General features: G+C 71.8%; 42 protein-coding genes (1 of these 42 cut by a window edge). 17 read left to right on the top strand and 25 right to left on the bottom strand.

Annotated features, from left to right (window positions below):
• Positions 1-159: 159 nt before the first annotated feature.
• The 5 genes from DAE25_RS11635 to DAE25_RS11615 form a co-directional block, all read right to left on the bottom strand.
• Positions 160-1,311, bottom strand: a complete 1,152-nt coding sequence (locus DAE25_RS11635; protein ID WP_107766331.1) for an ABC transporter ATP-binding protein — start codon at positions 1,309-1,311, stop codon at positions 160-162.
• Complete coding sequence (locus DAE25_RS11630; RefSeq protein WP_234410991.1) at positions 1,304-2,338, bottom strand: ABC transporter ATP-binding protein; 1,035 nt, start codon at positions 2,336-2,338, stop codon at positions 1,304-1,306. Before DAE25_RS11630 ends, DAE25_RS11635 begins: the two co-directional genes overlap by 8 nt.
• Before the next feature lie 4 nt (positions 2,339-2,342).
• The gene (locus DAE25_RS11625) at positions 2,343-3,293 is read right to left on the bottom strand and encodes an ABC transporter permease (RefSeq protein WP_199907546.1); all 951 of its coding nucleotides are present in this window, start codon (positions 3,291-3,293) and stop codon (positions 2,343-2,345) included.
• Positions 3,294-3,297: 4 nt separating this feature from the next.
• Positions 3,298-4,308, bottom strand: a complete 1,011-nt coding sequence (locus DAE25_RS11620) for an ABC transporter permease (protein ID WP_107766330.1) — start codon at positions 4,306-4,308, stop codon at positions 3,298-3,300.
• A gap of 94 nt (positions 4,309-4,402) precedes the next feature.
• Complete coding sequence (locus tag DAE25_RS11615; RefSeq protein ID WP_107766329.1) at positions 4,403-6,070, bottom strand: ABC transporter substrate-binding protein; 1,668 nt, start codon at positions 6,068-6,070, stop codon at positions 4,403-4,405.
• 300 nt (positions 6,071-6,370) lie between these two features.
• On the opposite strand from DAE25_RS11615, the gene DAE25_RS11610 reads away from it, so the two are divergent.
• A complete protein-coding gene (locus DAE25_RS11610) occupies positions 6,371-7,834 on the top strand; it encodes a S8 family serine peptidase (protein ID WP_234410990.1) in 1,464 nt (487 codons plus the stop codon).
• A 156-nt stretch (positions 7,835-7,990) separates the two neighbouring features.
• A complete protein-coding gene (locus DAE25_RS11605; RefSeq protein ID WP_107766328.1) occupies positions 7,991-8,164 on the top strand; it encodes a CsbD family protein in 174 nt (57 codons plus the stop codon).
• An 87-nt stretch (positions 8,165-8,251) separates the two neighbouring features.
• Here DAE25_RS11605 and DAE25_RS11600 read toward each other — a convergent pair whose 3' ends face one another.
• On the bottom strand, positions 8,252-8,917 hold the full coding sequence (locus DAE25_RS11600; protein ID WP_199907545.1) for an HAD family hydrolase: 666 nt from the start codon (positions 8,915-8,917) through the stop codon (positions 8,252-8,254).
• Between the two features lie 85 nt (positions 8,918-9,002).
• On the opposite strand from DAE25_RS11600, the gene recC reads away from it, so the two are divergent.
• The 4 genes from recC to DAE25_RS11580 all read left to right on the top strand — a co-directional run bounded on the left by recC (position 9,003) and on the right by DAE25_RS11580 (position 18,127).
• Positions 9,003-12,353, top strand: coding sequence for an exodeoxyribonuclease V subunit gamma (recC, locus tag DAE25_RS11595; RefSeq protein ID WP_107766326.1), 3,351 nt, complete (start codon positions 9,003-9,005; stop codon positions 12,351-12,353).
• Entirely contained in the window at positions 12,350-15,691 is a 3,342-nt protein-coding gene (locus DAE25_RS11590) for a UvrD-helicase domain-containing protein (protein ID WP_107766325.1), read from the top strand. Before recC ends, DAE25_RS11590 begins: the two co-directional genes overlap by 4 nt.
• Entirely contained in the window at positions 15,684-17,438 is a 1,755-nt protein-coding gene (gene recD, locus DAE25_RS11585) for an exodeoxyribonuclease V subunit alpha (RefSeq protein WP_199907544.1), read from the top strand. Before DAE25_RS11590 ends, recD begins: the two co-directional genes overlap by 8 nt.
• Before the next feature lie 95 nt (positions 17,439-17,533).
• Positions 17,534-18,127 carry an ACT domain-containing protein gene (locus DAE25_RS11580; RefSeq protein ID WP_407669355.1) on the top strand — a complete coding sequence of 198 codons (594 nt, stop codon included), beginning with the start codon at positions 17,534-17,536 and terminating at the stop codon, positions 18,125-18,127.
• Positions 18,128-18,189: 62 nt separating this feature from the next.
• Here DAE25_RS11580 and DAE25_RS11575 read toward each other — a convergent pair whose 3' ends face one another.
• The 3 genes from DAE25_RS11575 to DAE25_RS11565 all read right to left on the bottom strand — a co-directional run bounded on the left by DAE25_RS11575 (position 18,190) and on the right by DAE25_RS11565 (position 21,019).
• A complete protein-coding gene (locus tag DAE25_RS11575; RefSeq protein ID WP_107766323.1) occupies positions 18,190-19,107 on the bottom strand; it encodes a hypothetical protein in 918 nt (305 codons plus the stop codon).
• Between the two features lie 111 nt (positions 19,108-19,218).
• Complete coding sequence (locus tag DAE25_RS11570; protein WP_234410989.1) at positions 19,219-20,538, bottom strand: MFS transporter; 1,320 nt, start codon at positions 20,536-20,538, stop codon at positions 19,219-19,221.
• A gap of 40 nt (positions 20,539-20,578) precedes the next feature.
• Positions 20,579-21,019, bottom strand: a complete 441-nt coding sequence (locus DAE25_RS11565) for a nitroreductase family deazaflavin-dependent oxidoreductase (protein ID WP_107766378.1) — start codon at positions 21,017-21,019, stop codon at positions 20,579-20,581.
• Between the two features lie 83 nt (positions 21,020-21,102).
• On the opposite strand from DAE25_RS11565, the gene DAE25_RS11560 reads away from it, so the two are divergent.
• On the top strand, positions 21,103-22,038 hold the full coding sequence (locus DAE25_RS11560) for a 1,4-dihydroxy-2-naphthoyl-CoA synthase (protein WP_107766322.1): 936 nt from the start codon (positions 21,103-21,105) through the stop codon (positions 22,036-22,038).
• 4 nt (positions 22,039-22,042) lie between these two features.
• On the top strand, positions 22,043-22,717 hold the full coding sequence (locus DAE25_RS11555) for an NAD-dependent deacylase (RefSeq protein WP_107766321.1): 675 nt from the start codon (positions 22,043-22,045) through the stop codon (positions 22,715-22,717).
• Positions 22,718-22,766: 49 nt separating this feature from the next.
• On the opposite strand, the gene DAE25_RS11550 is transcribed toward DAE25_RS11555, so the two are convergent.
• From DAE25_RS11550 to glgX, 6 genes are all read right to left on the bottom strand, one after another.
• Entirely contained in the window at positions 22,767-24,590 is a 1,824-nt protein-coding gene (locus DAE25_RS11550) for a GAF domain-containing sensor histidine kinase (protein ID WP_107766320.1), read from the bottom strand.
• Between the two features lie 76 nt (positions 24,591-24,666).
• The gene (locus DAE25_RS11545) at positions 24,667-25,707 is read right to left on the bottom strand and encodes a glutathione synthetase (protein ID WP_107766319.1); all 1,041 of its coding nucleotides are present in this window, start codon (positions 25,705-25,707) and stop codon (positions 24,667-24,669) included.
• The gene (locus DAE25_RS11540; RefSeq protein WP_107766318.1) at positions 25,704-26,891 is read right to left on the bottom strand and encodes a flavohemoglobin expression-modulating QEGLA motif protein; all 1,188 of its coding nucleotides are present in this window, start codon (positions 26,889-26,891) and stop codon (positions 25,704-25,706) included. Before DAE25_RS11540 ends, DAE25_RS11545 begins: the two co-directional genes overlap by 4 nt.
• Positions 26,888-27,691, bottom strand: coding sequence for an N-formylglutamate amidohydrolase (locus tag DAE25_RS11535; RefSeq protein WP_107766317.1), 804 nt, complete (start codon positions 27,689-27,691; stop codon positions 26,888-26,890). The genes DAE25_RS11540 and DAE25_RS11535 overlap by 4 nt, the downstream gene beginning before the upstream one ends.
• A gap of 66 nt (positions 27,692-27,757) precedes the next feature.
• A complete protein-coding gene (gene treY / locus DAE25_RS23895) occupies positions 27,758-31,867 on the bottom strand; it encodes a malto-oligosyltrehalose synthase (protein WP_234410988.1) in 4,110 nt (1,369 codons plus the stop codon).
• Positions 31,868-31,907: 40 nt separating this feature from the next.
• Positions 31,908-34,124 carry a glycogen debranching protein GlgX gene (gene glgX, locus DAE25_RS11525; RefSeq protein WP_107766316.1) on the bottom strand — a complete coding sequence of 739 codons (2,217 nt, stop codon included), beginning with the start codon at positions 34,122-34,124 and terminating at the stop codon, positions 31,908-31,910.
• A 150-nt stretch (positions 34,125-34,274) separates the two neighbouring features.
• Here glgX and DAE25_RS11520 point away from each other — a divergent pair, with 150 nt between their 5' ends.
• Entirely contained in the window at positions 34,275-34,997 is a 723-nt protein-coding gene (locus DAE25_RS11520; protein ID WP_107766315.1) for a hypothetical protein, read from the top strand.
• 13 nt (positions 34,998-35,010) lie between these two features.
• Here DAE25_RS11520 and DAE25_RS11515 read toward each other — a convergent pair whose 3' ends face one another.
• On the bottom strand, positions 35,011-35,853 hold the full coding sequence (locus DAE25_RS11515) for a M15 family metallopeptidase (RefSeq protein ID WP_234410987.1): 843 nt from the start codon (positions 35,851-35,853) through the stop codon (positions 35,011-35,013).
• Between the two features lie 73 nt (positions 35,854-35,926).
• On the opposite strand from DAE25_RS11515, the gene DAE25_RS11510 reads away from it, so the two are divergent.
• On the top strand, positions 35,927-37,072 hold the full coding sequence (locus DAE25_RS11510; RefSeq protein ID WP_056888122.1) for an acyl-CoA dehydrogenase family protein: 1,146 nt from the start codon (positions 35,927-35,929) through the stop codon (positions 37,070-37,072).
• Between the two features lie 11 nt (positions 37,073-37,083).
• Positions 37,084-37,656 carry an RNA 2',3'-cyclic phosphodiesterase gene (thpR, locus tag DAE25_RS11505; protein ID WP_107766314.1) on the top strand — a complete coding sequence of 191 codons (573 nt, stop codon included), beginning with the start codon at positions 37,084-37,086 and terminating at the stop codon, positions 37,654-37,656.
• Here thpR and DAE25_RS11500 read toward each other — a convergent pair.
• Positions 37,653-38,336 carry a hypothetical protein gene (locus tag DAE25_RS11500; RefSeq protein ID WP_107766313.1) on the bottom strand — a complete coding sequence of 228 codons (684 nt, stop codon included), beginning with the start codon at positions 38,334-38,336 and terminating at the stop codon, positions 37,653-37,655. The genes thpR and DAE25_RS11500 overlap by 4 nt on opposite strands.
• Before the next feature lie 134 nt (positions 38,337-38,470).
• Here DAE25_RS11500 and DAE25_RS11495 point away from each other — a divergent pair, with 134 nt between their 5' ends.
• Positions 38,471-39,199, top strand: coding sequence for a VIT1/CCC1 transporter family protein (locus tag DAE25_RS11495; protein ID WP_107766312.1), 729 nt, complete (start codon positions 38,471-38,473; stop codon positions 39,197-39,199).
• A 70-nt stretch (positions 39,200-39,269) separates the two neighbouring features.
• On the opposite strand, the gene DAE25_RS11490 is transcribed toward DAE25_RS11495, so the two are convergent.
• The 8 genes from DAE25_RS11490 to DAE25_RS11455 all read right to left on the bottom strand — a co-directional run bounded on the left by DAE25_RS11490 (position 39,270) and on the right by DAE25_RS11455 (position 46,097).
• The gene (locus tag DAE25_RS11490) at positions 39,270-39,941 is read right to left on the bottom strand and encodes a hypothetical protein (protein WP_107766311.1); all 672 of its coding nucleotides are present in this window, start codon (positions 39,939-39,941) and stop codon (positions 39,270-39,272) included.
• Complete coding sequence (locus DAE25_RS11485; protein WP_107766310.1) at positions 39,938-40,351, bottom strand: YbaB/EbfC family nucleoid-associated protein; 414 nt, start codon at positions 40,349-40,351, stop codon at positions 39,938-39,940. Before DAE25_RS11485 ends, DAE25_RS11490 begins: the two co-directional genes overlap by 4 nt.
• The gene (locus DAE25_RS11480) at positions 40,348-41,166 is read right to left on the bottom strand and encodes a hypothetical protein (RefSeq protein WP_107766309.1); all 819 of its coding nucleotides are present in this window, start codon (positions 41,164-41,166) and stop codon (positions 40,348-40,350) included. The genes DAE25_RS11485 and DAE25_RS11480 overlap by 4 nt, the downstream gene beginning before the upstream one ends.
• 2 nt (positions 41,167-41,168) lie before the next feature.
• On the bottom strand, positions 41,169-41,486 hold the full coding sequence (locus DAE25_RS11475; RefSeq protein WP_107766308.1) for a type VII secretion target: 318 nt from the start codon (positions 41,484-41,486) through the stop codon (positions 41,169-41,171).
• A complete protein-coding gene (locus tag DAE25_RS11470; RefSeq protein ID WP_107766307.1) occupies positions 41,483-41,932 on the bottom strand; it encodes a hypothetical protein in 450 nt (149 codons plus the stop codon). The genes DAE25_RS11475 and DAE25_RS11470 overlap by 4 nt, the downstream gene beginning before the upstream one ends.
• Positions 41,933-42,004: 72 nt before the next feature.
• Positions 42,005-43,444 carry a Re/Si-specific NAD(P)(+) transhydrogenase subunit beta gene (gene pntB, locus DAE25_RS11465; protein ID WP_234410986.1) on the bottom strand — a complete coding sequence of 480 codons (1,440 nt, stop codon included), beginning with the start codon at positions 43,442-43,444 and terminating at the stop codon, positions 42,005-42,007.
• A gap of 1 nt (position 43,445) precedes the next feature.
• Entirely contained in the window at positions 43,446-44,981 is a 1,536-nt protein-coding gene (locus tag DAE25_RS11460) for a Re/Si-specific NAD(P)(+) transhydrogenase subunit alpha (protein WP_107766306.1), read from the bottom strand.
• 81 nt (positions 44,982-45,062) lie between these two features.
• Positions 45,063-46,097 carry a LacI family DNA-binding transcriptional regulator gene (locus DAE25_RS11455; RefSeq protein WP_199907543.1) on the bottom strand — a complete coding sequence of 345 codons (1,035 nt, stop codon included), beginning with the start codon at positions 46,095-46,097 and terminating at the stop codon, positions 45,063-45,065.
• Between the two features lie 148 nt (positions 46,098-46,245).
• On the opposite strand from DAE25_RS11455, the gene DAE25_RS11450 reads away from it, so the two are divergent.
• The 5 genes from DAE25_RS11450 to DAE25_RS11430 form a co-directional block, all read left to right on the top strand.
• The gene (locus DAE25_RS11450; protein ID WP_107766304.1) at positions 46,246-47,523 is read left to right on the top strand and encodes a sugar ABC transporter substrate-binding protein; all 1,278 of its coding nucleotides are present in this window, start codon (positions 46,246-46,248) and stop codon (positions 47,521-47,523) included.
• An 83-nt stretch (positions 47,524-47,606) separates the two neighbouring features.
• A complete protein-coding gene (locus DAE25_RS11445; protein ID WP_199907542.1) occupies positions 47,607-49,214 on the top strand; it encodes an ABC transporter permease subunit in 1,608 nt (535 codons plus the stop codon).
• Entirely contained in the window at positions 49,214-50,146 is a 933-nt protein-coding gene (locus DAE25_RS11440; RefSeq protein ID WP_082600451.1) for a sugar ABC transporter permease, read from the top strand. Before DAE25_RS11445 ends, DAE25_RS11440 begins: the two co-directional genes overlap by 1 nt.
• Positions 50,147-50,153: 7 nt before the next feature.
• Positions 50,154-51,347, top strand: coding sequence for an ABC transporter ATP-binding protein (locus DAE25_RS11435; RefSeq protein WP_107766303.1), 1,194 nt, complete (start codon positions 50,154-50,156; stop codon positions 51,345-51,347).
• A gap of 70 nt (positions 51,348-51,417) precedes the next feature.
• Positions 51,418-52,268: the 5' portion of a glycoside hydrolase family protein gene (locus DAE25_RS11430; protein WP_107766302.1), read on the top strand. 103 nt of this gene lie beyond the right edge of the window; 851 of the gene's 954 nt are visible here — the first part of the coding sequence; it begins with the start codon at positions 51,418-51,420; the stop codon falls past the right edge of the window.

Here is a 52,268-nt window from a genome sequence, read left to right as displayed (position 1 = left end):
CTGTCTGCCATGGACGCACCATGCGCTCACAGCGGGTCAAAGTGTCCGGACGAACCCGAGACAGAACTGTCCATACCGACACAAGTCAGGACAACAGCACGAGGGGCGATCCGGTTGCGTGCCGCCGCCAGTGTCGACCGGCCCGGGGCGACGGCCGGCTCACATCTGGTACATGCTCGGGTCGAACGCAGAGTCGTCCTCGGCGGGAGTGCTGACCTCGGACTGCTCGGCGAGCTCGGGCGCGACCTCGTGCCGGGTGATCTCGCCGGAGGCGATGCCCTCGACCCAGTGGCAGGCGACCCGGTGGCCCTCGGTGGCGCCGGGGACGTCGACCACGCGCAGCTCCGGCCGCTCCTCGTCGCACCGCGTGGGCTGGCGCCACGGGCAGCGGGTGTGGAAGCGGCAGCCGCTCGGCGGCCTGGACGGGGACGGCAGGTCCCCCGTGAGCAGGATCTGCTCGCGGGTGTCCTCCAGCACCGGGTCGGGCACGGGCACGGCCGACATCAGTGCCCGCGTGTAGGGGTGCAGCGGGAGGTCGTAGAGCTCGCCGGCCTCGGACTCCTCCACGATGCCGCCGAGGTACATCACGCCGATGCGGTCACTGATGTGCCGCACCACCGCCAGGTCGTGGGCCACCACGAGGTAGGTCAGCCCGAGCTCGTCCTGGAGCTCCTCGAGCAGGTTGAGCACCTGGGCCTGCACCGACACGTCCAGCGCGCTGACGGGCTCGTCGGCGACGATGAGGTCCGGACCCACCGAGAGGGCCCGGGCGATGCCGATGCGCTGGCGCTGGCCACCGGAGAACTCGTGCGGGTACTTCCGCAGCGCCGCCGGAGGCAGTCCGACCGAGGCGAGGAGCTCGCGCAGCCGGGCGTGGGTGCCCGCCTTGTCCGTGTCGAGGCCGTGCGCCCGCATGCCCTCGACGAGCAGCGACTCGACGGACTGGCGCGGGTCGAGGCTCGACATCGGGTCCTGGAAGACCATCTGCATGTGCTGGCGCTTGCGGCGCAGGGTCTCGCCGGTGAGGCCCGCAATGTCCTCGCCGTCGAAGGACACCGTGCCCTCGGTGGGCGTCTCGAGGTTGAGGATGGCGCGCCCCAGGGTCGACTTGCCGCACCCGGACTCCCCCACCAGCCCGTAGGTCTCGCCGCGCCGGATCTGCAGGTCGACGCCGTCCACGGCGTACACGTGCCCCACGGTGCGGTCGAAGATCACCCCGCGCTTGATGGGGAAGTGCACCTTGAGACCGCGGACGTCGACGAGCACGTCGCCCGACAGCGTGCGCGTCTCGGAGCTGGTCCGGTCAGCCACGGCCGACCTCCTCGGCCTCGACGGGGTGGTGGCAGCGCAGGCCCCGGCCGTCGTTCTCCCACTCCCACGGCGGTGTCTGCACACGACAGTCCTCCTGGGCGTGCGAGCAGCGGGGGGCGAAGGCACAGGCGGAGGTCCACGGGAGGTTGTCGGAGACCGAGCCGGTGATCGGGTTGAGCTTCTCGCCGCGGGGTGAGTCCAGGCGCGGGATCGACGAGAGCAGGCCGTGCGTGTAGGGATGGCGCGGCCGGGCGAAGAGCCGGTGCCGGTCGCCGCGCTCGACGATCCGCCCGGCGTACAGGACGTTGACCTCGTCGCAGAGGCCGGCGACCACGCCGAGGTCGTGGGTGATCATGATCAGGGCCGTGCCGGTGTCCTGCACCAGCTCCTTGAGCAGGGCCAGGATCTGGGCCTGGATCGTCACGTCGAGGGCCGTCGTGGGCTCGTCGGCGATCAGCAGGCGCGGCTGGCAGGCCAGCGCCATGGCGATCAGGGCCCGCTGGCGCATCCCGCCGCTGAGCTGGTGGGGATAGTTCTTCAGCCGGGCGTTGGGGTCGGGGATGCCCACCCGCTCGAGCAGGTCGCGCGCGTGGGGCATCGCGTCCTTGCGGCTCATCCCCCGGTGCCGCTCCATGACCTCGGTGACCTGGACGCCGATCGGCACGACCGGGTTGAGCGACGACAGGGGGTCCTGGAAGATCATCGCGATGTCGCGGCCGCGCCGGTCGCGCATCTCCTTGTCGGAGAGGCCGAGCAGGTCGACCCCCTCGTACGTCGCCGTGCCCTCGACGTGGTTGCCCCGCTTGGGCAGCAACCCCATGATCGCCAGCGACGTGACCGACTTGCCGCACCCGGACTCGCCCACCAGGCCGACCGTCTGGCCGGGGTGGACGTCGAAGGAGACACCGTCGACCGCCTTGAACGGCTCCTCGCCGTGCCGGGTGAAGGTGACCCGGAGGTCCTCGACCGACAGCAGCGGGCCGTGCGACGGCGGCCTGCCGACACTGGTCCTGATCGTGGCGCTCACCGCGTCACCTCCGGGTCTTCGGGTCGAGGGCCTCACGCATGGACTCGCCCATCAGCGTGAAGCCGAGGGCCACCGTGATGATGCACAGGGCGGGGTAGACGGCCAGGTGCGGGTGGTCGTAGATGAACTCCTGCGAGCGGCCCAGCATCTGGCCCCACTCGGGCTGGCGGTCGTCGGGGCTGCCGAGCCCGAGGAAGGAGAGTGCTGCCGCGTCGATGATGGCGATCGCGAGCACCAGCGTCGCCTGGACGATCACCGGGCCCATCGAGTTGGGGAGCACGTGGCGGAAGACGATCGCACTCTTCTTGACCCCGAGAGCCCGGGCGGCCAGCACGTGGTCGCTGGAGCGTTGCCCGAGCATCGAGCCCCGCAGCAGCCGGGCGAAGATCGGCACCTGGATGATGGCGATCGCGATGATCAGGGTGGTCTGGCTCGGCCGGGGTGCCAGCGCCGCGATCGTGAAGGCCAGCAGCAGCGACGGCACGGAGAGCATCACGTCGACGATGCGCATCACCACGGAGTCGACCGCGCCGCCGAACGACCCGGCGAGGATGCCGAGGAACAGTCCGCCGATGAGGCCGAAGATGGTGGCGAAGACCCCGACGACGAGCGTCTGTCGGCTGCCGACCAGCAGCCGTGAGAGAAGGTCGCGACCACGGTCGTCGGCGCCCAGTGGGAAGCCCGGCTCTGGGCCCGGCACGGGGTTGGTCTGCGGGCGGACCTTGTCCAGGAGCGGCGCCGCGGCAGGATCGTGCGGCGCGATCCACGGCGAGATGACGGCCAGGACGATGAACACCACCGTGATGCCGAGGCCGAAGAGGAACACCGGGTCGCGGCGCAGCCGCCGCCACGCGCTGACGATCAGTGAGACCCCGGCGGTCTCGTCGAAGGAGTGGGCGGCGAGGGCGTCGATGCGCTCCTTGCGGCGCCCGGCGTACGACGGTTCGGTGGTCACGGCGTCACCTCGTCCTGATCCGCGGGTCGAGGACGGCGTAGGCGATGTCCACGAGCAGGTTGATGATCACGAAGATGGCCGCCGAGGCGAGGATCAGCACGGTGAGCACGGCGTAGTCCTTGTCCCGTTGGCTCTGGTAGATCGCGTCCCCGATGCCGGGGAAGGAGAAGACGGTCTCGGTGAGGATGGCCCCCGCAAGCAGCCCGCCCAGTGAGAGCCCGATGACCGTCACGACCGGCAGCATGGCGTTGCGGAGCACGTGGCGGCTGCGGATGACACTCGCGGTCAGGCCCTTCGCCTCGGCCGTCCTGACGAAGTCGGCGTCCATGGTGTCGAGCACCGAGGCCCGGGTGATGCGGAAGATGATCGCGAAGGGGATGGTCGCCAGCGCCACCGCCGGCAGGATGAGGTGGCGGAGTGCGTCCCAGGCTGCGTCCCACTCCCGGGTGAGCAGCCCGTCGAGGATGAACAGGCCCGTGACCCTGGTCGCGTCGAGGCTCGGGTCCTGCCGGCCGGAGACGGGCAGGAGCTGCCACTCGACCGCCACGAAGTACTTCAGCAGGAAGGCGGTGAAGAAGACGGGGACGGCCACGCCGATGAGGGAGAAGACGACGGCCCCCGAGTCGAGGGGGGATCCCTTGCGCCGCGCGGCGAAGTAACCCAGCGGGATGCCCAGCGCGACGGCCAGCACCATCGCGAAGATGGCCAGCTCGATGGTCGCGGGGAGCCGGATCAGGAACACCTGGAAGGCGTCCTCACCGGGCAGCACGGCCGTCGAAGCACCGAACTCGCCGTGCAGGGCGCGCTCGACGAACCGGAGGTACTGCACGTAGACCGGCTGGTCAAGGCCGAGGGCCGCCTCGAGGGCCGCCCGTCGCTCCGGCGTGGCGCGCTCGCCGAGGATGGCCGACACCGGCCCGCCCGGCAACGCCTTGAGCCACACGAACAAGAGCATGGACAGCACCACCAGCACGCCGGCCATCTGCAGCATCCGGCGCACGATGAATCGGACCACGACAAGCTCCCTCGAGTAGATGTCGGACAGTGTCGAGGGGGGCCACCGTGCGGATGACCCCCCTCGACCTCACGTCGTCGGCGTCAGGCGGCCCTCACTGGCCACCGACGCTGACGGTGCTGAACTCCTCGGCCGTCAGCGGGCTCGGGATCACACCCTCGACGTCCGGTCCCACGACGAGCGCCGGCGGCGAGTGGCTGATCGGCAGGCCCGGGAGGTACTCCTCCATGATCTGGGCGTTGATCTCCTCGAACGCCGCGCCCCGCTCGTCCTCGTCGACGACCGCGTCGGCCGCCTGGAGGTCGTCGGCGAGCTGCTGGCCCCAGGGGTAGGCCTTGGTGCCGAAGTCGTTCTCCTTGAGGTTGCCGAAGAACGTGCCGACGAAGTTGAACGCGGAGTCGTAGTCGCCGGTCCAGCCGAGCAGGTAGGCGTCGTACTTGCCGGCCGTCACGTTGTCGAGGTAGCCGCCGTTCCAGGAGGCCGTCTTGACGTCGACGTTGATGCCCACGTCCTCGAGGTTGGTGCGCAGGGCCTCGTAGAGCTGCTGCGGGTCCGGCATGTACGGGCGGCTGACCTCGGTCGGGTAGGCGAACGTCAGGGTCATGCCCTCGGCGCCGGCCTCCTGCAGGAGCTGCCTGGCCTGGTCGGGGTCGTAGGCGTAGGGCTCCAGCGACGAGGCGTAGCCGCTCACCGTCGACGGCATGAACTGCGTCGCCACCTCGGCCCCTTCGGGCAGCTGCGTCTGCACGAGCTGCTCACGGTCGAGGGCGTGGTAGAGCGCCTGGCGGACCTTGAGGTCCTTGAGCTGCGGGTTGGCCTCGGGGTTGAGGCCGAGGTAGAAGATGTTGAACGGGTCACGGACCTCGACGCTGTTGCCGCTCTCCTCGAGTCCCGACCAGTCGGCGGGGTTGGGGAGGTCGTAGCCGTCGATGCTGCCGGCCTCGAGCTCCTGGCGCCGGGTGCTCTCGTCGGGGATGACGCGGAACGTCAGGTCGGAGGACGCGGGAGCGTCGCCCCAGAAGTCGTCGTACGCCTCGAGGCTGACCGTGCCGACGGCCTGGTCGTACTCGACGAACTGGTAGGGGCCGGTGCCGACCGGGTTCTGCGCGTAGTCCGGGAAGGAGAAGCCCTCACCCTGCGTGGCGATGCCGTTGGCGTCGCCGGCCTCCATGGCCGCAGGCGACTGCATCGCGAGCGACGCGAGCGTCAGCATCGTCGGGAAGCCGGAGGTGGACCGGCTGATCGTCACGACCGCCTCGAACTCGTCCGCGGCCTCACAGCCCTGGTACAGCGAGTTGTCGGGGTCGTTGGCGAAGGAGCCCATGACGTAGCCCCAGTACTCGGCCGCGACCTGACCGGCCTCGTTCTGGTCGTACATCCGCTCGAAGTTGGCGCAGACCGCCTCGGCGTTGAAGGGCTCGCCGTCGTGGAAGGTCACGTCGTCACGGAGCGTGAACGTCCACTCGGTGCCCTCCTCGTTGGAGGTCCACTCGGTGGCCAGCTCGGGCACGACCTCGGCGGTGCCGGGCTCGATGCCCAGGAGGCCCTGGAACATCTGCCGGGTGACCCGGAAGGTCTCGCCGTCGGTCGCGTAGAGCGGGTCGAACATCTCGGGGGCACCCGCGGCGCCGAAGGTGAAGGTGGACTCGCCGCCCCCGCCCTCCCCGCCGCCGTCGCCCCGCTCGGACTCGGCGCACGACACGGTGGTCAGCGCGAGAGCGCCCACCGCTGCCATCGACGCCAACTTGCGGACAGTTCTCATCTGGTCAACACCTCACTGTCGAGCCGTGGTCACACGTTCACGCCGGCCCGTTCCGGGCGTGATCCACGTCACTGGGTGGCGGCACTCTAGCCCGACGACGGCCACGATGTGGACACGGGCATGACACGTTCGGACTACCTCTCGAGCGTGACGGAGTGGTCCGAACGGGCCAATCGGCGAGATCCGGGCGGTCGTCGGGCGTGACCCGGACGGCGTGGGCTCGTTGAGCGGACATCGCCCCGTGACCCGGCCGACCCGGGTCCGCCGCACCGACGCGACGGGGCGTGGAGGGATGCGATCGTGCGAATCAAGACCACCCTGGCAGCAGGCGCCGCGGCGCTCGTCGCCTCGGCGAGCCTCGTGGCACCGACGACGGCCACCGCCGCAGACTCCGGCGACCGCGCCAACGTGTCGTCCCACCTCGCCACCCAGCTGACGCGCCTCGGCGCCGGCGTGCCGACCGCGGTGATGGTGCACGGCGCCACGCTGCAGCAGGCGAGGGACGCCGTGGCCGCGACCGGGATGACGGCGGTGACCAGCTTCGACAGGATCGGCGTCGTCGTGGCCACCGGCACGGCCAGCCAGGTCCAGGCGGTGCGCTCGGAGCCCGGCGTGACCTACGTCGAGGGCAACCAGGGCATCGAGCTCTTCCAGGACACCAGCAACGTCGCGACCCGCGGCTACGAGGCCACCCGGACCCTGACCGGGGCGGACGGCAAGGAGCTCACCGGCCGTGGCGTGAGCGTCGCGGTCATCGACTCGGGCGTCGACCCCACGCACCCCTACTTCGCCGAGGCCGACGGCGGCAGCGCCGTGGTCGCCAACCTCAAGACGCTGTGCGACCCGCTCGAGGCGTTCTGCACGGTGCAGGAGCTGCCCACCGCGGTCGACACCGACACCCTGTCCGTCGGCGGCCACGGCACCCACGTCAACGGCATCGTCGCCGGCAACCCGGTGACCCTGAGCGACGGCAAGCAGCTCCAGGGGGCGGCCCCGGGCGCGAAGCTCGTCTCCCTCTCCACCGGGGCCGGCCTGTTCATCATCGGTGCCGACGCCGCGCTCAACTGGGTGCTGGAGAACCACGCGGCCCCGTGCGGTGAGGGTGTCCCGGCCGCCGAGTGCCCGCCGATCAAGGTCACCAACAACTCCTACGGCCCCAGCGGCGGCGGCGAGTTCGACCCCGAGTCGGCCACCGTCAAGCTCCAGCGCGCGCTGGTGGCCGAGGGCGTCGTGACCGTCTGGGCCAACGGCAACGACGGCGGCGACGGCTCCACCAGCCTGTCCAACCCGCCCGGCACCGACCCGACCGGCGGCATCATCTCGGTGGCGTCCTACTACGACCAGGACACCGGCACCCGCGACGGCGTCGTGTCCGACTTCAGCTCGCGCGGCGCGGACGGCGACCAGTCGACGTACCCCGACATCTCCGCACCGGGTGAGAACATCACCTCGTCGTGCCGCCTCTACCTGGCGATCTGCGCGACGGGTCTCGCTCCGGAGAACGGCCCGGGCCTGCTCGACGTCGGCACGTTCAACACGATCAGCGGTACGTCGATGGCGGCACCGCACATCGCCGGCATCGCGGCGCAGCTCTTCCAGGCCAACCCGGCCGCGACCCCCGCGCAGGTGGAGGACGCGATGAAGACGACCGCCCACAAGTACGCCGACGGCGCCGCCTACGAGCGGGGACCGCTCGGGACGACCTCGTTCGACAAGGGCTACGGGCTCGTCGACGTCGTGGCCGCCGCGCAGGCGGTGCGCTGAACCCACCCCGATCCGCTCCGGCGTTCGCCCTCGCCCCGGGGGAGGGCGACCGCCGGGGCACCACCCGGAAGGGTGTTGGTTTCCCCACGCGCGGGTGGCAGGTTCGGAGGAAGCCCGGGACGCCCGGGGACCAATCGTGCGAACGAGGTGTGAGTCATGGGTCTTGACGACAAGATCAAGAACGCGGCCGAGGACCTGACCGGCAAGGGCAAGGAAGCCACCGGCAAGGCGACGGACAACGAGCGCCTCGAGGCCGAGGGCAAGGGCGACCAGACCAAGTCGGACGTCAAGCAGGCCGGCGAGAAGGTGAAGGACGCCTTCAAGCACTGACCCTTCGGGGACAGTCGTCCGCGAGGACGACGACGAGGGACATCGATGGGGGTCGGTGTCCCTCGTGTCATTTCCGGGACGGCCGGCTTACCTGCGGGCGGTCCGCATCAGTGGGGCCCACTCGTGCCCGACGAGGTCCGCGGCCGCCTCGACCACCAGGGCGGCGCCGGCCTCCTCGAGCTCGGCCCGGGCGTAGCCGCCGGTCAGCACAGCCACGCAGGCCAGCCCGATCCGGGCGGCCGCCTCGACGTCGAACGGCGTGTCCCCGACGACGACGGCCCGCTCGCCCGACACCCGGTCGAGCGCGACGGTGAGGATGTCGGCGTCGGGCTTGGACTCCTCGGCGTCGGACGACGACGTCACCGCCGCCACCTCGTCCCCGACGTCGAGCAGCCGCACCGCCTCGTGGCTGAAGCGCTCGGCACCCGACGACGCCAGGACGACCGCGAGGCCCCGCTGGTGGAGGTCGAGCACCAGGTCGCGCGCACCCGGCAGCGGCGAGACCTCGTCGAGGAGCGCGGCGTACTCCTCCTCCCACCTCGCCCGGAGGTCGTCGCCGTGGACCGCTTCGACGGCGTCGCCCGCGACCTCGGTCACCAGCTTGTCGCCGCCCATCCCGATGGTGCGGTGGATCCGCCACAGCGGCACCTCGACGTGGTGGGCGCCGAAGGCGCGGTGCCACGCGATCGCGTGGTGGTAGGTCGAGTCGACGAGGGTGCCGTCGATGTCCAGGAGAACGACCGGGGTGTCCATGGCCCGACGGTAGTCGCGGCACGTCATGCACCGGTCCGCGTGTCCGGCCGGGGGCGGTGTCGGTGCCGGATGGCAGGGTGACGCCATGGCCCTGCACCTCCACGTCGCCGAGCGCACCGACGCGCTGGCCGACGGGCTCGCCGACCTGCTGGCGACCCCGCTCGACGACCCGTTCGCGCGGGAGGTCGTCGTCGTGCCGGCGCGTGGCGTCGAGCGCTGGGTGACCCAGCGGCTCAGCCACCGCCTCGGCGTGGGGGCGCGCGCGGGCGACGGCGTCTGTGCCGGCGTCGACTTCGTGACCCCGCACTCGCTGGTGGCCATGCTGCTGGGCAAGGACTCCGACGACCCCTGGGAGCCCGACCGGCTGGCGTGGCCGCTGCTCGAGGTCGTCGACGAGTGCCTGGGCGAGACCGGCTTCGAGGCGCTCAGCCGGCACCTCGGCCATGCGGATCGCGGGGCCGAGCGCAAGGCCCGTCGCTACGCGGTGGCCCGGCGGCTGGCGGGACTGTTCGCGTCGTACGCCGTGCAGCGCCCGGCGCTGGTGACCGACTGGCGCGAACGGCGCGACACCGACGGGGCCGGGGGGCCGCTCGATCCCGACCTGCGCTGGCAGGCCGAGCTGTGGCGCCGGCTCCTCGTCCACGTGGGCACCACGCCGCCCGACGTCCGGCACGCGGAGACCGTGGACCGTCTCCGGTCCGGGGGTGACGACCTCGACCTGCCGCCGCGGTTGTCCCTCTTCGGCCACACGCGACTGCCCGTCACCGAGGTCGCGCTGCTGCGGGCCCTCGGCGACCTGCGCGAGGTGCACCTCTGGCTGCCCCAGGCGTCCACCGAGCTGTGGCGCGACCTCGCGCCCACGGCGGCGCAGGGCCCGGTGCCCCGCACCGCCGACACGTCGGCCGACCTCGTCGGACACCCGCTGCTCGCCTCGCTCGGCCGGGACTCCCGCGAGCTGCGCCGCGGGCTCGGCGAGGCCCCCGTGACGGTCGGTGCCACCCCTCCCCTGCCGGACTCGCTGCTCGGCTGGCTCCAGCACGACCTGCGCGCCAACGCGGCCCCCGACGCCGACCTGCGTGCCCGGCGCGCGCCCGCCGACCGGTCGGTGCAGGTGCACGCCTGCCACGGCGCGGCCCGTCAGGTCGACGTGCTGCGCGAGGTGCTGGTCGGGCTGCTTCAGGACGACCCGACCCTCGAGCCGCGCGACATCCTCGTGATGTGCCCGGACATCGAGTCCTACGCCCCGCTCATCTCCGCGGGCTTCGGGCTCGCCGACGTCACCGCCGACGGCGCCGGGCATCCCGCCCACCAGCTGCGGGTCCGTCTTGCCGACCGGTCGCTGGGCGCCACCAACCCGCTGCTCGGCGTCGCCGCCGCGCTCGTCGAGCTGGCGGGCGGCCGCCTCACCGCCACCCAGGTGCTCGACCTGGCCGGCGCCGATCCGGTGCGCACCCGCTTCGGGTGGGGGGACGACGACCTCGAGCGGGTGGGCCACTGGGTCGCCGAGTCCGGCATCCGCTGGGGCTACGACGCGACCCACCGCCGCACCTTCGGCGTCCCGGTCGACGCCAACACCTGGCGGTTCGGGATGCGCCGGGTGCTGCTCGGCGCGGCCATGTCCGGGCAGGGACACCGCTTCGTGGGCGGCACGCTGCCGATCGACGACGTGGGTGACGGCGACCTCGAGCTGGCCGGTCGGTTCGCCGAGCTGGTCGAGCGGCTGCACTCCTTCACCGCCCGTGCCGAGCGGGCCCAGACCGTCGAGGAGTGGACCTCGGCGATCTCCGACGCGGTGCACGCGCTGACGTCGACGGCGCTGGCCGGCGCCTGGCAGCTGGCCCAGTTCGACCGCGAGATCGGCCGGATCACCTCCAGCGTCAGCGGCGCGACCACCACCCTGCGGCACGCCGACGTGCGCGCCCTGCTCCAGCACCGGCTCCGGGGCCGGCCGACGCGGTCCAACTTCCGCACCGGCACCCTGACCGTCTGCACGATGGTCCCGATGCGCTCGGTGCCACACCGGGTGGTGTGCCTGGTCGGGCTCGACGACGGGGTGTTCCCCCGGATCGCCTCGATCGACGGTGACGACGTGCTGGCCCGGCGCCCCCTCACGGGCGAGCGCGACCTGCGCTCCGAGGACCGGCAGCTGCTCCTCGACGCGATTGGCGCCGCCACCGAGACGCTGGTCGTCACCTACACCGGCCACGGTGAGCACAACGGCGCGGCCCGCCCGCCGGCCGTCCCCCTCGGCGAGCTGCTCGACGCCCTCGACCGCACGGCTGCCGACCCGGTGCGCGAGCACGTGCTGGTGCATCACCCCCTCCAGCCCTTCGACGAGGTCAACCTGGTGCGCGGGCGCCTTGGCGGGACGGAGCCGTTCACCTTCGACCAGACCGCGCTGGCCGGCGCGCTGGCCGCGCGGCGCCCCCGGATCGAGGTGCGCGAGCTGGTGCCCGAGCCCCTGTCGGCCCCCGACCCCGGCGCCGCCTCCGACGTGGAGCTCGCCGACCTGCACGACTTCTTCAAGCACCCGGTGCGCGGCTTCTTCAAGGGTCGCCTGCGGGTCAGCACGCCCTACGACGCCGACGAGGCCAAGGACGCCGTGCCGATCGTGCTCGACGGTCTGGAGCAGTGGGCGGTCGGCGACCGGCTGGTGGGCGACGTGCTCGCCGGTGCGGACCCGCAGACCGGGATGGTGGCCGAGCAGCTGCGCGGGCTGCTGCCCCCCGGCGAGCTCGGGGTCGGGGTGCTGACCTCGATCGTGCAGAAGGTGCGGCCCCTGGTGACCCACGGCCTGTCGCTGCGCACCGGACCGGCCCGCTCCCTCGACGTGGACATCGACCTCGGCGACCGCCGCGTGACCGGCACGGTCGGCAACATCTGGGGCAACAACCTCGTCCGGGTGAGCTACTCCAGCCTGGGCGCCAAGCACCGGATCGCCGCCTGGATCGACGCGCTCGCGCTGGCGGCCGGCCACCCCGACGAGAACTGGACGGCCCACACGGTCGGCAAGCACCGCACCGGGGGCCAGGTCGCAATGATCCGGCCACTGCCCGAGCACCAGGCCCGCGCGTGGCTGCGACAGCTGATCGACGTGCACGACCGCGGTCAGTGCGAGCCGTTGCCCCTGCCGGTCAAGACCTCGCTCGCCTACGCCGAGGACTACCGGTTCGCGATGACCGGCCGCGACGCCGACCCCGACGTCAAGGCCGAGCGCGAGTGGACGACTCCGCGCTTCAACGAGACCGGCTTCCCGCGCGAGGACCAGGACCCGTGGCACGTGCGCGCCTTCGGCGAGCACGCGCCGTACTCCCTGCTCAGGTCGCCGCTGCGCGGTGACGAGCCGGGTCCGGCACCCCACCGGCTCGCCCACTACAGCTGGCTGACCTGGGGGCCGCTGCTGAGCGAGGGGCACGAGCTGGTGAGGTCGCTGTGAACACCTTCTCCATCCTGGGGCCACTGCCCACCGGCACCACGCTGCTCGAGGCGAGCGCCGGCACCGGCAAGACGTGGACCATCGCCGCGCTCGTCACCAAGTACGTCGCCGCGGGCGAGGCGACCCTCGACGAGATGCTCGTGGTGACCTTCACCCGTGCGGCCAGCCAGGAGCTGCGCGAGCGGGTGCGTGCGGCGCTCGTCGAGGCGGCCGACGTGCTCGACGACCCGGCCAGCGAGCGCAGGCCCAACGACCTGCACACGTGGCTCCTCGACGCCGACGACGAGGAGCGACGCCGGAGGGCGCGTCGCCTCACCGACGCGCTCGTCTCCTTCGATGCGGCGACGATCGCCACGATCCACCAGTTCTGCCAGCTCGTGCTCCGCAGCCTGGGGGTGGCCGGCGACACCGACGCGTCCGCGACCCTGGTCGAGGACCTCGACCAGCTCACCACCGAGGTGGTCGACGACCTCTACCTCGCCCGCTTCGCCGGGCACCGCACCCCGCCGTGGTCGCGCGACGTGGCCCTGCGGATCGCCCGCGAGGTCGTCGGCGACCCACGGGCCGTCGTCGAGCCCCGGCAGGCGCTCGCCGAGGCGCCCGACTCCGAGGCGGCAGCACGGGTGCAGTTCGCCCTCGACGTGCTCGCCGAGATCGACACCCGCAAGCGACGACTGGGCGTGCTGAGCTACGACGACCTGCTGGTGCAGCTCGCCGACGCGCTGGCCGACGAGGACGCCCCGGCCCGCGCACGGATGCGGCACCGCTGGAAGGTCGTGCTGATCGACGAGTTCCAGGACACCGACCCGGTGCAGTGGCAGGTCTTCGACCGGGCGTTCACCGGGGCGGCGACCATGGTGCTCATCGGCGACCCCAAGCAGGCCATCTACGCCTTCCGCGGCGGTGACATCGTGACCTACCTCCGAGCGGCCGAGACGGCGGGCACGACCCAGACCCTCGGGGTCAACTACCGCTCCGACGAGGCGCTCCTCGAGCGGCTGCAGGCGTTGCTCGGCTCCGCCGAGCTCGGCGACGAGCGGATCGTGGTGCACCCGGTCGAGGCGTCCCACCCGGGGTCCCGGCTCCAGGGGGCGGGTGAGCCCTTCCGCATCAGGGTCGTCGGGCGCGACGAGCTCGGGGTGGGACCACGCGCGAAGGTCACCGTCGGACACTGGCGTGACCACGTCACCCTCGACGTGGCCCGGGAGATCAAGCGGCTGCTGCTCAGCAAGCCGACCTTCGACGGTCGCGACCTCGAGCCCGGGGACGTGGCCGTGCTGGCCGCGCGCCGTGCCGAGCTCCAGGCCGTCCAGGAGGCGCTGGCCGACCTCGGGGTGCCGGCGGTGATCAGCTCCGGCGGCACCGTGTTCCACACGCCGGCCGCGACCGAGTGGCTCACCCTGCTCGAGGCGATCGAGCAGCCGCACCGCACCGACCGGGTGCGCGCGGCGGCGCTCACGTCGTTCTTCGGTGTGTCCGCCGCCGGCCTCGACAGTGGCGGGGACGTGGAGACCGACCGGCTCGCCGACCGGGTGCGCACCCTGGCCGACGTCTTCGCCGTCCGGGGCGTGGCCGCCGTCCTCGAGGCCACCGTGGTCGACGGCCTCACCGCCCGGGTGCTCGCCCGAGTCGGTGGCGAGCGCACCCTGACCGACCTGCGCCACATCGGCGAGGCCCTGCACAAGGTCTCGGTGGACGAGCGGCTCGGCATCGTCGGGCTGCTCGCCTGGCTGCGTGCGCAGGTGGCCGACGAGCAGGTCGAGGTCGCCTCGGAGCGCACCCGTCGCCTCGACTCCGACGCCGCGGCAGTCCAGCTGGTGACGATCCACGGCAGCAAGGGCCTCCAGTACCCCATCGTCTACGCCCCCACCCTGTGGAACCGCTACACCGGCAACGACCCCGACGTGCCGCTCTTCCACGACACCGACGGCCACCGCGCCCGCGACGTGGGCGGGGCCAGCCCGTGGCGGGGTGAGCACGTCGCCCGGCACCGCCGCGAGGACGCCGGCGAGTCGCTGCGGCTGCTCTACGTCGCCCTCACCCGGGCCCAGTCCCAGGTGGTGGCGTGGTACGCCCCGGCCGCCCTCAACACCCCCGCCTCGCCGCTGCACCGACTGCTCTTCGGGCGGCGGCCCGGGATGTCCTCGGTGCCCGACGAGCAGGCCGTCGTCCCCGACGACCGGGTCGTGGAGATCCTCGGCCACTGGCAGGCGGCCGGCGGGCCGGCGCCCGAGCGCGCCGACAGCCCGCCGCCGGACCCGACCCCCATCGAGCAGTCCGTCCTCGACCTCGCGGCCCGGCGGTTCACCCGCGGGGTCGACACCGCGTGGCGTCGCACCTCCTACTCGTCCCTGTCCGCGGCGGCCACCACCCCGCACGGCTCCGACCGCTCGCTGTCCGAGCCCGAGGAGGTCCCCGAGCTCGAGGACGACGACGACCTCGGGCTGCTCGACCTCGAGCCCTCCGCCGACCAGCCGGACCTCGCGCTCGCCACGGTGCCCTCGCCGATGGCCACGCTCCCGGTGGGGGCGACGTTCGGCTCGCTGGTCCACGCCGTGCTCGAGCACGCCGATCCCGGTGCGGCCGACTTCCGGGCCGACGTGCTGGCCCACATCGCCGAGCAGCGGGTCTGGTGGCCCGTCGACCTCGACGCCGAGGAGCTCGCCGACGCGCTCGTCGCCGTCTGCTCCAGCCCGCTGGGACCGCTCGCGGCCGAGGCGACCCTGCTCGACATCGCGTCCGCGGACCGGCTCACCGAGCTCGACTTCGAGCTGCCGCTCGCCGGCGGTGACGACGCGTCGTACAAGACCGACACCGTCCGGCTCGGCGACCTCGCGCCGCTCCTGCGACGCCACCTGCCCGAGGGGGACCCGGTCCGTGGCTACGCCGACGCGCTCGAGGGCGACCCCGGGCTGGCCGGGCAGCAGCTCACGGGCTACCTCACCGGCTCGATCGACCTGGTGATGCGGGTCGAGGTCGAGGGCCGCACCCGCTACGTGACCGCCGACTACAAGACCAACTGGCTCGGCGACCTGGCCGCCCCCCTGACTGCCCACGACTACCGCCCGGCGGTGCTCGACGAGGCGATGGGGCACTCCGACTACCCGCTCCAGGCACTGCTCTACGTCGTGGTCCTGCACCGCTACCTGCGCTGGCGGCTCCCCGGCTACGACCCCGCCGAGCACCTGGGCGGCGTGCTCTACCTCTACCTGCGCGGCATGTGCGGGCCCGACACGCCCCGAGTCGCCGGCGCCCCCTGCGGTGTCTTTGCCTGGCGGCCGCCCGTCGCGCTCGTGGAGGCCCTGTCGGACCTGCTGGACGGAGTCGGACGTGAGTGACGTCTTCGAGGTCCTGGACCCCACCGATGCGCGCCTCGCCCTGGGCGCGGACGGCCTGCTGGCCACCTTCAACACGGCCGGCGTCGTCACCTCCGCCGACGTGCACGTCGCGACCAACCTCGGCCGGCTCGGCGGGGAGTCGGACGCGTCCGTCCTGCTCGCGATCGCGCTGACCGCGAGAGCCGTCCGGGCCGGCTCGATCTGCCTCGACCTGGCGACCATCGCCGACCTGCCCGTCGACGAGCCGCTCCCGTGGCCCGAGCCCGCCGCCTGGGCGAGCGCGGTCGCCGCCAGCCCGCTCGTCGACCTCGGGGTCCTGCACTGGGAGCACGGGCTGCTCTACCTCGACCGCTACCACGAGCAGGAGACGCAGGTCCTCGACGACCTCACCGCCCGCGCCGCGTCCGCCCCTCCCTACGACCCCGCCGTGGTCGACAACGCGCTCGGTCGCGTCTTCGGCGAGGGGTACGCCGAGCAGCAGGCGGCGTGCCGCGGTGCGGCCGGGCAGTGGACGACCGTCATCACCGGCGGGCCCGGGACCGGCAAGACGACCGCGGTCGCTGGCCTCCTCGTCGCCCTGCACGAGCAGGCCCAGGCGCGCGGGGAGACCCTGCGCATCGCCCTGGCGGCGCCGACCGGCAAGGCCGCGGCCCGGCTGGAGGAGGCGGTCCACCGCTCGGCCGCGAGGTTCGGCGACGCCGACCGCGCGCGGCTGGAGGGGTTGTCGGCGATGACGCTGCACCGGCTGCTGCGACGACTGCCGGACAACAGCACCCGCTTCCGCCACCACCGGGGCAACCGGCTGCCCCACGACGTCGTGGTGGTCGACGAGTCCTCGATGGTGTCGCTGACGATGATGGCGCGCCTCCTCGAGGCAGTGCGGCCCGACGCCCGGCTGGTGCTGGTGGGCGACCCCGACCAGCTGTCCTCGGTCGATGCGGGCGCGGTGCTGACGGACCTGGTCCGCGGATACGAGGGCCGCCCCGACTCCCCGGTCGCGGCGCTGCGTACGACCCACCGCTTCGGCGCCGAGATCGGGTCCCTGGCCGAGGCCCTCCGGGTCGGCGACGCCGACGCCGCGCTAGAGGTGCTGGCGGCCGGCCACGAGGAGGTCGAGTGGGTGACCGATGCCGACCCGGCCTCCCAGATCCGCAGCACCGCACTGCCCGCGGCCCTGGCGGTCCGCGACGCCGCGATGGCCGGGGACATGACCCGCACCCTCGCCGCCCTCGACCGGCACCGGCTGTTGTGCGCCCACCGCGACGGCCCCTACGGCGTCCGCCACTGGAACCGACGCATCGAGCAGTGGCTGGCCGCCGAGACGGGTGACCCGCTGCACGAGCGCGACTACCTCGGCCGTCCCCTGCTCGTGACGGCCAACGACCACGCCCTGCGCATCTACAACGGCGACACGGGCGTCGTGGTGGCGATGCCCGACGGCGGGCGCCGGGTCGCGATCGCCGGCGCGGGAGCCGAGCCGCTCCACTTCGCCCCGTCCCGGCTCGGGGACGTCGAGACCATGCACGCCATGACGATCCACAAGAGCCAGGGCAGCCAGGCCGACGTGGTGAGCGTGCTCCTGCCCGACGTGGAGTCGCGGCTGTTGACCCGGGAGCTCTTCTACACCGCCGTCACCCGGGCCCAGCGCCGCGTGCGGGTCATCGGTCCGGAGCCCGCGGTCCGGGCCGCGATCGAGCGGCAGGCCCAGCGCGCGAGCGGGCTGCGGGTGCGCCTGGCCGGGTCCTGACAGCACGATTCGTCGGACTCCGGGACCGTCGCCCACGCTGCGGTACGGGAAACACCTGCGCAACGCGTCCCCGCTAGCCTCGGCCCATGCCGTTCCTGCTGCGCGTCTCCCTGCCCGACGTCCCGGGATCGCTGGGCCGCGTCGCGAGCGCGATCGGTGAGGCCGGGGGCGACATCGAGGCCATCGAGATCGTCGACAAGGGCGTCGACGGCCGCGCGGTCGACGACGTGCTCCTGGAGATCAGCCCCGGCACGATGCCCGACTCCGTGGTCTCGGCGTGCAACGCCCTCGACGGGGTCGAGGTGCTCTGGATCAACCGGTACGGCGCCGGCGGCAACCTCTTCCTCGACCTCGAGGTCGTCGAGGAGCTCACCGCCCAGCCCGCCCAGGCCATCAACCGGGTCCTCGACATGCTGCCGATCACCTTCCGCGTCGACTGGGCCTCACGGATCGCACCCGACGGCAGCGTGGTCCGGGCCACCGACGCCGCCCCCGGCACGCTCGGCTGGATCGGGCTCGAGCGACCCACCCGCCTGGAGGGGGTCGACGACGTGACCCTGCTGTGCGGCGCGCCGATCGACGGCGACGTGATCGTGCTCGGCCGCCGGGGTGGCCCCGACTTCCTCGACTCCGAGCTGGCCCGGCTCGGCCACCTGCTCGGGCTCGCGCAGACCATCAGCCGCGCCTGATCCGGATCCCGGCGGCACCCGCGCGGACGGCCCGGGGTCGTCAGGTGTCGCGGCGAGCACGGTCAGACGAGCGGCACGGCCACCCTGGCCTCGTGCTCGTAGGCCTGCCGCACCTCGACACCCTCGCGGGCCAGGCGCGCGTGGTCGCGCGCCATCCGCTTGCTCGTGGCGAAGGCCGCGCGGGCCGCCTCCGTGGCCAGCACGAACTCCTGGTCGGCAGAGAACCGCAGCCAGCCTGCCGTCAGGCCGGTCGCACCCGCGGCCTGGGCGAGCGTGGCGTCGCGAGCCGCTGCGGCCGCAGCCATCTGCGAGTCACGGATCGTCCGAGCCCTGGCCACCTCGGCGGCCCGCCTCTTCCTCGCCTGCGACGCGGTCATGGGGCGGGCACGAAGGCTCTCGGTCCAGGACGTCGCCGTCATGACCACCTCGAGGGTGTCGGTCGTGAGGGTGACATCGTGACCGGCGAGACCCGCCAGCTCGGGCGGCAGGAAGTCCACGGCCGCTGCCGGGATGGTGTCGGTCTCCTCGAGGTCGATCACCTCGGTGACGAGTCCGATGCCGCGGGTCGATCCGATCGAGCCGCTCGAGCCGACCGGCTCGCCGGAGACCGGGAGCACCTCTCCCGTGTCCACGACGACCAGGCCGGACCGCAAGGCCAGGTGCCCGACCGAGTAGGTCGCCGTCCGGCCCGGCTTGCGCTCCACCCTCGCACCGTCGAGCCGCGCGACGACGCACCGCAGGTCGCTGCCAGCGACGGCGTACACCCACGCCTTCACGAAGGACGCGTGGGTCCCGGACCGGTCCCGGCCCGTCCGGGTGGTCAGGAGGGTCATCCTGGCGGCGCCGTCCAGGCCCGAGGCCCGGCACGTCTCCACGTGCGAGCTCGGGACCGTGGCGGCGGAGGCCGCGTGGGACGGGACCACGACGACCGCCCCGAGCAGGGCGGTCACGAGGACGGCGAGGGTGGGACGACGCGACACGGGACGCTCCGGGACTCGGCGGACGGCGATCCGCGCCAGTATCGCCACGCGCCGCCGCCTGCACCCCCGAAACCGGAGAACTCCCCGGCCCCGTCCCGCTGCGGCAAGCCCTCAGGCGACCGACCGGATGCGGGTCACCAGCACCGAGCCGACGAGGCACAGCACGAAGCCGACGGCGTACACGATCCCGTAGCCCAGCGACCAGGAGTCGCCCTCGGTGATCACCGACCCACCGGACCTCCGGACGACCTCCAGGACCAGACCCGCGATCGCGGGCGCCAGCACCTGCGGGAGCGTGGCCGCGATGTTGATGACGCCGAGGTCCTTGGCGCGCCCCTCCGCCGACGGCAGCACCTGGGTGATGAGTGCGAAGTCCACCGCCTGGTAGACCCCGAACCCGGCCCCGAGCACCACCGCGGCCACGACCGCCCCCGTCCAGGTCTGGGCGACGCCGAGGACCAGTGAGCTGACTCCGATGAGGATCCCGGACCAGACCACGAAGACCTTGCGCCGCCCGATCCGGTCGCTCCACCAGCCGACCAGCACGGTGGTGGCCACCGTCGTGGCGCCGTACAGGAGGACGAGCAGTCCGAGCCGGCCGGTGGCATCGTCGGCGCCGAAGCCGAGGCCGTCGGTGAGGAAGTAGTAGAGGTAGTTGAGGGCGATCCAGTTGCCGAGGTTTACCAGCAGCCGGGTGAGCCAGGCCCACGCGAAGTCGGGGTGCTCGCGCGGCGACACCCAGAAGGACCGCAGCATCGCGCGCGCGTCGAACGGGGGCAGCACGTGGTCGCGCGGGAGCGGGACGTCGCGGGAGCCCAGGATCCACGGCACGGCGAGGACCAGCACGGTCACCGCCGTGACGAGGTAGCCCTGGGCGATCGAGCCGGTCAGCTCGGCGATCTTGATGCCGAGCAGCACGCCGACGGTGCCGGCGATCGCGATCAGGCCGCCCACCAGCCCACGGCGCGGGACCGGCACCTGGTCGGGGACGGCCGCGGTACCACCGGCCCACGCGGCGTTGAGGGCCAGCTGCGCGAGGCACCAGCCGAGCACCAGCCACACCGGCCCGTCCGCCCACGAGAGCAGGACGAGTGCGGCCGCCCCGGTCACCGTCCCGCCCACGACCCACGGCACCCGTCGACCGAAGCGCGACGTGGTGCGGTCGGAGAAGGCACCCCACACGGGGTTGCAGACCATCGACACCGTGGCCCCGGTGAGCAGGACGACCGCCAGCAGCACCTCCTTGCTGGGCCCGCCCGCCTCGGCCGCGGCCATCTCCTCGGCCTGCTGGGCGAGCAGCACCTGGATCGGGCCGAACCACGCGGCCATGATGCCGAGGTTGAGCAGCACGAGGGACAGCGTCCACCGCACCGGCGGCGTGGTCGTCGGCTCGTCGAAGGCCGATCGGAGCGCCGGTGCGGGAGTGGTCACCGGCTCATTGTGGGATCCGGAGGGTGCCTCGTGCCGGGTTTCAGTCCCGCTCGAGGAGGAACAGCGGGATCTGGCGCTCGGTCTTCTCCTTGTACGACGCGTACGTCGGCCAGGTGGCCACGGCGTGCGCCCACCAGTCCTCACGCTCGTCATCGGTCAGCTCGCGGACCCGGTAGGTGTGCTTCTCCGCCTTGTCCTGGAGGTCCACCTCCGGGTGCTTGCGGAAGTTGTCGGCCCACACCGGGTCGTCGTCCGCCCCTCCCTTGGAGGCCACCGCGAGGTAGGCGCCGTCGCGCTCGACACGCATGACGGGGTTCTTGCGCAGCTTGCCGGAGCTCGCGCCCACCGAGGTGATCACCACGACCGGGTAGGGGGTGCCGGGCAGCGTGCCGCCCTTCTCCCCGTCGGACGCCTCGTACTCCTCGACGTTGTCGCGGACCCACTTGGTCGCGCTGGGGACGTACTCACCTGTCAGTGCCATGTCGGCCACAACACCACGTCCACCTCCCGGATTCCAGCGGACCGGGTCGGCGTACGACGGGTGGCGGGCGTTAGGTTGCCGCCATGAGTGCGATCGACGGAGTGTCCGAGATCTTCGACGCGTCCCAGTGGGACGACGTGCCCGGCTTCGAGGACCTGACCGACCTCACCTACCACCGGGCGAAGGCACACGGGACGGTGCGGATCGCCTTCGACCGGCCCGACGTGCTCAACGCCTTCCGCCCGCACACCGTCGACGAGCTGCTCCGCGTCCTGGAGCACGCGCGCACCAGCGCGGACGTCGGGTGCGTGCTCCTCACCGGCAACGGTCCCGGCGCCAAGCACGGCAAGTGGTCGTTCTGCAGCGGCGGCGACCAGCGGATCCGCGGCAAGGCGGGCTACCAGTACGAGACGGGCGGTCATGACGACGCCGGCGCCCCGCCGAACCCGATCGACCAGGCCAAGCTGGCCCGCCTCCACATCCTGGAGTGCCAGCGGCTGATCCGCTTCATGCCCAAGGTCGTCATCAGCGTCGTCCCCGGGTGGGCGGCCGGCGGTGGGCACAGCCTGCACGTGGTCAGCGACCTGACCCTCGCCAGCCGCGAGCACGCCCGTTTCAAGCAGACCGACGCGGACGTCGGCTCCTTCGACGGCGGCTACGGCTCGGCGTACCTCGCCCGCCAGGTGGGGCAGAAGTTCGCCCGGGAGATCTTCTTCCTCGGCGACGAGTACGACGCGGAGACGATGCACCGGATGGGTGCGGTCAACCGGGTCGTCGACCACGCCGACCTCGAGGCGACCGCGCTGGAGTGGGGCCGGAAGATCAACGGCAAGTCCCCGACCGCGCAGCGGATGCTGAAGTACTCCTTCAACCTCCTCGACGACGGGCTCGTCGGGCAGCAGCTCTTCGCCGGTGAGGCGACGCGGCTCGCCTACATGACCGACGAGGCGCAGGAGGGTCGCGACCAGTTCCTCGAGAAGCGCGACCCCGACTGGTCGCCGTACCCCTGGTACTTCTGAGCCCGTGCACCCGCCACGGATCGTCGTCCTGACCGGCGCCGGCATCTCGGCGGAGAGCGGCCTGCCGACCTTCCGCGACGCCGACGGCCTGTGGGAGGGCCACGACCCGATGACGGTCGCCACCCCCGAGGCGTACGACGACGACCCGGCGCTCGTGCACCGGTTCTACGACGAGCGACGCGCCGCCCTCGCCCGGGTCCGGCCCAACGCGGCGCACCGGGCGCTGGCGCGGCTCGAGGACGCCCTCGGCGACCGGCTCCACCTCGTCACCCAGAACGTCGACGACCTGCACGAGCGCGGCGGCTCGCGCCGGGTGCACCACATGCACGGCCGGCTGCGGGCCGCGTGGTGCACCGCCTGCGACGAGCGCACGGCGTGGGACGGCCCGCTCGGCCACCGGCCGCCGTGCCCGTCCTGCGACGTGCCGGCGCTGCGCCCGGACGTGGTGTGGTTCGGCGAGGTCCCCCACGGCATGGACGAGATCGAGGAGGCCCTCTGGGAGTGCGACCTCTTCGTCTCGATCGGCACCTCGGGACTCGTCTACCCGGCGGCGGCCTTCGTGCACTACGCCGCCGGCAACGGCAAGGAGACCCTCGAGCTCAACCTCCACGCGAGCGAGGCGAGCGTCGACGTCGGCCAGTCCCGTCGCGGTCCGGCCACCGACCTCGTCCCGGCGTGAATCGACGAGGTGCTCGGGCGGACCTGAGGAGGGGCGTGACCCGGCCGGATCACCAGGTGACGACGATCGCCTCCGGCGGCTCGGCGACCGGCAGGTGCACTCTGAACGTCGACCCGACGCCCAGCTCGGAGTCCACCGAGATCCGGCCGCCGTGGCGCTCCACGATCCGCTGGGTGATGGTGAGCCCGAGGCCGGTGCCGGGGCGCTCGAGGGCATCGCGGTTGGTGCTGCGGAAGAACTCGGTGAACAGCCGGCCGCGGTCGTCCTCGGAGATGCCGATGCCGTCGTCGGCGCACTCCAGCACCACGTGGTCGTCCTGGCGCCACAGCGAGAGCCGCACGCAGCCGCCCTGGTCGGAGTAGCCGATCGCGTTGGTGAGCAGGTTGGTGACCACGCTGGTCAGCGACGTCTCGTCCCCGAGCACGACCAGCGGCTCCGGCGGGGTCGCGCAGACGAGCTCCACGCCGCGCTGCGCGGCGGCCAGCGTCGCCTGCTCCACCACCGAGGTGACCACCCACCGCAGGTCCACCGGCACGGCGTCGAGCTCGCGGGAGGGGTCGCCCACCTTGCTCAGCGTCATCAGGTCGTCGACCAGGGTGGCGAGCCGGTCGGCGCCGCGCGTGATCGCCTCCAGGGACACCAGTGCCGCGGGGGGCAGGCCCTCGACGTCGCCGAGCGACGCGAGCATCTCCGCGTGGCCCGCGACCACCCCGATCGGGTTCTTGAGCTCGTGGGCGAGCGTGGCGATGAGGCCCGCGCGGTAGTCGTCGACCCGACGCAGCTCCTCGGCCGCCTCCCGCTCGCGCTGGGAGGCACGGGCGTTGAGGATCGCCCGGCCCAGGTCCTGCCCGACGTCGAGGGCCGCCGAGCTCTCGTCGTCGGTCCAGGCAGCACTGCCGACCGCACGCGCGATGGCCAGCATGCCGAGCACCTCGTCGCCGGCGCCGACGGGCACGATCACCACCTCGCCCCACCCGTGGGCGGCCAGCAGGGCGACCAGCTCGTCGCGGTGCTGTGCGTCGAGGTCGTCGTCGCCCCACACGCGGGTGCCGTCGACGAGCACGACGCGCTGGCGCGCCCAGCAGGCGCTCGCGGCGTCCTGAAGCGCCGGGTGCAGGGGCGGCGCGTCGACCTCCACCGCAGCGGGCGGGTGCATGGTCAGCGCCTCGCCGAAGACGTCCACGGCGAGCACCTCGGCCCGGAAGGCGCGATGCAGCTCCTCGCCCGCGACCCGCAACAGCTCCCCGAGCCCGTGTCGGCTGGCGGCCGAGCGGACGACGACGCGGGCGCCGGTCGCGAGGCGGATGCCGGCGGCGTACTCCTCGCGCTCGATGGTGGTGATGACGGCCTGGAGGCTGACGTCGAGGTCGGCGCTCATCGCGGTCAGCAGCTCGTACGTCGGGCGGAGACCGGAGTCGGGGACGTCGAAGTAGACGAACGCCCGCAACCGTCCCGCGCCGTCGACGAGCCGGGCCACGAGCATGTCCTGGGGGTGCCACGCGTCGGGCGAGGTCGGGACGTCGCCCTCGGGCACGACGACGTACGGCTCGATGCGGTCCCACGCCTCCTGGGTCATCGACTCCCAGGGGACGAAGGTGAAGACGCCGACCACGTCGCCGAGCTCGACCGCTGGGTACATCGCGTCGAGCGGGGAGCTCTGACCCTCCAGCTCGCGCACGTCCGGGTCGTCGCCGGCGATCGCGACGAACTCCATCATGTCGTCGCTGCGGCGCACCTCGATGGCACAGATCCTGAAGCCCGCACGGCGCCGCAGGTCGTCCGCGATACGCCACAGCTGCGCGCGGGACGACGGCTCGCCCCAGCCCCCCTGGTGGGGGCGGTCGTGCTCGACGGTCTGCTCGCTGGTCGTCATGCCCCTCACCTCCGCCCTACACGATGACATGGCGGAGGCCCTCGCGGGGCGCGTTTCACGCAGAGAGCGAGCTGGGTCAGCTCGTCGCGAGCCTCATGTTGTCGATCTCCGGGTAGTGCTGACGGATGTTCACCTTGCGCTCGAGCTCACCGATGATCGCCGGGGCGAAGTTGACCTCGTAGAGGCTCTGCGCGCTCCCGAGGCCACCGGGGCTGAAGACGTTGATCTCCATCAGCTTGTCGCCGACGATGTCGAGCCCGACGAGGAACATGCCGTCCGCGACGAGCTTGGGACGGACGACCTCGACCATCTCGAGCATCGCGTCGGTGACGGTGACCTTCTCGGCCTTCCCGCCCGCGGACATGTTGGAGCGGATGTCCTTGGTCTTGTTCGTACGCCGGAACGCGGCGTACTCGCCCTGGTGCACGAGCGGCTGGCCGTTCATCACGAACATCCGCACGTCGCCGTTGACGGCCTCGGGGAGGTACTCCTGCGCCACGACGTAGCCGTCGCGGGAGATCGCCTCGATGATCTGGGTGAGGTTGGGCGCCTCCTTGCGGTCGACCAAGAACACGCCGGCGCCGCCCGACCCCTGCAGCGGCTTGAGCACCGCCTTGCCGCCGAGGTCCGCGATGAACTCCTCGATCATCGTCTCGTCGCGCGAGATCAGGGTGCGCGGCCGGACGACCTCCGGGAAGTGCTGGAAGTAGGCCTTGGACAGCGCGTTGGCCAGGCTGGTCGGGTCGTTGACCACGAGCACCCCGGTCGAGGCGATCAGCTGGCCGAAGGCCACGCCGGCGTTGTTGCGCCACGGGTCGGTCTCGGCGTCGTCGGCCGGGTCGTTGCGCAGCATGACCACGTCGAACTCGTCCATGCCGAGGAGCTGCTCGACCTCCGGCTTCTGCACGTCGGCCATGTGCCGCTCCAGCGAGCGGTAGCTCTTGGCGTCGCCCGTGCGGGCCTTGGTGCTGAGCGAGCCATCGGGCTCGTAGGCGAAGTCGCCGATGCCCATGTACCAGGCCTCGTGGCCCATCTCCTTGGCGGCCATGGCCAGCCGGTTGGTGGTGTACTGCGCCTGCTCGGTGTCGATGTCGTTGACGACGAAGCCGATCTTCATGTGCGTCCCTCCAGGAGTGTGCTGAGATCTTCGGTCCCGGCGGCCCTCTCGAGGTTGGCCGCGGCAGCCGGGTCGTGCAGGTAGCGGGGCAGCACCCGCGGGGGGTGGAGCACACCCCGGTCGCGCAGGTCGCCGATGAGGGGTAGGTCCCCCAGCGAGAACTTGCCGAGCCAGAGCAGGTCGAGCGCGCCGCCGCCGCCGAGGTGCTCGAGCAGCTCGACGAGGCCGCGCAGGTAGATGGCGTCCTTGGTCATCCCTCCGGACCGGTAGACGCGCATCACGGTGGTGAAGGCGCTGCCGCGCGGGAAGCCGTCCGCCACCAGGGCGTCGTGGGCCTCGCCGAACGTCGCGCCGCCGATGAGGCGGTGCACGGTCACGACGCGACCGGCGAGCTGGCGCAGCCGGAAGGCGGTGAGCCCGCCGCACGCGATCTCCGCGAGCACGGCCAGCCCCTCCTGGGTCTCGTCGTAGCCGGCCAGCCCGACGCCCAGCACCTTGATGGGCTGGTGGGTGCCGTTGGCCTGGGTGACGAGGTGGGTGCCCACCTCGTGGTGCAGCAGGGCGGCCGCGCGGGCGTGCTGCACCCGCGACTCCGGCCCGATGAGCAGGGTGTCGCCGGAGACCATCACGCCGTTGACGTCGGGGCGGATCTCGGCGTGCATCTCGAGGTCGGGGTCGACCTCGCGGTAGTGGGCGATCTCCGCCTCGGCCAGCGCCAGGAACTCCTCCGCGCCCAGGACGTCGCCGGGTGGCTCCGTCTCGGTGACGGTCTCGAGCAGCGCCTCGGCCTGCCGGCGCAGGGCGGGCGACACCCCGCCGTACAGCTCGATGCTCAGCTGGAGGAAGTCGTCGGACTCGCGTGCTTGGAGCATCTCGAGCTGGAGCTCCATCTCGCGGTGCTTGGCGCGCAGCAGGTGCCCGAGCGTGGGGTCCTCGACGGAGGCGACGTCGATGTCGTCCAGCATCGCCCGGACGACCTCCGGGTCGGTCTCGAGCTCGCGGTAGGTGAAGTCGGGCTCGGGGTCCTCGCCCTCGAGGAAGTCGTCCTTGACGTCGTCGGCGTCGACCGGCGTGATGTCGAGGAGGAAACGGAAGGTCCGGGAGAGCTGGGCCAGGGAGTGGTCGATCGCGCGATCGGCCGGCGCGATCTCCGGGGACTCCGACGACCCGGCGTCCGGGCTCACCGGAGCCGGGCCAGGGCCTGCTCGAGCACCGGGACGGTGGCGCCGAGGGCCCGGACGGTCTCCGCGAGGCGGTCGTGGTCGACCTCGGCGGTCCACTCGTCCATGAAGGTCTTCTTAAACTCCAGCGCCAGGCAGCAGCCCACGCCGGGGTAGCGGTCGTGCACGAACCACGACACCGCGCGGCCCTGGAACTTCACGTTCTCGCGGACGTCGAGGGGCTCGCCGCCGACGTGCTGCTTGGAGAGCGTCTCCATGAAGTCGTCCAGGAGCCGACCGAAGCGGTCGCTGTCCAGGGTGCCGGTCCCGACGTTGACCACCGGGTTGTCCTCGGCGGGCTCCGGGTCGGCGTCGGCGCCGTCGCGACGGTGGTTGTAGGAGTGCACGTCGAGGAGCACGAAGGGACCGCGGGCGGCCACCGCGTCGAGCCGCTCACCGAGGCGCGCGTAGAACTCGTCGTACACGGCGAGGCTGCCGGCGGTCAGGTCGTCGGCGAGCGTGCCGTCGGCCCACACGTCCAGGCCCCAGCAGTCGTCCGGCTCGCGGTAGACCGCCTCCTCGCGGGGGCGGTTGAGGTCTACCTCGAAGCGTGAGCGGGCCGTCAGCGCGCGGGAGTCCACGGCCGCGGCGATCACGTCGGTGTGCGGGTCCTCCTCGCGCAGCCGGACGTCCTCGTCGAGCACCATCGCGGCCGCGATCTCGGGGCGCAGGTCGTGCCCGGCGTGCACCGACGTGGCCACGACCTGCGTGTCCCAGTCCCCGGTGAACGCGACGAGCCCTGACGTCTCTCTCCCAGTCGTCATGCGGGCCTGTCTACCGACCGCGTCCGCCCCGCGGCCAACCCGGCACACCCACAGGGGTGTGCGGATTCAGCGCGTACGACGCAGCAGCGCGCCGGCGTGTGCCGGCACCTCCAGACCGTCGGCGACCAGCGCAGCGCCGGCCGGCGTCGTGAAGAGCACCTCGTGCTCCCCCGGCAGCTCGACCGTCGCCGGGGCGGCCCCGACGTTGACCACGACCGTCACGGCGCCGCGGTGCATCACCAGGGTGCGGGCCTCCTCGTCGACGTCCACGTCGACCCGGCGCAGGTCCGGGTCGGTGAGCTCGGGGAGCTCGCGACGCAGGGCGGCCAGCCGGCGGTAGACGTCGAGGAGCACCGCGTGGCGCCCCGTGCCGAGCTCGTCCCAGTCCAGCTTTGAGCGCTCGTACGTCGCGGGGTCCTGCGGGTCGGGCACGACCGCGGGGTCCCAGCCCATCCGCTCGAACTCCGCGAGACGGCCCTCGGCGGTGGCCCGGCCGAGCTCGGGCTCCGGGTGCGAGGTGAAGAACGCGAACGGCGTGGAGGCCGCCCACTCCTCGCCCTGGAAGAGCATCGGGGTGAAGGGCGACGCCAGGGTGAGCAGCGCCGCGCAGGCGAGCTGGTCGTCGTCGAGCGCCTCGGTGACCCGGTCGCCGCGGGCGCGGTTGCCGATCTGGTCGTGGTTCTGGCTCGCCACCACGAGGCGCCAGCCCGGCACTCGCTCGACGTCCACGGCCACCCCGTGCACCCGGTTGCGGAACGAGCTGAACGTGCCGTCGTGGAAGAACCCGCGGGTCAGCACCTTGCCGAGCGCCGAGAGCGGCTCGAAGTCGGCGTAGTAGCCGTCGGTCTCGCCGGTGAGCGCCACGTGCACGGCGTGGTGGAAGTCGTCGCTCCACTGCGCGTCCAGGCCGTAGCCACCGCCCTCGCGGGGGGTGACGAGGTGCGGGTCGTTGAGGTCCGACTCGGCGACGAGGGTGAGCGGTCGGCGCAGGTGGGCCGACAGTGCGGCCACCTCGACGGCCATCTCCTCGAGCAGGTGCGTCGGCGACTCGTCGGAGAGCGCGTGCACGGCGTCGAGGCGGAGCCCGTCGACGTGCATGTCGGCGAACCACATCCGCACGCTGTCGAGGATGAGCCGCCGGACCTCGTGGCTGCCCTCCCCGTCGAGGTTGACCAGGTCACCCCACGTGTTGGAGCCCTCCTTGAGGTAGGGCCCGAAGACCGGCAGGTAGTTGCCCGACGGCCCGAGGTGGTTGTGGACCACGTCCTGGATCACGCCGACGCCGGCGGCGTGGCAGCCGTCGACGAAGCGCTGGTACGCCGCGGGGCCGCCGTACTGCTCGTGGACGGCCGACCACAGGACGCCGTCGTAGCCCCAGTTGTGGGTGCCGTTGAAGGCGTTGACGGGCATCAGCTCGACGAGGTCGACCCCGATCGACCGCAGGTGGTCGAGCCGGCCGAGGGCGGCGTCGAGGGTGCCCTCGGGGGTGAAGGTGCCGACGTGCATCTCGTAGATCACCGAGCCGGCGAGCTGGCGCCCGGTCCAGGTGTCGTCCGACCACTCGTGGGCGCCGGGGTCGAAGGTGCGGGACAGGCCGTGCACGCCGTCCGGCTGCCGGCGCGAGCGCGGGTCGGGCAGCGGGGTGGTGGCGTCGTCGACGAGGTAGCCGTAGTCGACCTCCCCCTCCGGCACCGGGCCGGTGGGGGTCCACCAGTCGTCGGCGCGTCGGGCCATCGGCACCCGCGTGTCACCGACCAGGAGCGTGAGGGACTCCGCGCGGGGGGCCCAGACGTCGAAGCGGCCACGGACCTCGTCGAGCGGCGCGAGGCTGCGGGTGAGCAGCGCGACGGGCAGGTGGGCCAGCAGCTCCACGAGCGGGACGTCGCCGGTGAAGACGCGACCGGAGACCGCGTCGGTCCACTCCCCGGCCGGCAGGGCGAGGGTGGTGTCCCCCCAGCCGCCGCGTGCGGCGAGGCCGAGCGGCAGGCGGGTAACCACGGTGATGGCCCCGCCGCGGTCGAAGACCAGTGCGTGGTCGGCGGCCTCCCCCGCCGCGGCGAGCGGGGCGTAGGAGTCGAAGAGCTCGGACTGCTCGCGGCGGGCGCGCAGGCCGGCGCGGGTGACGAGCAGCTTGGCCGCGCCGGGGTCGTCGACGCTCCCGGTCAGCGCGGGGCGCTCGCCGTGCTCGACCGCGTGCAGGAGCGAGCGGCGTACGTCGAAGTCGACCGGGCGACGGTTGTCGGGGTCGACGAGGGACTGCTCCCACAGCTCGCTGCCCTGGTAGACGTCGGGCACGCCCGGCATCGTGATCGCGACCAGCTTGGCGGCCAGGGCGTTGCTCCAGCCGGCCGCGGCGACGGCGTCGAGCACCTCGTCGACCACGGCGCGCACCTCGGGCCGGTCGATCGCGGCGTCGACGGCCGCGTGCACGACCGCCTCGTAGTCCTCGTCGGGCTCGGTCCACTGCGTGCGGTCGCCGGCCTCGCGCATGGCCTTCTCGGCGTACCGGTGGAGCCGCTCGCGCCAGTCACTGTCGAGACCGGACGCGGGCCAGGCGCCGACGATCGCCTGCCAGAGCAGGTTGGCGAAGCCGGGGTCGGGGAGGGGCACCAGGTCGAGCAGCCGGTCGAGGGCCCGCTCCCAGGTGTCGGGGACCTCGGCGAGCGCGGTGATGCGGGCGCGGACGTCCTCGCCGCGCTTGGTGTCGTGGGTCGAGAGCGCCGTCATCGCGTGCGGCCACTCGCGCTGGCGGGTGGCCATCGCGTCGTGCCACTCGTCGGCGGTGACGGAGAAGACCGACGGGTCGGCCCCCACCTCGTTGAGCGAGGTGAGGCGTGACCAGCGGTAGAACGAGCAGTCCTCGACGCCCTTGGCCATCACCATCCCGGAGGTCTGCTGGAAGCGCAGGGCCGGGGGCTGGGCGGGGTCGGACAGCACGGGGAGCAGGACGTCGAGCGTCGCGGCCAGGTCGGGCCGGTGCTCGCGGGCCAGGGCGAATGCCTCGTCGAGGTGCTCACGGCCGCCGGGGAGGTAGGACCGGTAGACGGGGAAGCAGGCCACCAGCTCGCCCACGGCGTCCTCGGTGTCGGCGGGGGCATCCGGGATGGCGACCCGCAGCTCGCGGCCGATGCGGAGCACCTCCGAGCGGAGGATGCCGTCGGCGACGGCGCGCTTGTTGTCGTGGACCATCCGGGCCCAGTCGACGGGTCCGCCGCGGAGCCGCTCGTCGAGCGCGCCGAGGGCCTCGGCCGCGGCCGGGTCGGTGAGCACCCGGTCGATGAGCGCCATCGCGTCGTAGCCCGTGGTGCCGGCGGTCGGCCACTCACGCGGCAGCTCCTCGCCGGGCTCGAGGATCTTCTCGACGAGCACGTAGGCGTCGCCGGTCAGCTCGGCGAGGTCGCGGAGGTAGCCCTCGGGGTCGCGCAGGCCGTCGGGGTGGTCGACGCGCAGGCCGTCGACGAGCCCCTCGGTGAACCAGCGGCCGATCTCGTCGTGGGAGCGGTCGAACCACTCGCGGTCCTCGACCCGGATCGCGGCCAGGCTGTTGACAGCGAAGAACCGGCGGTAGTTGAGGCCGGCGTCGGCCGTCCGCCAGGACACCAGCTCGTAGTGCTGGCGGGCGTGCACGTCCTGGGCGGTGAGCCCGAGCTCGTCCATGTCGTCGGCGCTGCCGGGGGCCAGCGGGAAGGCGTGGTCGTGGTAGGTCAGCTGCCCGGCCTCGACCACGAGGTGGTCGATCGTCCCGTCCTCGAGGAGGTCGTCGTCGCCGACCACCGGGATGCGCAGGCGTCCGCCACCCGCCGCCCAGTCGATGTCGAACGCGTCGGCGTACTCCGAGGCTTGGCCGTGGGTCAGCACCGACCACCACCACGCGTTGTCGTCCGCCTTGGCGACGCCCACGTGGTTGGGGACGATGTCGACCAGCACGCCCATGCCCAGCCGGTGCGCCTCGGCCGACACCGCCGAGAGACCGGACACCCCGCCGCGGGCCGCGTCGATGCGCCCGTGGTCGGACACGTCGTACCCGTGGTTGCTGTGCGACTCCGCCGCGAGGAGCGGCGAGAGGTAGACCCAGTCCACCCCGAGGTCGTGCAGGTAGGGCAGCACCCGCGCCGCCTCGTGCAGGTCGAAGTCCTCGGTGATCTGGATCCGGTAGGTGCTGACGGGCGTGCGCATGGTCCCTCTCGGTGGGCTGTGCTCTGCTCCAGTCCTGGTTTCAGTCCTGGTCGTGGCGGTGGCGCTTGTCGGCGGCCGGGGTGGCGTCGGTGGAGCCCGCGTCGGCGAGCGAGGCCAGCGACGCGGCGACCGAGTGGTCGGGCTGCGTCTCGGGCTCGGCGTGCTCACGCAGCACCACGAGGCTGTGCGTCCCGAGGTGGAACGTCTCCCCCGCGGCCAGGGTCTGCGCCGTGTCGGCCGCACCCCCGGTGTCGATGACGACGTCCCACGCCGCGGCGTACTCGTCCTGGGGCAGCGTCACGTCGGCCGGGCCGTCGGCATTGAAGTAGAGCAGGAAGTGGTCGTCGGTGATGGTGCCGCCGCGGGCGTCCTTGCCGGCGATGCCGTCGCCGTTGAGGTACATCCCGATCGCCTTGGCGCCCTCCCAGCTGTCGTCCTCCATCGGGGTGCCGTCGAGCGACAGCCACACGATGTCGTTGAGGCGCTCGCCGTCGCCGGTACGCACCGTGTTGCCGGTGAAGAAGCGCTTGCGGTGGAACGTCGGGTGGCTGGCGCGCAGCTTGGCGACCGCGGCGGTGAACTCGATGAGCGGCTTGTCGGCCCGGTCCCAGTGGACCCAGGCGATCTCGCTGTCCTGGGCGTAGGTGTTGTTGTTGCCGTCCTGGGTGCGGCTCATCTCGTCGCCGTGCAGCAGCATCGGCACGCCCTGGCTGAGCAGCAGGGTGGCGATGAAGTTGCGCTGCTCGCGGGCCCGCGCCTCGAGGATCTCGGGGTCGTCGGTGGGGCCCTCGACCCCGTGGTTCCAGGAGCGGTTGTGGCTCTCGCCGTCGTTGTTGTCCTCGCCGTTGGCCTCGTTGTGCTTCTCGTTGTAGGACACGAGGTCGCGCAGGGTGAAGCCGTCGTGGGCGGTGACGAAGTTGATGCTGGCGAAGGGCCGGCGACCGGAGTGCTCGTAGAGGTCGGAGGACCCGGAGAGCCGGGAGGCGAAGTCGCCCAGCGACGGCTCGCCGCGCCAGAAGTCGCGGACCGTGTCGCGGTAGTCGCCGTTCCACTCGGTCCACTGGGGCGGGAAGCCGCCGACCTGGTAGCCGCCGGGGCCGATGTCCCACGGCTCGGCGATGAGCTTGACCTGGCTGACGACGGGGTCCTGCTGCACCATCTCGAAGAAGGTGGAGAGCTTGTCGACGTCGTAGAACTCGCGGGCCAGGGTCGCGGCGAGGTCGAAGCGGAAGCCGTCGACGTGCATCTCGGTGACCCAGTAGCGCAGCGAGTCCATGATCAGCTGGACCGAGTGCGGGTGGCGCACGTTGAGGCTGTTGCCGGTGCCCGTGTAGTCCATGTAGTAACGCTGGTCGTCCTCGACGAGGCGGTAGTAGGCCGGGTTGTCGATGCCCTTGAAGCTCAGCGTCGGCCCCATGTGGTTGCCCTCGGCGGTGTGGTTGTAGACCACGTCGAGGATGACCTCGATGCCCGCGGCGTGCATCGCCTTGACCATCGACTTGAACTCCTGCACCTGCTGGCCCTCGACGCTCGAGGCGTAGTCGGCGTGAGGCGCGAAGAAGCCCAGCGTGTTGTAGCCCCAGTAGTTGCGCAGGCCCTGGTCGAGCAGGGTGGAGTCCTGGATGAACTGGTGGACCGGCATCAGCTCGATGGCGGTGACACCGAGCTTGGTGAGGTGACCGGTGATCGCCGGGTGCGCGAGGGCGGCGTACGTCCCGCGCTGCTCCTCGGGGATGTCCGGGTGCAGCTGGGTGAGCCCCTTGACGTGCGCCTCGTAGATGAAGGACTCGTTGTAGGGGATGTTGAGCTTGCGGTCGCCCTCCCAGTCGAAGAAGGGGTTGATGACCACGCCGTGCGTCATGTGGGACGCGGAGTCGTCGTCGTTGCGCGAGTCCGGGTCGCCGAAGTTGTAGCCGAACAGCGACTGGTCCCAGTCGATCTCGCCGCTGGTCGCCTTGGCGTAGGGGTCGAGGAGGAGCTTGTTCGGGTTGCAGCGCAGGCCGTTGGCCGGGTCCCAGGGGCCGTGGACGCGGTAGCCGTACCGCTGTCCGGGCTGCACGGTGGGGAGGTAGCAGTGCCACACGTAGGCGTCGACCTCGGTGACCTCGACGCGGGTCTCGGTGACCTTGCCGCGGGCGCCGACCTCGAAGAGGCACAGCTCGACGCGCTCGGCGACCTCGCTGAAGAGGGCGAAGTTGGTGCCGCTGCCGTCGAAGGTGGCACCGAGCGGGTAGGGCGTTCCTGGCCAGATCTGCACGGCACTCCTTGATAGTTGGATCGTTCAAAGCGTAACCGCTCGACTGGTCCCGATCTCCATCATGGCCCGCGGCAGCGTCCTGCGCATTCCGCTGCGCACCCCTGCGGGTGCATGGTCTGATGCTGGCGCCGGTCGATCAGGGGGTCTCCAGTGGCATCACGTACGACGCGCGTCCTCGCGCGCACCGCGCTCGCCGTCGTCGCGACCGCGGCCGTCGCGGGCTGCAGCGTCTACGAGGACCTCACGACCAGCGACTTCGCCAAGCAGGGCGTGGCCGACGTCGTGTCGGCGAGCCTGGACACGATGACCGAGGTGGACTCGCTCCGGATGACCGGCCAGCTGTGGCTGAAGGGGCGGTCGCACTTCGTGGACCTCCGCCTCAGCCGCTCCGGCGACTGCACGGGCTCGCTCACCTACGACGGCAGCCACGTCGACGTCCGGGGCGTCGACGGCAAGGCCTGGGTGAAGGGCGACGTCGGGTTCATCAACACCGCGGGCGGCGGTGCCGCCCTGCCGCGGGCGACCAAGGAGCGGCTGGCCCGGTCCTGGATCCCGCTGGGGACCCGGCAGGCCCGCGACCTCTGCGCCTTCGAGAAGCTCTTCGACAAGTACGGCGTCGTCCACGAGGACGACGAGGTAGCCGACCTCACCCGGGGTGAGGAGGTCTCCCTGGACGGCGTGAAGGCGGTGGTGGTGACCGGGACCGACGGCGGGGTGGCCACCCAGCGGGCCTGGATCGCCACGGACGACCCCCACCACGTCCTCAAGATCACCCAGGAGGGGGGACGGGAGCCCGCGGCCCTGGCGTTCTCCGAGTTCGACCAGGAGTTCGTGGTCGAGGAACCGCCCGCGAAGGACGTCCTGCGCTCCTGACGCGACCGCCCGCTCAGCGACCGTTCTCGCTGAAGTGCTGGTAGTCCTTGGCGCTGTTCCAGTCGCCGCCCCACTCCCAGCCGATCCGCGCGAACGCGTCGATCACCGGGCCCGCCTCGACGACCATGCCCGGGCGCACCCGGTCCCTCCGCAGGTAGGCGCCGGCCAGCTCGGGCAGCACGACGTCGCCCTTGAGGTAGGGGTTCTGGAAGGTGTTGAGGTCGATGGCCAGGCCGTAGGCGTGCTGGGAGAAGTACGACGCCCCGGTCGTCGGCCGGCAGACGAACGCACCCGTGGCGTTGCCGTCGCCCGTCGGCGGCTCGTCGGGGTCGTAGGAGCGCACGATCACCACCTGCTCCTGCGGGAAGCGCTGCCGGAAGAGGGTGCCGAACACCTCGGCGATGCCGTCGGCCGCACGGGCGTGCACGAGCAGCTCGCCGGTGTGGGCGCGGTGGTCGAAGCCCCAGAACTTCACCCGCACCCACGCGAGGTCGCCCGGCGCGACGGGGCAGCCCTCCTTCCACGTGGACCGCGCGACCACGCGCGCGGGTGCCGGGGAGACGACCTTCGAGCGGTAGCCCCGGCCCCGCAGCATCGGCACCGTGTCGGGCAGCGTCCACCGGCGGTGCCGCAGGGCGGGCGGCGTCGGCCGGACCTCGCCGAAACCGGAGTCGGTCCGGGGCAGCTCGCGGGTGCCCAGCCACGCGGGCGGGCGGGAGCCGAGGCCGGTGGCCGGGGCCTCGATCGTGCCGTCCGGAGGGGCCGCGGACACGGGGCCGGACACGGAGCCGGAGACGGGGCCGGGCGCGAGCGTCATACCGGCCAGGACCAGGGCAGCGAGCGCGACCTTCAGCACGCGGCCACGCTAGTCGTGCGTCGCTCGTCACGACGGCGACCACGCCAGGTGACTCGCGGGTAACATCTGCGGCATGACGCGCGACATCTACGACGAGGACCACGAGGCCTTCCGCGCCTCGGTCAAGGAGTTCCTGGACCGCGAGGTGGTCCCCCACCTCGACGAGTACGCCGAGGGGCACGGCCTGAGCCGCGAGTTCTGGCTCTCGGCCGGCAAGCAGGGCTTCCTCGGCCTGGAGATCCCCGAGCAGTACGGCGGCTCCGAGGCGGGCGACTACCGCTTCAACGCCGTGCTCACCGAGGAGCTCGCCAAGGTCAACATGACGCTGCCCTCGTGCCTGGGCATCCACGCCGACATCGTGGCGCCCTACCTCGTGCACCTCACCACCGACGAGCAGAAGGAGCGCTGGCTCCCGAGGTTCTGCTCCGGCGAGCTGCTCACCGCCATCGGCATGACCGAGCCCGGCGGCGGCTCGGACCTGGCCAACCTCCGCACCACCGCGGTCCAGGACGGCGACGACTGGATCATCAACGGCTCCAAGACCTTCATCACCAACGGCGGCAGCGCCGACCTGGTGGTGGTCGCGGCCCGCACCAGCCCGGAGAAGAAGGCCAAGGGGATCAGCCTCTTCGGCGTCGACACCTCGCTCGACGGCTTCTCCGTCGGACGGGTGCTCGACAAGGTCGGCCAGGACGAGTCCGACACCGCCGAGCTGGCCTTCGACAACGTCCGGGTCAGCAACGCCGACCTGATCGGCCCGCTCGACACCGGCTTCATCTCGATGATGCAGTTCCTGCCCCAGGAGCGCCTCGGCTCGGCGGTCACCAACCTCGCCCACGCCGCGCAGATCCTCGAGGAGACCATCCAGTACGCCAAGGACCGCAAGGCCTTCGGCCAGCCGATCGGCAGCTTCCAGCACAACGCCTTCCTGATGGCCGAGCTCGTCACCCAGGTCGAGGTCACCCAGGCCTACGTCGACCAGTGCGTCATGAAGCACACCCGGGGCGAGCTGACGGCGGTCGACGCGGCCAAGGCCAAGTGGTGGACCTCGCAGGTGCAGAACGACGTGCTCGACCACTGCGTCCAGCTGCACGGCGGCTACGGCTACATGAACGAGTACCGCGTCGCCCGCGCCTGGCGCGACGCCCGGGTCAGCAAGATCTGGGCCGGCTCCAACGAGATCATGAAGATGCTGATCGGGCGCGACCTGGGCTTCTGAGCGGGCGTCTGATGACCCGGATGTTCGTGGCGGTCGTCCCGCCGGAGGTCGCGACCGAGGACCTGGACGAGTTCCTGGCCGTACGACGCGACGCGGCCCGGTCCGTCGAGGGCTTCCGGTGGTCGTCGGCCGAGCAGTGGCACCTCACGCTCGCCTTCATGGCGGACGTGCCGGACCGCTCGCTCGACGACCTGGTGGACCGCCTCGCGGCGACCGCGGCACGGCAGCCGGCCTTCACCGCGCGGGTCGTGGGCGGGGGCGCGTTCCCCCACCCCGACCGCGCGAAGGTGCTCTGGGCGGGGCTCGAGGGCGACTTCGACGCGCTGTCCCGGGGTGCCCGCTCGGCCGCGAGCACGTCGGGTGCCGTCGTCGACGGCCAGCGGTTCCGCCCCCACCTCACCCTCGCGCGGCTGGGGCGACCGGCCAACGTGAGCCGCTGGGTCCGTCTCCTCGACGCGTACGCCGGACCCGCCTGGAGCGTGGACGAGGTCGCCCTCGTGGCGTCGTACCTCGGTGAGGGCCCGCGGCGCCGTCCGCGCCACGAGGTGGTCGCGACCCTCCCGCTGGCGCGACCGGAGGGCTAGGCCGGGACGGTCAGCGAGGCGGCCACGTCACGCGCGAGCCGGAGCCACGTCTCGAGCTCGTCGGCGTCCGGCTCCCAGTGGGCCGTCACCGTCACCGTGCCGTCCATCACCACGACCCAGGTGCGACTGGCCACGATGCGGTCCACCAGCGGGGCGACCCGCTCACGGACGCGGTGGTAGTCGCCGGCGGCGACCAGCTGGCCGGGTGCGTCGCCGACGGACCGGTCCTTGAAGGCACGCGGGAACAGCATCGGCGTGTAGACGACCGGCAGGTCGCGCAGCAGGACCTCGGCGTCGACCCCCGGCGCGTCCACCTGCAGGACGTGCTGGCGGATCGCCATCTTCATCGGGGACTGGCGACGCCCGGTGCAGGCCGTCCACGACGTCGCGGTGAAGCCGTCGCCCTCGACGACGAAGTCGCAGGCGCCGACGTCGACCGTCTCGGCCCGCAGTCGGGACGGGAACGTGCACGACCCCACCGCGGCGCCCGAGCGGACCGTCCACCCCTGCTCGGCGGCGAGGCGGCGTACGGACTCCTGCCTGGCCTCCGCCTCCTCGAGCACGGCACGGTCGCCGGCCCCGCCGCGGCGGTAGGTGCGCAGCCAGAGCCGGGCCCGGACGGCCAGGACCCCGACAGCGGCCACGGCCAGCAGGGCTCCGAGCCAGTCGCCGACACTCATGCGCGCATGTCTAGCAGGCCCTCACGAGCGTCGGCGGACGGTGTCGCCGGTGCGTCGTGCCGTCGTGCCGGACCCGGCGCAGCCCAGCCTCGCCTTCGTTGCGCAGCGTCCCCGTCCTGCGGACGATGGGGCCCATGAGCACCGACGCGGCCGACCTGCAGATCGGCCCCCACGACGACGAGCCCCACGACGAGAGCCTGGCCGCTCGGCTCAACTGGCTGCGGGCTGCGGTGCTCGGCGCCAACGACGGCATCGTGTCGACGGCCGGCCTGGTGGTCGGCGTGGCGGGCGCCACCACCGACCACCGCGCCATCCTGGTCGCCGGTGTCGCCGGGCTCGTGGCCGGAGCGATCAGCATGGCCGCCGGGGAGTACGTGTCGGTCAGCACCCAGCGTGACTCCGAGCAGGCGCTGCTGGCCAAGGAGCGCCGCGAGCTCGTCGAGGAGCCCGAGGAGGAGCTCGCCGAGCTCGCCGACCTCTACGTCCAGAAGGGCCTCACCGAGGACCTCGCCCTCCAGGTGGCCGAGCAGCTGACCGCGCACGACGCCCTGGGCGCGCACGCCGAGGCCGAGCTCGGCATCGACCCCGACGAGCTCACCAACCCCTGGCACGCCGCCTGGGCCTCGATGCTCGCCTTCACGGTGGGCGCGCTGCTCCCGCTGCTCACGATCGGCCTGAGTCCCGCCGACGTGCGCCTGTGGGTGACCGGGGCGTCGGTGGTCGTGGCGCTGGCGTTGACCGGCTGGGCCAGCGCCCGACTGGGGCAGAGTCCCGCCGGGCGTGCCGTGGTGCGCAACGTCGGCGGCGGCGTCATCGCCATGGTCGTGACCTACGGCATCGGCGCCCTGGTGGGCGGTCTCTGACGTACGACGCCCGTGGCCCCAGGACCGGCGAGGCCTGCCGACCGACTGGCGTCGGGGCGAGGCGCGTCGCTCACCGCGACAGGGCTGCGGCGACCTCCCGGGCCAGCCGGAGGCGGAACTCCAACCCGGACGCGTCCGGCTCGAGGGTGGCCATCACCGTCACGTCGCCCGGAGCGGTGAGGATCCAGGACCCGCTGGCCCGCACCTGATCCACCAGCGGCCCGAGGAGGTCCTCCACCTCGCGATAGTCCCCCCCGGCGAAGAGTCCGCCGATGGGCTCCTCGACGGCGACCCGGCCCTGGAAGCGGGTGGGGAGGAGCAGCTCCTCCTGCCCCTTTGCCGAGCGGCGTACGAAGATGCTGTGCCTCACCTCGGGGGCTCGCAGCCTCAGCAGCCAGAGGCGGCTCTGCGCCCCGGCGAGGGCGCCCACCATCTTCTCCTTGGCCGTCCACGAAGAGGCCTCGAAGTCGGGGCCGCTGAGGACGAGCAGGCAGGTGCGTCCGTCCTCGCGGACCGAGCGCAGGTCCTCCGGCCACGACCGGTCGGGGTGCTCGTCGACCTGCCACCCGGATCGCCGGGCGAGGTCGATCGCAGACTGCTGGGTGCTGTCCCAGCTGCTCTCGCGCTCACGGTCACGGCCGTAGAGCTGTTTGCCCTGCACCAGGACCCGGAAGAGCAGGTAGCCGAGCCCGGCCGCCGCGGCCGCCACCACCAGCAGGTCGAGCAGGAGGGACCCGGTCACGGGCGTGACTCGTCGTCGTCCTCGAGGTTGGCCGGATCGATGTGCGCGAGCAGGTCGGCGTCGCTCTGGGCGGCCATGTGGTCCCTCAGCTGAGGGTCGTCGGGGAGCGTCTCCTCGGCGATGGCCTTCACCTGGCGGTTCCACTCGGCGACGGCCCGGTCGTGCGCCTGCTTGAGCGCGAACCCCAGCGCCGCGTGCGAGCTGGGCGCGCCCGCCGAGAACTCGATGTCGACGACAACAGCGCTGCCGTCGACCGTGACCTCGACCAGGCCCTGTGCGGAACGACCCACGGCGCGGATCGCGAGCACCCGGTCGGCCGCCAGGTCGGCGTTCTCGGCGCGACGCCGGTAGTCCTCGGTGACCTGGTCGAGGTTGTCGGCGGTGACCTGGGTCGGTGGCGTGTAGCTCATCCGTTCGCCACATCCAGTCCGGCGGTGTAGGCCGCGAGACCCACGGCGAGCTTGCTGGTCAGGACGTCCTTGAGCGTCGTCACCAGCAGGTCGGAGTGCCGGATGGCCTGGACGAGCAGGTCGGCGACCTGGCGCGAGTCACTCACGGTGATCCAGATGCGGTGCGTCGCCTTCGGCACCACCCAGCTGGCGCCGAGGCCGAAGGTCGCGGCGACCTGCGCCGCCCAGCTGATGAGCTGGCCGACGAGCTCGGAGATGAGGCTCTTCGTGAAGCCCCGCACGGCCTGGACCACGTCGCTGGCCACCATCAGGCCCTGGCTGATGGCCCGGCACATGCCGCCCATCTTGTAGGTGATGTCGACCAGGAGGGTCACCGCGCCCGCGTAGGCGTCCGCAGCCAGTCCGGACCAGGTCGCCATGGCGCGGTTCATCGTCGCCTGCAGGTCGGTGGCCGCTGCGTCGAGCGCGGAACCGATCTCGTTCCAGGAGGAGCCGATCCCCTCGACGAGTGCCGGGTTGCCGGCCAGGGCGTCGAGCATCTGCGGCAGGGGCGGCATGTAGTCGAGCAGGAAACCCGCGACGCTCGAGCCGAGCGCGGCGATCGGGTCGATGATCATCGCGACCAGCTCGGCACAGCCACCGGCGACGTTCAGGGCGCCGAGCGCCCAGTCACCGTTGGCGAAGGCCTCGCCGGCCTTCCATGCCTCGTCGGCCCCGGGCGAGGCCTGCACGAGTCCCGAGTAGTCGTTGTCGGCTATCTGCGAGTACGGCGAACCGGCCAGGTCGCTGACATCCACGTCCACGAGGTCACCCATGGTCACAACCTCCCCACGATCGCGGCGGAGCGCTCCGCGCACGCTGCGTCGGCGACATCGAAGTCCGTCGCGATGGCCGCGACGACGCCCGCATTGCCGAGGATGGCCGCCTCGAGCGGCGCCATCGCCCCCAGGGCGGCAGCCGACATGGCCACGCACGGGGGGGTGAAGAACGAGCAGAGGATGCCGAAGGCCGCCGGCGACATCGCCGTCACCGCGGCGCCCGCGCCCATGGCCTGGGCCACCTGGCCCGCGACCCCCATCAGCTCGCTCGAGTTGGAGCGCAGCTCTGCCGGCTGCACCTGGAATCCCTCACTCATGCGCCGCTTTCCTTTCCGAGCAGGAGGTTCATGATGGCGTCCGCGACGGGACGGGTGTCGAGGTCTGCGAGATCGCCCGCGCGGAGCGGGCTGAGCCCGAGCCGACCCTTGGCGTCCTCGAGGGCCGCCAGCGTCTCGCCCCTCAGCTCCTCCGGAGTCAGTCCGATGATCTCGGGTCCGAAGCTCGCCCCCGCGATGAGCCCCTTGCCGTCGACGCGCACCTGCACGGCACCGTCGAGGCCCTCGCCGGTCGCCCCCGCCGCTGCGGCGGCGACCGCCTCCATCGAGGCGGCCTGGTCGGCCATCGCCTTCTCCATGGTGGCCAGCACCAGCTCACGGATCTCCAGGACCGTGTCACGGTTTGCGCTGGCGGACTGCATGGGGTTGGGGGGCAGCGACAACGGCCCGGTGGCCAGTCGCGGCGGAGGTACGGACGTCTCGGACATGGCGACATGCTTTCCTTCGACGCGAGCCCTAAACCTGCTCCGTGATCCGGGATCGGCCGGCACCCTCGGCAGTCAGCCGAGGGCGCGCACGATGTCGTCGACCCGCTCCTTGGCGTCGCCGAAGAGCATGCGTGAGTTGTCCTTGAAGAACAGCGGGTTCTGCACGCCGGCGTAGCCGGTGGCCATGGAGCGCTTGAAGACCACGACGTCCTTGGCGTGCCAGACCTCGAGGACGGGCATGCCCGCGATGGGCGAGCCCGGCTCCTCGAGGGCCGCCGGGTTGACGGTGTCGTTGGCGCCGATCACCAGCACCACGTCGGTCTCGTGGAAGTCGCCGTTGATCTCGTCCATCTCGAGCACGATGTCGTAGGGCACGCGGGCCTCGGCGAGCAGGACGTTCATGTGACCGGGGAGCCGGCCGGCGACGGGGTGGATGCCGAAGCGGACGTCGACGCCCTTCTCGCGCAGCTTCTTGGTCATCTCGGCGACGGGGTACTGCGCCTGGGCGACCGCCATCCCGTAGCCGGGGGTGATCACGACCGAGCGCGCCGAGGCGAGCAGGTCCGCGGTGTCCGCGGCGGTGATCTCGCGGTGGTCGCCGTAGTCGCGCTCCTCGCCGCTGATGGCGCCGTCGGAGCCGAAGCCGCCGGCGATGACGCTCACGAACGAGCGGTTCATGGCCTTGCACATGATGTAGCTGAGGATCGCACCGGAGGAGCCCACCAGCGACCCGGTGATGATCAGCAGGTCGTTGCTCAGCATGAAGCCGGCCGCGGCGGCGGCCCAGCCGGAGTAGGAGTTGAGCATCGAGACGACCACCGGCATGTCGCCACCGCCGATGGCGGCGACGAGGTGGAAGCCGAGCAGCAGCGCCAGCGCCGTCATGAGCAGCAGCGGGACCAGGCCCAGCTCGCCGTCGTCGACCACGAACCACACCGCCAGGGCGGTGGAGCCGACGAGGATGGCGAGGTTGAGCAGGTGGCGTCCCGGCAGCATCAGCGGGCTGGAGGTCATCCGGCCGCTCAGCTTGGCCCACGCCACGATGGAGCCGGTGAACGTCACGGCACCGATGAAGACGCCGACGAAGACCTCGACGTCGTGCACCGCGTCCGAGCCGCCGAGGTCGCGGAGCTCGAGCCAGGAGTTGTAGCCCACCAGCACCGCGGCGAGGCCCACGAAGCTGTGCAGCATGGCCACCAGCTCCGGCATGCCGGTCATCTCGACCGTGCGGGCCCGCCAGGCGCCGATCGAGCCACCCACGGCCATCGCGACCAGGATCAGGGCCATCGTCACGCCGAGCGGACGCTGGTCGCCGAACTGGCTGTTGCGGGCGGCGAGGACGAGGGTCGCGACGAGCGCCAGGCCCATGCCGGCCATGCCGAAGAGGTTGCCGCGCTTGGCGGTCTCGTGCTTGGACAGCCCGGCCAGCGCCCCGATGAAGAGGATGCCGGCGATGATGTAGGCCGCCTGGATCAGTCCGGGCAGCTGCTCGGAGGTCAGGAAGTCGCTCACGTCAGTCCTTCCTGAACATCTCGAGCATGCGCAGCGTCACCAGGAAGCCACCGAAGATGTTGATGCTGGCCACGAGCACGGCGATCAGCGCCAGCACAGTCACCACGGTGTTGTCGCTGCCGACCTGCAGGATGCCGCCGACCAGGATGATCCCGGAGATCGCGTTGGTCTCGCTCATCAGCGGCGTGTGCAGTGCGTGGGCCACGTTGGAGATGACGTAGTAGCCGACGAACACCGCAAGCACGAAGACCGTGAAGTGCCCGAGGAAGTCGGGCGGAGAGTACGCCGCGACCAGCGCGAACAACACCGCCGCCAGGCCCGCGCCGTACCACTTCCGGCGGGGGTCCGGCGGACGCTTCTCGACGGCCTTCTGCGCCTCGGCCGGAGCGGCGACGGCCGCAGCCGGCGCGGCACTCACCTGGACCGGGGGCGGCGGCCACATCGACTCGCCGTCGCGGGCCACCGTGATGCCACGTACGACGACGTCCTCGAGGTCGAGGACCAGCTCGCCGTCCTTGCCGGGAGTCATCAGCTTGAGGAGGTTGACCACGTTGGTGCCGTAGAGCTGGCTCGTCTGCGCGGCCAGCCGGCCGGCGAGGTCGGTGTAGCCCAGGATCGTGACGAGGTTGTCGGTGACGACCTTCTCGTCCGTGCGGGTCAGCTCCACGTTGCCGCCGTTGGCCGCGGCCATGTCGACGATCACCGAACCGGTGCGCATCGCGGCCACGGTCTCGGCAGTGATCAGCCGGGGTGCTGGCCGGCCCGGGATGAGGGCCGTGGTGATGACGATGTCGGCGTTGCGGGCCTCCTCGTCGTACATCGCAGCGGTGGCGGCCTCCTGGTCGGCGGTCATCTCCTTGGCGTAGCCGTCGGAGGAGACCTCCTGCTCCATGTCGACCGTCACGAACTCCGCACCCATCGACTCGACCTGCTCGGCGACCTCGGGACGCACGTCGAAGGCCCGCACGATCGCACCCATCGACCCGGCGGCACCGATGGCCGCCAGACCGGCGACGCCGGCGCCCACCACGAAGACCCGGGCCGGGGGGACCTTGCCGGCCGCAGTCACCTGGCCGGTGAACTGGCGTCCGAAGGCGTGCGCGGCCTCGACGACCGCACGGTAGCCCGCGACGTTGGCCATCGAGGACAGCACGTCCATCGCCTGGGCGCGGGAGATCCGGGGCACCGCGTCCATTGCGAGGCCGGTGACCCGCTGCGCCTGGAGCTGCTCGACGAGCTTGGGGCTCCGCGCCGGTGCCATCAACGAGATCACGGTCGCGCCGGCGCGGAGGCGCCAGATCTCGTCGGGGGTCGGGGCGTTGACCTTGACGACGACGTCGCTGGTCCACACCTCCTCGGCATCACCCACCCGGATCCCGGCCGCCTCGAACGCGTCGTCCGGCTGGGCCGCCGCGATGCCAGCCCCCCGCTCGACCACCACCTCGTAGCCCAGGGCCTGGAGCTGGCCGGCGGTCGTGGGGGTGGCCGCGACGAGCGTCTCGCCCTCGCGGGACTCACGGGGAATGCCGATGCGCACGTGGGGCCTCCTGTCGGGGTCGGACCGCGCTCAAGGTACACGCGGAGCACCCCCCGGCACGGGAGTCTCATGTGGTCTGGGTCACACCGCCGGCGGTGCGATCGAGTCGCGAGCACGCACCGGCATGGGCACGAGGCGCTCGGCGGGGGGCGCCTCCGTGCCGAGCAGCGCCTCCACGGCGAGGCGGCCCATCTCGAACTCGGGCAGTCCGATGCTCGACAGCGAGGGCCGCAGCCAGCTGGCCAGCTCGGAGTCGTCGAAGGACACCACGGAGACGTCGCGGGGCACCTCGAGCCCCACCTCGGCCAGCGCCTGGTAGACCCCGAAGGCGATCCGGTCGTTGAGGCACACGACGGCACGAGGGCGACCGCCCCCGGCCAGCGCCTGCGCCATCACGTCGTACGCCGCCTCGGGCCACCACTTGCACGACAGCTGCTCGTCGAGGACGGCGCCGGCCCCCGCGAGCTCGGCGACGATTCCCTCGAAGCGGCCCGTGCCGGGCAGGGAGCTGGGCGGCGTCTCGCCGACGAGCCAGATCCCGCGGCGGTGCCCTGCCCGGACGACAAGACCGGCCGCGGCGCGACCCCCTGCCACCTCGTCCGAGACGATCGCGGGGTACGGCGCGTCGCTGCGGCAGTTGAGGAGCACGACGGGGAGACCGCCGGTCCCGCGCGGCGCGGACACCCGGTCGTGCGAGCTGGTGGCGACGACCAGGCCGGAGACCTGGCGACCGACGAGGTCCTCGACGAGCGCGGACTGGAGGCTCGGGTCACCCTCGGACTCGCAGACGAGGAGGCGATGGCCGTGCTTGAGCGCCGCGGTCATGCTCCCGCGGATCAGCTCGCCGCCGTAGTGCCCCGTGGCGATCGTGTCGGCGACCAGGCCGATGGTGCGGCTGTCCTGGGTCCGCAGGCTGCGCGCCGCCAGGTTGGGCCGGTAGTCCAGCTCACGGGCGGTCCGCAGGACGCGCTGCCGGGTCTCCTCGGAGATCCGCATGTCGCGTCCACTGAGGACGAACGACGCCGTCGTGGGCGACACTCCGGCCCGCTCGGCGACATCGCGCAACCGCACCCGCGGTCGCCTGGCTCCCCGCATCTCTCCCGCACCTCTCGTCATGTATCGATCCGGTCACGTGCCACCCCAGGGGTGTTGACGTGGCGTAGGTCACAGGGTTTACTCCTGCCAAATCGTTTTAGCAAGGGCCCCGGGAGAGTCTGCAGGGGCCATTCAACCCCATCCGCGATTCCGCGAAGGAGCTCCACCCATGCGCACAAGAACTCGTACGATCAGGGCCGCGGCAGGCCTGCTGGCCGCCGGTCTGGTCCTCGGTGCCTGCGGAGGCGGCTCCGACAGCGACGACAGCGAGTCCAGCGGTGGCGACGCCCCGGAGGCGAGCGGTGGCGAGCTGCTGATCTGGGTCGGGGACGGCCCCGGCGGCGACGCCACCACCGCGCTCGCCGACGCGTTCGGCGAGGAGAACGGCGTCGACGTGACCGTCGAGGTCCTGCCCGGCTCCGAGCTGCAGGCCAACTTCGTGACGGCTGCGCAGGCCGGGGACGCGCCGGACGTCGTCATGGGCGCCCACGACTGGATCGGCAACCTGGTCCAGAACGGCACCATCGACCCGATCCAGATCCCCGAGACGGTGTCCTCGACGCTCCAGCCGCTCGCCCTCGAGGCGGTCACCTTCGACGGGCAGACCTACGGCATGCCCTTCACGATGAACAACATCGTGCTGATCCGCAACACCGACCTCGCCCCCGACGCCCCGGCGACGGTGGAGGAGATGGTCGCGGCCGGCAAGAAGGCCGTGCAGGAGGGCGCCCAGGCGCCCCTGGCCTGGCCGGTGAGCAACACCGGCAACCCCTACTTCATCAACCCGCTCTACACGTCGGGCGGCGGCTACATGTTCGGCCAGACCGACGACGGCTCCTTCGACCCGACCGACCTCGGTGTCGGCACCCCGGGCTCGGTCGAGGCGTACGAGAAGATCGGCGAGCTCGGCGAGAAGGGCCAGGGCGTGCTGAAGCGCTCGGTCAACACCGACAACGCGATCGGCCTGTTCACCGAGGGCAAGACCCCCTTCCTCATCGAGGGCCCGTGGCAGCTGACCACGATCGACGCCAGTGACATCAACTACGAGGTGTCCGAGGTGCCCGGCTTCGAGGGCATGGACCCGGCCTCGCCGTTCATCACCGTCGACGCGGCGTACGTCGCCAGCGGGAGCGCCAACAAGACGCTCGCCCAGGAGTTCGTGACCAACTACTGGTCGCGGGCCGACGTCGGCGCCCAGCTCTTCGAGGCGACCAAGAACGTGCCGGCCAACGTCGACACGCTGAGCCAGATCGAGGGCGACAACCCGGCCGTGGCCGCGGTGGCCGCGGCGGGCGCCGCCAACGGGCAGATCATGCCGAGCATCCCGGAGATGGCTGCGGTCTGGGACCCGCTGGGCAAGGCCGAGGCGGCCGTGATCGGCGGCGCCGACCCTGAGTCGACGATCCAGTCGGCGGCCAAGGCCATCGAAGCGGCCATCAACGAGTAGCAGTCCGTTCGTCCCTCGGGGCGGGCCGGCGAGCCCGCCCCGAGTGACGGTCGACCGCCCACGACATCGGCGAGGAGAGTCACGTGGCAGGCAGCACGACATCGCCCCCGGGCCGCAAGGCGTCCCGGTTCGGGCTGGGCGCCGACGGCACCAGCAGTCCGCTGATGCTGATGATCAAGATCATCGGCCTCGCCTTCATCACCGCGGTCGCGCTCTGGGCGGCCCTCCCGCTGTTCCGGGCCGACAACTGGCTGGGGCTGGCCGTCGTGGCCGCCGTCACCGGCCTGGCGTTCTACGTCTACCTGTCCCCCCGCACCGTGCCCATGAAGTACCTGCTGCCGGGCACGCTCTTCCTCATCGCCTTCCAGGTCGTTCCCGTCCTCTACACGGTCTCGACCGCGTTCACGAACTTCGGCGACGGTCACCGCGGCACCAAGGAACAGGCGATCACCGCCATCGAGGGAGCCTCGGTCAAGCAGGTCCCCGACTCCACGATCTACACCCTGACCCTGGCCACGGACGGCGACGCGGCGACGGGCGACATCGTCTTCCTGCTGTCCGACCCCGCCGCGCAGGAGAGCTTCGTCGGCACCGCCGAGGGGCTCGAGCCGCTCGAGGAGGGGACCTTCGAGTCCCCCACCCCCGGTGGCAAGATCACCGCGGCAGACGACTACACCGTCCTCACGGTCCCCGAGGTCAACGCCCGCCAGGACGACATCACCGCCTTCAGCGTCCCGACCGACGACGGCGCCATCAAGAGCCAGGGCCTGTCGGCGGCGTTCGAGGGGGCTCCCCAGCAGTCCTACGACGAGGAGTGCGACTGCATCACCGACGCGACCACCGGCAACGTGTGGGAGGCGGACGCCGAGGAGGGCTCCTTCGTCAGCCAGGACGGCTCGCAGCGCAACCTCGCCCAGGGCTGGAAGGTCAACGTCGGCTTCGACAACTTCGTGAGGGTCTTCACCAACGACACCATTCGCGAGTCCTTCCTGCGGATCCTGGTGTGGAACTTCGCCTTCGCGATCGGCACCGTCGTCATCACCTTCGGGCTGGGCCTGCTGGTGGCGCTCGCTCTCAACAACCCGCTCATGCGGGGCCGCACCCTCTACCGGTCGTTCATCATCCTCCCGTACGCCATGCCCAGCATTGCGATGTACCTCGTCTGGCGGGAGATGTTCAACAAGGACTTCGGCCTGATCAACCGGATCCTCGGCACCGACATCAACTGGTTCGGCAGCACGGCCAGCTCCATGTTCGCCATCCTGCTCATCCAGCTGTGGCTCGGGTACAACTACATGTTCCTGGTGATCACCGGTGCCCTCCAGTCGATCTCCTCCGACCTCGTCGAGGCTGCCGGGGTCGACGGCGCCAAGCCGTTCTACGCCTTCCGGACCATCACCTTCCCGCTGCTGCTCGTGGCGCTGGCCCCGCTGCTGATCACGTCGTTCGCCTTCAACTTCAACAACTTCACGGCGATCTTCCTGACCAGTGCGGGCGCGCCCTTCCCGCCCGACAACCCGAGTGCCGGCAGCACCGACATCCTGATCACCTACACGTACCGGCTGGCGTTCGGCGGATCGGGCGCCGACTACGGGTTCGCCGCCGCCATCTCGGTGCTCATCTTCCTGATCGTCGCGACCGTCTCGATCGTGAGCTTCCGCCGCACCCAGGCCCTGGAGGAGATCAACTGATGGCAACCACGACATCGAACGCCACCCCGGCCGCGGCGGAGGACGGGTCGCCGCCGCCCGAGGTGGTCCGACACGGGTCCGCCAAGGGCGGATGGTTCCGGCGCACCGGGCTGAGCCACCTGGTCGGCATCCTGGCGCTGGCCTTCTCGATCTTCCCGATCCTGTTCGTGGTGTCGGCCTCGCTGAACCCCACCGGCACCCTGAGCTCGGCGACACTGATCCCCCGGGAGGTCAGCCTGGTCAACTACCAGGAGCTGTTCGACGGGTCGTTCCCCCGCTGGTTCGTCAACAGCCTGGTGATCGCCTCGCTCGCCGCGGCGATCTCGATGCTGATCTCGGCTTGCGCGGCGTACGCGTTCTCACGCTTCCGATTCAAGGGCCGTCGGACCGGCCTGATGAGCCTGCTGCTCGTGCAGATGTTCCCGCAGTTCCTCGCGATCGTCGCGATCTACCTGATCTTCGCCGAGATCACCGAGCTGTGGCCGGTAATCGGCTTCAACACCTCCGCCGGGCTCATCCTGCTCTACCTCGGTGGCGCCCTCGGGGTGAACACCTGGCTCATGAAGGGCTTCTTCGACACCATCCCCAAGGACCTCGACGAGTCAGCCAAGATGGACGGAGCGACGCACTTCCAGGTCTTCTTCGGCATCATCCTGCCGCTCGTGGCGCCGATCCTGGCCATCACCGGCCTGCTCGGCTTCATCGGGGCGATCAACGAGTTCCTGATCGCCAGCATCTTCCTGCGGCAGGACGAGTCCAAGACCGCAGCAGTCGGTCTCTACGGGATGATCGCCGACCCGCTGACCAAGAACGCCCAGTTCGGTGAGTTCGCGGCGGGCGCAGTGATCCTGGCCATTCCGACGGTCGGGTTGTTCATGTACCTCCAGCGCTACATCGTCGGCGGACTGACCGCCGGCGCCGTGAAGGGATGAGTGGATCGTGGCCGAAGTAGTCCTCGACAAGGTCAACAAGCAGTACGAGAACGGCTTCCACGCCGTGCACGACCTGTCCATCGACATCGCCGACGGCGAGTTCATCGTGCTTGTCGGCCCGTCCGGCTGCGGCAAGTCCACCGCCCTGCGCATGATCGCGGGACTGGAGGACATCAGCACCGGCACGCTCACCATCGGCGACCGGGTGGTCAACACCCTTCCCTCGCGCGACCGGGACATCGCCATGGTCTTCCAGTCCTACGCGCTCTACCCGCACATGAGCGTGGCCGACAACATCGCCTACGGCCTCAAGCTGCGGCGCATGGACAAGGCGGAGATCGAGAAGCGGGTCAAGCGGGCCGCCGACATGCTCGAGCTCGGGCCGCTGCTCGACCGCAAGCCCAAGCAGCTCTCCGGTGGCCAGCGCCAGCGGGTGGCCATGGGTCGCGCGATCGTGCGCGAGCCGCAGGTGTTCCTCATGGACGAGCCGCTCTCCAACCTCGACGCCAAGCTGCGCGTGCAGATGCGCGCCGAGATCGCCCAGGTGCAGCGCGACCTCGACGTCACCACGATCTACGTGACGCACGACCAGACCGAGGCCATGACCATGGGCGACCGCGTCGCGCTCATGAAGGCCGGTGTGCTCCAGCAGCTCGGTGCCCCGCAGCACCTCTACGACCACCCCGACAACATCTTCGTCGCCGGCTTCATCGGCTCCCCGCCGATGAACATGGCCATCGGGAGGGTGGATCGCACCGACGCCGGTGTCACGGTGACCTTCGGCGGGGCGACCATCCAGGTGCCCGACTCGGTCACGGCGGCCCGTCCGGCACTCGCGTCGTACGCCGGTCGCGACGTCGCGGTGGGCATCCGCAGCGAGGACATGGAGGACGCCGCCCTGGCCCGCGACGCCGGCAGCAAGGCGCGACTGACCACGTCGGTGGCCCTCACCGAGGCCCTCGGCTCGGAGATCGTCGTGCACTTCCCGGTCGACGCACCGCGCGTGGTCACCGAGGACACCAAGGCGCTCGAGGAGGACGCGGGCGTCGACGACGTGCCGGTGGCCCACGACGGCAACATCTGGGTGGCGTCGTTCAGCCCCCGCTCGCGCGTGCGTCCGCGCGACCAGGTGGAGATCGCCATCGACCAGGAGCGGCTGCACTTCTTCGACCCGGAGACCGGTCTGGCGATCCGCGACTGATGGCCGCGCTGGAGCTGCGGGCGCACCTCGTCGTCGCCCGCACCGACGCCGCGCCGGTGGCGGTCCCGCCGTGCTGAGGCTGGCGGGCCACTGGGTGTGGGACAGCTGGGTCGTCGACGACGGCGAGGACTTCCACCTGTTCTTCCTCAAGGCCGAGCGCTCGGAGGCGGGACCGTCGTCGCGGCACACCCGCGCGATCGTCGGCCACGCCGTCTCCGGTGACCTGGTGACGTGGCGCGAGTGCCCCGACGCGCTCGGCCCGGTCGCGGGCGCGTGGGACGACCTGGCCATCTGGACGGGCTCTGTGGTGCGCGACGACGAGGGCCGGTGGCGGCTGTTCTACACCGCCATCTCCGAGGGCGGCGGGCTCACCGACCAGCGACTGGGACTCGCGGTCTCGGACGACCTCACGACCTGGCACCGGGTCGGCGTCGCTCCCCTGATCGGCATCGACCCGCGCTGGTACAAGACGCACCCGCAGGACGTCGCCGCCAGCGAGACCTGGCGCGACCCCCAGGTCCTCCGCGACCCGGACGGCGACGGGTGGCACATGCTGGTCACCGCCCGCGCCGTGGGGGCGGACCGCAACGACGACGGCGTGGTCGGCCACGCCCGCAGCCGCGACCTGGCGACGTGGGAGGTCTGCTCGCCGCTCAGCCAGCCGGGCAGCGGCTTCGGCCAGCTCGAGGTGATCCAGGTCCGGCAGGTCGACGGGCAGTGGTTGCTGGTCTTCACCTGCCACCCCGACGAGCAGACCGACGAGCACCGGGCCCGCTTCGGGGACTTCTGCACCTGGTCGGTGCCGGGCGGCTCGGCACTCGGTCCGTGGGACGTGGCCGCGGCCCGACCGTTCACGGCGGCGCCCACCCTCTTCGCCGCCCCGCTCGTGCAGCGGCGCGACGGCTCGTGGTGCCTCATCGG

It is taken from the genome of Nocardioides terrigena (assembly GCF_003047265.1).
Classification (GTDB): Bacteria; Actinomycetota; Actinomycetes; order Propionibacteriales; family Nocardioidaceae; genus Nocardioides; species Nocardioides terrigena.
This window is presented reverse-complemented; position numbering and strand designations above follow the sequence as displayed.

Bases quoted from the DNA above. Each gene is read 5' to 3' on its own strand.
- DAE25_RS11615 (WP_107766329.1), bottom strand. From the start codon at position 6,070: ATGAGAACTGTCCGCAAGTTGGCGTCGATGGCAGCGGTGGGCGCTCTC.
- DAE25_RS11605 (WP_107766328.1), top strand. From the start codon at position 7,991: ATGGGTCTTGACGACAAGATCAAGAACGCGGCCGAGGACCTGACCGGC.
- DAE25_RS11600 (WP_199907545.1), bottom strand. From the start codon at position 8,917: ATGGACACCCCGGTCGTTCTCCTGGACATCGACGGCACCCTCGTCGAC.
- recC (WP_107766326.1), top strand. From the start codon at position 9,003: ATGGCCCTGCACCTCCACGTCGCCGAGCGCACCGACGCGCTGGCCGAC.
- DAE25_RS11565 (WP_107766378.1), bottom strand. From the start codon at position 21,019: ATGGCACTGACAGGTGAGTACGTCCCCAGCGCGACCAAGTGGGTCCGC.
- DAE25_RS11560 (WP_107766322.1), top strand. From the start codon at position 21,103: ATGAGTGCGATCGACGGAGTGTCCGAGATCTTCGACGCGTCCCAGTGG.
- DAE25_RS11550 (WP_107766320.1), bottom strand. From the start codon at position 24,590: ATGACGACCAGCGAGCAGACCGTCGAGCACGACCGCCCCCACCAGGGG.
- DAE25_RS11545 (WP_107766319.1), bottom strand. From the start codon at position 25,707: ATGAAGATCGGCTTCGTCGTCAACGACATCGACACCGAGCAGGCGCAG.
- DAE25_RS11535 (WP_107766317.1), bottom strand. From the start codon at position 27,691: ATGACGACTGGGAGAGAGACGTCAGGGCTCGTCGCGTTCACCGGGGAC.
- treY (WP_234410988.1), bottom strand. From the start codon at position 31,867: ATGCGCACGCCCGTCAGCACCTACCGGATCCAGATCACCGAGGACTTC.
- DAE25_RS11510 (WP_056888122.1), top strand. From the start codon at position 35,927: ATGACGCGCGACATCTACGACGAGGACCACGAGGCCTTCCGCGCCTCG.
- thpR (WP_107766314.1), top strand. From the start codon at position 37,084: ATGACCCGGATGTTCGTGGCGGTCGTCCCGCCGGAGGTCGCGACCGAG.
- DAE25_RS11500 (WP_107766313.1), bottom strand. From the start codon at position 38,336: ATGAGTGTCGGCGACTGGCTCGGAGCCCTGCTGGCCGTGGCCGCTGTC.
- DAE25_RS11495 (WP_107766312.1), top strand. From the start codon at position 38,471: ATGAGCACCGACGCGGCCGACCTGCAGATCGGCCCCCACGACGACGAG.
- DAE25_RS11485 (WP_107766310.1), bottom strand. From the start codon at position 40,351: ATGAGCTACACGCCACCGACCCAGGTCACCGCCGACAACCTCGACCAG.
- DAE25_RS11480 (WP_107766309.1), bottom strand. From the start codon at position 41,166: ATGGGTGACCTCGTGGACGTGGATGTCAGCGACCTGGCCGGTTCGCCG.
- DAE25_RS11475 (WP_107766308.1), bottom strand. From the start codon at position 41,486: ATGAGTGAGGGATTCCAGGTGCAGCCGGCAGAGCTGCGCTCCAACTCG.
- DAE25_RS11470 (WP_107766307.1), bottom strand. From the start codon at position 41,932: ATGTCCGAGACGTCCGTACCTCCGCCGCGACTGGCCACCGGGCCGTTG.
- DAE25_RS11455 (WP_199907543.1), bottom strand. From the start codon at position 46,097: ATGACGAGAGGTGCGGGAGAGATGCGGGGAGCCAGGCGACCGCGGGTG.
- DAE25_RS11450 (WP_107766304.1), top strand. From the start codon at position 46,246: ATGCGCACAAGAACTCGTACGATCAGGGCCGCGGCAGGCCTGCTGGCC.
- DAE25_RS11440 (WP_082600451.1), top strand. From the start codon at position 49,214: ATGGCAACCACGACATCGAACGCCACCCCGGCCGCGGCGGAGGACGGG.